This window comes from Streptomyces sp. NBC_00045 (assembly GCF_045041095.1).
In the GTDB taxonomy this organism is placed as follows: domain Bacteria; phylum Actinomycetota; class Actinomycetes; order Streptomycetales; family Streptomycetaceae; genus Streptomyces.
The window spans coordinates 1,192,812-1,249,915 of the sequence record NZ_CP108271.1; the positions used below are offsets into that span (position 1 = coordinate 1,192,812).

Annotated in this window: 46 protein-coding genes and 4 pseudogenes (2 of these 50 cut by a window edge); 28 read left to right on the forward strand and 22 right to left on the reverse strand. The window is 72.2% G+C overall.

Annotated features, from left to right (window positions below; genetic code table 11):
- The 4 genes and pseudogenes from OHA65_RS05670 to OHA65_RS05685 form a co-directional block, all read right to left on the reverse strand.
- Positions 1–9 carry the 5' end (the start) of a protein kinase domain-containing protein gene (locus tag OHA65_RS05670; RefSeq protein ID WP_328761812.1) on the reverse strand. Its footprint begins 2,067 nt before the window's first position, so the window shows 9 of its 2,076 coding nt (coding positions 1–9); the start codon lies at positions 7–9; its stop codon lies beyond the left edge, outside the window.
- Between the two features lie 33 nt (positions 10–42).
- A complete protein-coding gene (locus tag OHA65_RS05675; RefSeq protein ID WP_328761813.1) occupies positions 43–948 on the reverse strand; it encodes an oxygenase MpaB family protein in 906 nt (301 codons plus the stop codon).
- Between the two features lie 138 nt (positions 949–1,086).
- Positions 1,087–1,449: a hypothetical protein gene (locus tag OHA65_RS05680; RefSeq protein ID WP_327282008.1), complete on the reverse strand. Its 363-nt coding sequence runs from the start codon at positions 1,447–1,449 to the stop codon at positions 1,087–1,089.
- Between the two features lie 159 nt (positions 1,450–1,608).
- A pseudogene (locus OHA65_RS05685) lies at positions 1,609–1,977 on the reverse strand (agmatine deiminase family protein); the annotation flags it as partial.
- A gap of 14 nt (positions 1,978–1,991) precedes the next feature.
- Here OHA65_RS05685 and OHA65_RS05690 point away from each other — a divergent pair.
- From OHA65_RS05690 to OHA65_RS05705, 4 genes and pseudogenes are all read left to right on the forward strand, one after another.
- Positions 1,992–2,393, forward strand: a complete 402-nt coding sequence (locus OHA65_RS05690; protein WP_327282009.1) for a hypothetical protein — start codon at positions 1,992–1,994, stop codon at positions 2,391–2,393.
- Positions 2,390–3,349: pseudogene (locus OHA65_RS05695) on the forward strand (ABC transporter permease). The gene OHA65_RS05690 and the pseudogene OHA65_RS05695 overlap by 4 nt, the downstream one beginning before the upstream one ends.
- Positions 3,346–5,187: a dipeptide/oligopeptide/nickel ABC transporter permease/ATP-binding protein gene (locus tag OHA65_RS05700; protein ID WP_405761402.1), complete on the forward strand. Its 1,842-nt coding sequence runs from the start codon at positions 3,346–3,348 to the stop codon at positions 5,185–5,187. Before OHA65_RS05695 ends, OHA65_RS05700 begins: the two are co-directional and overlap by 4 nt.
- Before the next feature lie 49 nt (positions 5,188–5,236).
- The gene (locus tag OHA65_RS05705) at positions 5,237–6,034 is read left to right on the forward strand and encodes an ABC transporter ATP-binding protein (RefSeq protein WP_405761405.1); all 798 of its coding nucleotides are present in this window, start codon (positions 5,237–5,239) and stop codon (positions 6,032–6,034) included.
- A 16-nt stretch (positions 6,035–6,050) separates the two neighbouring features.
- Here OHA65_RS05705 and OHA65_RS05710 read toward each other — a convergent pair whose 3' ends face one another.
- Positions 6,051–6,260 (reverse strand): hypothetical protein, encoded by a 210-nt coding sequence (locus tag OHA65_RS05710; protein WP_327282018.1) that lies wholly within the window; start codon positions 6,258–6,260, stop codon positions 6,051–6,053.
- A gap of 4 nt (positions 6,261–6,264) precedes the next feature.
- Between OHA65_RS05710 and OHA65_RS05715 the strand changes: the two genes are divergently transcribed.
- On the forward strand, positions 6,265–6,522 hold the full coding sequence (locus OHA65_RS05715; RefSeq protein ID WP_327282019.1) for an agmatine deiminase family protein: 258 nt from the start codon (positions 6,265–6,267) through the stop codon (positions 6,520–6,522).
- Positions 6,523–6,586: 64 nt separating this feature from the next.
- Here the strand turns inward: OHA65_RS05715 and OHA65_RS05720 are convergent, their stop codons facing one another.
- The gene (locus OHA65_RS05720; RefSeq protein ID WP_327286003.1) at positions 6,587–7,777 is read right to left on the reverse strand and encodes an acyl-CoA dehydrogenase family protein; all 1,191 of its coding nucleotides are present in this window, start codon (positions 7,775–7,777) and stop codon (positions 6,587–6,589) included.
- Positions 7,778–7,957: 180 nt separating this feature from the next.
- Here OHA65_RS05720 and OHA65_RS05725 point away from each other — a divergent pair, with 180 nt between their 5' ends.
- Positions 7,958–8,782 carry a hypothetical protein gene (locus OHA65_RS05725; RefSeq protein ID WP_327282020.1) on the forward strand — a complete coding sequence of 275 codons (825 nt, stop codon included), beginning with the start codon at positions 7,958–7,960 and terminating at the stop codon, positions 8,780–8,782.
- 93 nt (positions 8,783–8,875) lie between these two features.
- On the opposite strand, the gene OHA65_RS05730 is transcribed toward OHA65_RS05725, so the two are convergent.
- Together OHA65_RS05730 and OHA65_RS05735 are read right to left on the reverse strand one after the other, a co-directional pair.
- Positions 8,876–9,712, reverse strand: a complete 837-nt coding sequence (locus tag OHA65_RS05730; protein ID WP_328761822.1) for a class II fructose-bisphosphate aldolase — start codon at positions 9,710–9,712, stop codon at positions 8,876–8,878.
- A complete protein-coding gene (locus tag OHA65_RS05735) occupies positions 9,709–10,611 on the reverse strand; it encodes an SIS domain-containing protein (protein ID WP_328761823.1) in 903 nt (300 codons plus the stop codon). Before OHA65_RS05735 ends, OHA65_RS05730 begins: the two co-directional genes overlap by 4 nt.
- Before the next feature lie 183 nt (positions 10,612–10,794).
- Between OHA65_RS05735 and OHA65_RS05740 the strand changes: the two genes are divergently transcribed.
- The 3 genes and pseudogenes from OHA65_RS05740 (at position 10,795) to OHA65_RS05750 (ending at position 13,423) form a co-directional block, all read left to right on the forward strand.
- A complete protein-coding gene (locus OHA65_RS05740; RefSeq protein WP_327282023.1) occupies positions 10,795–11,574 on the forward strand; it encodes a DeoR/GlpR family DNA-binding transcription regulator in 780 nt (259 codons plus the stop codon).
- Positions 11,575–12,208: 634 nt separating this feature from the next.
- Positions 12,209–12,327: pseudogene (locus OHA65_RS05745) on the forward strand (IS5/IS1182 family transposase); the annotation flags it as partial.
- Between the two features lie 85 nt (positions 12,328–12,412).
- Positions 12,413–13,423: an endonuclease/exonuclease/phosphatase family protein gene (locus OHA65_RS05750; protein ID WP_327282024.1), complete on the forward strand. Its 1,011-nt coding sequence runs from the start codon at positions 12,413–12,415 to the stop codon at positions 13,421–13,423.
- A 500-nt stretch (positions 13,424–13,923) separates the two neighbouring features.
- On the opposite strand, the gene OHA65_RS05755 is transcribed toward OHA65_RS05750, so the two are convergent.
- The 3 genes from OHA65_RS05755 to tdh all read right to left on the reverse strand — a co-directional run bounded on the left by OHA65_RS05755 (position 13,924) and on the right by tdh (position 17,445).
- The gene (locus OHA65_RS05755) at positions 13,924–14,838 is read right to left on the reverse strand and encodes a LysR substrate-binding domain-containing protein (protein ID WP_327282025.1); all 915 of its coding nucleotides are present in this window, start codon (positions 14,836–14,838) and stop codon (positions 13,924–13,926) included.
- Between the two features lie 211 nt (positions 14,839–15,049).
- A complete protein-coding gene (locus tag OHA65_RS05760; RefSeq protein WP_327282026.1) occupies positions 15,050–16,258 on the reverse strand; it encodes a glycine C-acetyltransferase in 1,209 nt (402 codons plus the stop codon).
- Between the two features lie 158 nt (positions 16,259–16,416).
- On the reverse strand, positions 16,417–17,445 hold the full coding sequence (tdh, locus tag OHA65_RS05765) for an L-threonine 3-dehydrogenase (RefSeq protein WP_327282027.1): 1,029 nt from the start codon (positions 17,443–17,445) through the stop codon (positions 16,417–16,419).
- 214 nt (positions 17,446–17,659) lie between these two features.
- Between tdh and OHA65_RS05770 the strand changes: the two genes are divergently transcribed.
- Complete coding sequence (locus tag OHA65_RS05770) at positions 17,660–18,571, forward strand: alpha/beta hydrolase (RefSeq protein ID WP_327282028.1); 912 nt, start codon at positions 17,660–17,662, stop codon at positions 18,569–18,571.
- A gap of 75 nt (positions 18,572–18,646) precedes the next feature.
- On the opposite strand, the gene OHA65_RS05775 is transcribed toward OHA65_RS05770, so the two are convergent.
- Positions 18,647–19,555 carry a class I SAM-dependent methyltransferase gene (locus OHA65_RS05775; protein WP_327282029.1) on the reverse strand — a complete coding sequence of 303 codons (909 nt, stop codon included), beginning with the start codon at positions 19,553–19,555 and terminating at the stop codon, positions 18,647–18,649.
- Positions 19,556–19,661: 106 nt separating this feature from the next.
- Positions 19,662–20,594, reverse strand: a complete 933-nt coding sequence (locus tag OHA65_RS05780) for a LysR family transcriptional regulator (RefSeq protein ID WP_327282030.1) — start codon at positions 20,592–20,594, stop codon at positions 19,662–19,664.
- Positions 20,595–20,914: 320 nt separating this feature from the next.
- Between OHA65_RS05780 and OHA65_RS05785 the strand changes: the two genes are divergently transcribed.
- The 3 genes from OHA65_RS05785 (at position 20,915) to OHA65_RS05795 (ending at position 26,228) form a co-directional block, all read left to right on the forward strand.
- Positions 20,915–22,324 (forward strand): MFS transporter, encoded by a 1,410-nt coding sequence (locus tag OHA65_RS05785; RefSeq protein WP_405763374.1) that lies wholly within the window; start codon positions 20,915–20,917, stop codon positions 22,322–22,324.
- Positions 22,293–24,488 (forward strand): SpoIIE family protein phosphatase, encoded by a 2,196-nt coding sequence (locus tag OHA65_RS05790; RefSeq protein ID WP_371646003.1) that lies wholly within the window; start codon positions 22,293–22,295, stop codon positions 24,486–24,488. Before OHA65_RS05785 ends, OHA65_RS05790 begins: the two co-directional genes overlap by 32 nt.
- Positions 24,489–24,821: 333 nt before the next feature.
- Complete coding sequence (locus OHA65_RS05795; RefSeq protein WP_327282032.1) at positions 24,822–26,228, forward strand: APC family permease; 1,407 nt, start codon at positions 24,822–24,824, stop codon at positions 26,226–26,228.
- Between the two features lie 63 nt (positions 26,229–26,291).
- On the opposite strand, the gene OHA65_RS05800 is transcribed toward OHA65_RS05795, so the two are convergent.
- Entirely contained in the window at positions 26,292–27,332 is a 1,041-nt protein-coding gene (locus OHA65_RS05800) for an NAD(P)-dependent alcohol dehydrogenase (protein ID WP_405761410.1), read from the reverse strand.
- Positions 27,333–27,453: 121 nt separating this feature from the next.
- On the opposite strand from OHA65_RS05800, the gene OHA65_RS05805 reads away from it, so the two are divergent.
- Positions 27,454–28,269, forward strand: a complete 816-nt coding sequence (locus tag OHA65_RS05805; RefSeq protein WP_405761412.1) for a helix-turn-helix domain-containing protein — start codon at positions 27,454–27,456, stop codon at positions 28,267–28,269.
- Positions 28,270–28,366: 97 nt separating this feature from the next.
- On the opposite strand, the gene OHA65_RS05810 is transcribed toward OHA65_RS05805, so the two are convergent.
- Complete coding sequence (locus tag OHA65_RS05810) at positions 28,367–29,890, reverse strand: trypsin-like serine protease (RefSeq protein WP_405761415.1); 1,524 nt, start codon at positions 29,888–29,890, stop codon at positions 28,367–28,369.
- 736 nt (positions 29,891–30,626) lie between these two features.
- Here OHA65_RS05810 and OHA65_RS05815 point away from each other — a divergent pair.
- Positions 30,627–34,535, forward strand: coding sequence for a polymorphic toxin-type HINT domain-containing protein (locus OHA65_RS05815; RefSeq protein WP_327282036.1), 3,909 nt, complete (start codon positions 30,627–30,629; stop codon positions 34,533–34,535).
- A 447-nt stretch (positions 34,536–34,982) separates the two neighbouring features.
- Here the strand turns inward: OHA65_RS05815 and OHA65_RS05820 are convergent.
- Positions 34,983–35,226, reverse strand: a pseudogene (locus OHA65_RS05820) (hypothetical protein); the annotation flags it as partial.
- A 214-nt stretch (positions 35,227–35,440) separates the two neighbouring features.
- Between OHA65_RS05820 and OHA65_RS05825 the strand changes: the two are divergent.
- Positions 35,441–36,613, forward strand: a complete 1,173-nt coding sequence (locus OHA65_RS05825) for an acyltransferase family protein (RefSeq protein ID WP_405761420.1) — start codon at positions 35,441–35,443, stop codon at positions 36,611–36,613.
- 51 nt (positions 36,614–36,664) lie between these two features.
- On the opposite strand, the gene OHA65_RS05830 is transcribed toward OHA65_RS05825, so the two are convergent.
- Positions 36,665–38,467, reverse strand: a complete 1,803-nt coding sequence (locus tag OHA65_RS05830) for a glycoside hydrolase family 15 protein (RefSeq protein ID WP_405761423.1) — start codon at positions 38,465–38,467, stop codon at positions 36,665–36,667.
- A gap of 84 nt (positions 38,468–38,551) precedes the next feature.
- Positions 38,552–39,106 (reverse strand): DoxX family membrane protein, encoded by a 555-nt coding sequence (locus tag OHA65_RS05835; RefSeq protein WP_327282039.1) that lies wholly within the window; start codon positions 39,104–39,106, stop codon positions 38,552–38,554.
- Between the two features lie 138 nt (positions 39,107–39,244).
- On the opposite strand from OHA65_RS05835, the gene OHA65_RS05840 reads away from it, so the two are divergent.
- From OHA65_RS05840 to OHA65_RS05850, 3 genes are all read left to right on the forward strand, one after another.
- Positions 39,245–39,709: a MarR family transcriptional regulator gene (locus OHA65_RS05840; protein WP_327282040.1), complete on the forward strand. Its 465-nt coding sequence runs from the start codon at positions 39,245–39,247 to the stop codon at positions 39,707–39,709.
- 27 nt (positions 39,710–39,736) lie between these two features.
- Positions 39,737–40,108, forward strand: a complete 372-nt coding sequence (locus OHA65_RS05845) for a DUF1232 domain-containing protein (protein WP_405761427.1) — start codon at positions 39,737–39,739, stop codon at positions 40,106–40,108.
- 90 nt (positions 40,109–40,198) lie between these two features.
- Positions 40,199–41,491: an SUKH-4 family immunity protein gene (locus tag OHA65_RS05850; protein WP_329312809.1), complete on the forward strand. Its 1,293-nt coding sequence runs from the start codon at positions 40,199–40,201 to the stop codon at positions 41,489–41,491.
- Positions 41,492–41,604: 113 nt separating this feature from the next.
- On the opposite strand, the gene OHA65_RS05855 is transcribed toward OHA65_RS05850, so the two are convergent.
- A complete protein-coding gene (locus OHA65_RS05855) occupies positions 41,605–42,231 on the reverse strand; it encodes an alpha-ketoglutarate-dependent dioxygenase AlkB (protein WP_371646762.1) in 627 nt (208 codons plus the stop codon).
- A gap of 369 nt (positions 42,232–42,600) precedes the next feature.
- On the opposite strand from OHA65_RS05855, the gene OHA65_RS05860 reads away from it, so the two are divergent.
- The 5 genes from OHA65_RS05860 to OHA65_RS05880 all read left to right on the forward strand — a co-directional run bounded on the left by OHA65_RS05860 (position 42,601) and on the right by OHA65_RS05880 (position 48,624).
- Complete coding sequence (locus OHA65_RS05860; protein WP_327282044.1) at positions 42,601–44,565, forward strand: amino acid transporter; 1,965 nt, start codon at positions 42,601–42,603, stop codon at positions 44,563–44,565.
- A 65-nt stretch (positions 44,566–44,630) separates the two neighbouring features.
- Positions 44,631–46,457 (forward strand): glycoside hydrolase family 15 protein, encoded by a 1,827-nt coding sequence (locus OHA65_RS05865; protein ID WP_328761837.1) that lies wholly within the window; start codon positions 44,631–44,633, stop codon positions 46,455–46,457.
- Positions 46,458–46,533: 76 nt separating this feature from the next.
- A complete protein-coding gene (gene dhaK / locus OHA65_RS05870; protein ID WP_329312814.1) occupies positions 46,534–47,538 on the forward strand; it encodes a dihydroxyacetone kinase subunit DhaK in 1,005 nt (334 codons plus the stop codon).
- A gap of 55 nt (positions 47,539–47,593) precedes the next feature.
- Positions 47,594–48,223: a dihydroxyacetone kinase subunit DhaL gene (gene dhaL, locus OHA65_RS05875; RefSeq protein ID WP_328761838.1), complete on the forward strand. Its 630-nt coding sequence runs from the start codon at positions 47,594–47,596 to the stop codon at positions 48,221–48,223.
- Between the two features lie 26 nt (positions 48,224–48,249).
- A complete protein-coding gene (locus OHA65_RS05880; protein WP_327282048.1) occupies positions 48,250–48,624 on the forward strand; it encodes a PTS fructose transporter subunit IIA in 375 nt (124 codons plus the stop codon).
- 154 nt (positions 48,625–48,778) lie between these two features.
- Here the strand turns inward: OHA65_RS05880 and OHA65_RS05885 are convergent, their stop codons facing one another.
- Positions 48,779–49,162, reverse strand: coding sequence for an RNA-binding S4 domain-containing protein (locus OHA65_RS05885; RefSeq protein WP_327282049.1), 384 nt, complete (start codon positions 49,160–49,162; stop codon positions 48,779–48,781).
- Between the two features lie 134 nt (positions 49,163–49,296).
- On the opposite strand from OHA65_RS05885, the gene OHA65_RS05890 reads away from it, so the two are divergent.
- The 3 genes from OHA65_RS05890 to OHA65_RS05900 all read left to right on the forward strand — a co-directional run bounded on the left by OHA65_RS05890 (position 49,297) and on the right by OHA65_RS05900 (position 52,732).
- Complete coding sequence (locus OHA65_RS05890; RefSeq protein WP_327282050.1) at positions 49,297–49,692, forward strand: helix-turn-helix transcriptional regulator; 396 nt, start codon at positions 49,297–49,299, stop codon at positions 49,690–49,692.
- A gap of 113 nt (positions 49,693–49,805) precedes the next feature.
- On the forward strand, positions 49,806–50,627 hold the full coding sequence (gene modA / locus OHA65_RS05895) for a molybdate ABC transporter substrate-binding protein (RefSeq protein ID WP_371646018.1): 822 nt from the start codon (positions 49,806–49,808) through the stop codon (positions 50,625–50,627).
- A gap of 119 nt (positions 50,628–50,746) precedes the next feature.
- Positions 50,747–52,732, forward strand: coding sequence for an ABC transporter permease (locus tag OHA65_RS05900; RefSeq protein WP_328761842.1), 1,986 nt, complete (start codon positions 50,747–50,749; stop codon positions 52,730–52,732).
- Here the strand turns inward: OHA65_RS05900 and OHA65_RS05905 are convergent.
- Entirely contained in the window at positions 52,729–55,473 is a 2,745-nt protein-coding gene (locus tag OHA65_RS05905) for a phosphodiester glycosidase family protein (RefSeq protein WP_405761431.1), read from the reverse strand. The two genes, OHA65_RS05900 and OHA65_RS05905, sit on opposite strands and share 4 nt — an antisense overlap.
- A gap of 450 nt (positions 55,474–55,923) precedes the next feature.
- Here OHA65_RS05905 and OHA65_RS05910 point away from each other — a divergent pair, with 450 nt between their 5' ends.
- Entirely contained in the window at positions 55,924–56,598 is a 675-nt protein-coding gene (locus tag OHA65_RS05910) for a DUF4328 domain-containing protein (RefSeq protein WP_329312822.1), read from the forward strand.
- 80 nt (positions 56,599–56,678) lie between these two features.
- Here the strand turns inward: OHA65_RS05910 and OHA65_RS05915 are convergent, their stop codons facing one another.
- Positions 56,679–57,104, reverse strand: partial view of a SpoIIE family protein phosphatase gene (locus OHA65_RS05915; protein WP_327282055.1) — the final stretch only. 1,644 nt of this gene lie beyond the right edge of the window; only the last 426 of its 2,070 coding nucleotides appear in the window; the start codon falls outside the window, past its right edge; it ends in the stop codon at positions 56,679–56,681.

Genomic DNA, 57,104 nt, shown 5'->3' on the forward strand with positions numbered 1-57,104 from the left:
CTCCGCCATGTCTTAAAGCCGCCCCCGTTGTCGTGCCCCGTCCTATGCCCTCCCCGGCCGGTCCAGTATGGCCGCTGATGTACGCAGTGTGTACGCCGAGGGGCGACTCCCGGGGCCCATGCGGTGCATCGCTTTCAAGATGTGACCTGGAGGTAGCTGCCACCGCAGACCTGCGGGAATGCTGCGCAGCAGGGTACCGGTGAGGCGCAGGCGGCGGGTGATGACCGGCTCCGGCGGCGGCGTCCGCCCGTACAGCCGGTGCGCGTAGCCGGGGAGGGAACCGTAGGCCAGAGCCACGACGGGGCGCCACAGCAGGTTTCGGCCAGGGACGAGAAGGGCATGGGTGGGCGGATTGCGCAGGAAGTCGTCCACGGCGCGGGCGTCCGGTCCGGCGGCCAGCTCCGGGCGGACCTCCTCGAAGTACCCGGCGAGGGCTGCCGTGTCGGCCGGAACGCGGGCCGGGTCGAGACCGACGAGGCGGGCGTTCACACGGTTCTCCTCGACGTAGCGGTCGGCCTGCGCGGCGGTCAGCGGGACACCGGAGCGGCGCAGGACGTGCAGGAAGCTGTCGATCTGCGCGCAGTGCACCCAGAGCAGCAGCTCGGGGTCGTCGACGGGGAACCGCTCGCCGGTGGCCGGATCGGTGGCGGACAGCGTGCTGTGGATCCGGCGGACGCGGGCTCCGGCGTGCTCGGCGGCCTCGGTGGTGCCGTAGGTGAGGGTGCCGACGAAGTCGGCGGTGCGCAGGAGCCGGCCCCAGGCGTCGGAGCGGAAGTCGCTGTTCTCCATGACCCCGCGGACCGCGCGGGGGTGCAGCGCCTGGAGGTAGAGCGCGCGGATTCCGGCGATCCACATGATCGGGTCGCCGTGGCACTGCCAGGTGACCGACGCGGGCCCGTAGAGCCCCGGGTCCGGCGGGGTCGGTGCGCCGTCCCGGGTCGCGGCCATTCCCGTACCTCCCGTGTCGCGCGGGGCGCCCGAAACGCCTGGACCGCCGTAGCGCCCGCAACTCCCTCGTGCCGCCGGGCCGCCCCTCCGCTCCAGCCTACCGAGGCACGGCGGGCCGGAGCAGGGGTGCGCGACGGGTCAGGGACAGCGGTCGACCCTGACCTGATTGGTGATCTTGTTGGCTGATACGAAGCCGCGGACGAAGTTCAGCCGCCCGCTGTACGGGTTGTATCCGGCCCCTTCGACGAGGAACCAGCGGTTGGTGCCGTTGGCCCACACCCCGTCGCGCCAGCAGCGCATGGTCACGGGTGCCCCGCCGAAGATGCCGCCGATGAGGGCCTGCGGAGCGAAGGGGCTGTCGTACGCGGGTGTCAGGCTGTTGGTCTTCGGAGAGGCGGCCTCGGCCGGGGTGGTGGCTGCCAGGGCCAGAACGGCACCGGCCGCTCCGACCGCGGCCGTGCGCCCCCAACGCCGGAGCCGCTGGTTGTGGATGAACGTCACGTGCGTGATCCCCCTCGCTCGATGGTGCGGCACGGGCCGTGAAGGCCCGTGGCCGACCGAGTCTGGCCGTCGCCCGACCTGTGTGTCAGGGGCCCGGACCCCGGCGTGCAGAAGCACATCCACCCCGAGCCGCACCACCGTGCGCCCCCGACCGTCCGGCTACTCGGCCGCCGGCTTGCCGGGCTGGTCGTGCGTCGAGCAGTGGATGCCGCCACCGCCCGAGGCGATGGTGTCGATCTTCACGGGCACGATCTCACGCTTGGGGAAGTGCTCCTGGAGGATCCCCTTCGCCCGGTCGTCGGCCGCGGCGTCCCCGAACCGGGGCATGAAGACGGCGCCGTTGGCGACGTAGAAGTTCGCGTAGGTGGACACGAAGGCATCGCCCCGGCCGGTGATCCTGTCGAGGTCGGGCTGCGGCAGGTCGATGACCTCCAAGCGCTTGCCGCGCGCGTCGGTCGCGTCCTTGAACACCGTCCTCGCCTGGTCGGCCGCCCGCGACCACACGTCGGGCGGGCTGCCGGGAAACGCTGATCGGGCTGGACGTGCGGCTGAAGACCATCGCACCGAACGCCTTCACGGCGCTGTTCACCGACCCTCAGGCCCGCGAAGGCCTCGACATGTTCCCCGAGACGTACTACGACTCCATCACCGATCCGATGGACCTGCTGAGCAACTTCCAGACCGGGGCCTTCCAGAACTACGCCGGCTACAGCGATCCGGCCTACGACGACCTCGTCTCCAAGGCCCGCGCGGAGTACGATCCGGCCCGGCGCACGGCGGCGGCGGCCCAGTTGCAGAAGAAGGCCGCCGACCAGGTCCTGTGGATCCCCGTGGCCGAATGGCCCACGGCCGTCTTCCTCAACAAGCGGATCACCGGCGCACCCACCACCATCTCCTACCTGTACTACCCGTGGGCCGCCGACGTCGGGGCGGGCGCGCGATGAGTTTCCTGAGATTCGCCGTACGGCGGCTGGCCGAAATGGCGGCCACCCTGTTCGGCGCCTCCTTCGTCATCTTCGGCGCGATGTACATGGCGCCGGGCAATCCGGCGAGCTTCCTGCTCGCCGGGCGGTCGGCCTCCCCGGAGGCGCTGCGGGCGATCAACGCGCAGTACCACCTGGACGAGCCGTTCGCAGTGCAGTACCTGCGCTGGCTCGGCCAGGTGCTGCAAGGTGACTTCGGGCGCTCGATCACGTAGCGGACCGACGTGTCCCGGCTGCTGGCGGACCGGCTGCCGAGCACCCTGCTGCTGATCTCCATGGCGCTCGTCCTGGTCCTCGCACTCGGTCTGCTGCTGGGCTGGATCGGCGCGGTCCGCGGCGGCGCCGCCGACTCGACGATCCTCGTGACGACCACCTTCGCCATCGGCACCCCGTCGTTCGTGGCCGCGGTCCTGCTCCAGGGGCTGTTCGCGGTGAAACTGCACTGGTTCCCCACCGGGGGCACCGGCGACGGGCCCGTCCAGATGCTGTGGCACCTGACGCTGCCCGCCGTCGCGTTGGCGCTCTACCTGATCGGCATGCTCGCCCGCGTCACCCGGACCGCGATGCTCGACGTACTCGGCCAGGAGCACGTCACCGTGGCCCGCAGCCGCGGGGTCGCCGAGCACCTGGTGATCCGGCGGCACGTGTTCCGCAATGCGCTGGGCACCGTGCTCACCACGGGCGGGCTGATCGTCTCCACACTGCTGGTCACCACCGTCCTGGTGGAGTCGGCGTTCAGCGTCGGCGGCATCGGCCAACTCCTCGAACTGTCCACCACCACCAAGGACTTCCCCACGGTGCAGGCCATCTCCCTCATCATGGTCGCGCTGTTCATGACCGTGAACCTCCTCGTCGACCTGCTCCATCCGCTGGTCGACCCCCGGGTCACCTTCGGGCCGGGGAGGGCGACCGCATGACCGCGACCCTGCTGCGCCGGCCCGGCCTTGCCCGGATCCGGACCTCCCGCGCACCCCTGTCCGTGCTCTGCCTGGGCTTCGTCGGCACGGTCGTCGTCATCGCCCTGCTCGCCCCCTGGATCGCCCCGTACGACCCGAACGCCGTCGACCTCGGCAACGCCCTGGCCGGGCCGTCCGCCGAGCACCTCCTCGGGGTCGACGCCTCCGGCCGCGACACGCTCTCCCGCCTGGTCCTGGGCGCCCGCACCTCGCTCCTCGGCCCGCTCGGGGTGGTCGTCTTCTCCACCCTGGCCGGTGTCGCCATCGGCACCGCAGCCGCCTGGCGGGGCGGTTGGCTGGACTCCGTACTGTCCCGCAGCACCGAGCTGGTCTTCGCCTTCCCCGGCATGCTGCTGGCCGTCCTGATCGTGTCGGTCTACGGCGAAGGGCTGCTCGCACCCGTCATCGCGCTGGCCGTCGCGTACCTCCCGTACGTCAGCCGGCTCACCCGCTCCCTCGTCCTCGCCGAACGGGCCCGCCCGTACGTGGAGGCGTACCGGGTACAGGGCCACTCCGGGCTGCAGATCTGCCTGCGCCACGTCGTCCCGGGGGTCGCCCCCGTCGTCCTCGCCCAGTCCACGATCAACTTCGGCTACGCCCTCATCGACCTGGCCGGCCTCTCCTTCCTCGGCCTGGGCGTACCCGCCCTGACCCCCGACTGGGGCCGCATGGTCTTCGATTGGCAAGACCGCCATCCAGACCGGCTACCCGCTCTCGGCGATCGTGCCGTGCGCCGCCATCGTGCTGACCGTGGTCGCCTTCAACGTGGTCGGCGAGCGCTGGGCCGACAAGGTCGCCAGGAGGGACCGATGAACACCCTCGACATCCAGGCGCTGCGGCTGCGCCTGCTGCACACCGCCAGGCCCGTCCTCGACGGCGTCGATCTGAGCGTCGGAGTCCGGGAGACCGTCGCGCTGGTCGGTGAATCCGGCTCCGGAAAGAGCCTCACCTCCCGCAGCGTGCTCGGCCTGCTTCCGCCCGGTGCCGCGGCGCAGGGGACGGTGCGCGTCGTCGGCGACGACGTCCTGGACATGAACCCGGGGCAGCTGCGCGTCCTGCGCACCAGCACGGCGGCGATGATCTTCCAGGACCCCAGGGCCGCCATCAACCCGATGCGCCGGGTCGGGGACTTCCTCACCGAGAGCCTGCGCCGCAACGCCCGGATGAAGAAGGACGCCGCCGAGACGCGGGCGGTACGGATGCTGGAGGCCGTGGGCCTCACGGCGGACGCGCTGCGCAAGTACCCGGGGCAGCTCTCCGGCGGCATGCTGCAACGCGTCATGATCGCGGCCGCGCTCATGGGCGACCCCGCCCTGATCCTCGCCGACGAACCCACCACGGCCCTGGACGTCACGACCCAGGCGGAGGTGGTGGCGCTCCTCGGCGAAGTGCGCGAGAGCTTCGGCACCGGACTGCTCTTCGTCACCCACGACCTCGGACTCGCCGCGGCCATCAGCGACCGCGTGTACGTGATGTACGCGGGCCGGATCGTCGAAACCGGCCCCGCCGAGGAGCTGTTCGCCCGGCCGCGCCACCCGTACACGGCCGCGCTCCTGGATTCGACCCCGCGCCTGGACGCCCCGCAGGGCCGGCTCGCGGCCATCGAGGGCCGACCGCCGAGCCTGCGCGAGGAGCTGACCGGCTGTCCCTTCGCGGCCCGCTGCCTGTACTCGACGGACCTCTGCACCCGGCAGGCGCCGGCCCTGCTCCCGTCGGCGGACCGTCCGGACCGCCGTGTCTCCTGCCATCACGGCGACCTCGTCGCCGACCAGGTCGCGGGAAGCGCCGGCCGTGGCTGAGTCCGTACCGGGGACGGCCGCACTCCCCCGCCCGAAAGGAAAGCCACCGATGAGGAAGACCGTCCTGGAGGCCGTCGGGCTGCACCGGGCCTACGGGAACGTCCGGGCCGTGGACGACGTGTCGTTCCAGCTGTCCGAAGGCGGATCCCTGGGCATCGTCGGTGAATCGGGTTCGGGCAAGACGACCACCGCCCGCATCGTCGTGGGACTGGAGCGCGCGGACGGCGGCCGGGTCCTGATCCACGGCCGGGACCGGAGCGACCGCCGGCGGGGCAGGGCCGAACGCCTCGCGCGGGCCCGGGAGGTCCAGATGGTCTTCCAGGACCCGTTCCTGTCGCTGGACCCCCGCACCCCGGTGGGCGAGGCGCTCCGCGAGACCCTCCGGCTGCACTTCCCCGCAGTCGATCACACCCGGCGGGTCGACGAACTGCTCGACCAGGTCGGCCTCGGCGCCCGCGAGGCGGACGCGCTGCCGCGGCAGCTGTCGGGCGGCCAGCGCCAGCGCGTCGCGATCGCCCGGGCGCTGGCGGTGGAGCCGGCCGTCCTCGTGCTAGACGGGGCGGTGGCCGCGCTGGACGTGTCGGTGCAGGCACAGATCCTGAACCTGCTCGCCGAGATCCGCGAGGAGACTTCCATCGGCTACCTGTTCATCACCCATGACCTCGGGGTCGTGCGCTGCGTCACCGACGACGTCATCGTCATGAGGCACGGCCGGATCGTGGAGTCGGGTCCCACCGAGCGGGTGCTGGCCGCGCCGCAGCACCCGTACACGCGGCTGCTGTTGGAGTCCGTCCCCCGGCCGGGCTGGGACCCGCAGGGGATCGCCGCCGCGCGCCGGGCACTGTGACGGGTGCGACGTCCGCTCAGGGGCGTACGGCCGCGGCCGCGAGGCCGGACACGAGCGCGCGTACGCTCGCCTCCGTTTCCACCCGGGCGTCCAGGGACTGGATGGCCGCGAGCCCGTCGGCGGCGGCTGCCAGCGCCGTGCCCAGGGGAGCGGGGTCGAACGCGCTGCCGTGTTCGACCGCCAGCACCTGGAAGAGCACGTCCACCGGCGCCCAGGGCGGCCCCATCTCGGTGACCAAGCTCCAGGGCCCCGACTACAACCTCATCCGCTCCACCGACCCCAACTTCGTCGGTGCCTACGCCAACTACTACGTGTGCAACGGCGCGGTCATCGCGCCCCAGTTCGGCGACACCCGCGCCGACGCCGGAGCGAAGGCCACGCTCCAGCGGTTGTTCCCGGGCCGGACCGTCGAACAGCTCGACATCGACGACCTCGGCGCGGGCGGCGGCGGGATCCACTGCGTCACCCAGCAGCAGCCCGTCCCGTAACGACCGCGCCCCCGCGGCGGCGGGCCGCCCGACCGGCCCGCCGCCGCACCAGTCCGGTGGCCGCTCAGCGGCGGACGCGGGGCATGCCCAGGCCTATCCAGGAGATGATCTCGCGCTGGATCTCGTTGTTGCCGCCGCCGAAGGTGAAGATCACGGCGCTGCGGTAGCCGCGTTCGAGTTCGCCGTGCAGGACCGCGCCCGCGGAGCCGTCCTTGAGGGAGCCGGCCGCACCGACCACCTCCATCAGCCAGGCGTACGCGTCCCTGCGGGCCTCCGAGCCGTACACCTTGACCGCGGAGGCGTCCTGCGGGGTCAAGGTGCCGTCCTGGACGGCGCCCACCATCTGCCAGTTGAGCAACTTCATCGCGTCGAGCCGGGCGTGGGTGCGGGCCAGGCGGCCGCGGACCCAGGAGAGGTCGATGACGCGGCGGCCGTCGGCGAGCTTGGTCCCGGCGGCCCAACGCTGGACGTCGTGCAGCGCCCGGATCGCCATCGTGCCGTGAGCGGCGAGGGTGACGCGCTCGTGGTTGAGCTGGTTGGTGATCAGGCGCCAGCCCTTGTTCTCCCCGCCGACGCGGCGGCTCGCCGGGACGCGGATGTTCTCGTAGTAGCTGGCGGTGGTGTCGTGCGAGGCGAGGGTGTTGATCAGGGTGCAGGAGTAGCCGGGGTCGGCGGTCGGCACCAGGAGCATGGTGATGCCCTTGTGCGCGGCGGCGTCCGGGTCGGTGCGGACGGCCAGCCAGACCCAGTCGGCGGTGTCCCCGTTGGTGGTCCAGATCTTCTGTCCGTTGACCACGTACGTGCCGGTCTCCTCGTCGCCCTCGCGGACGGCCTTGCACTTGAGGGCGGCGAGGTCGGTGCCGGCGTCCGGCTCGCTGTAGCCGATGGCGAAGTCGATCTCGCCGGCCAGGATCTTCGGCAGGAAGTACGCCTTCTGCTCGTCGGTGCCGAACTGCATGATGGTCGGCCCGACGGTGTTGAGCGCCATCAGCGGCAGCGGTACGACGGCCTGCGCCGCTTCGTCGAAGAAGATGAACTGGTCCATGGGCGACATCCCGCGGCCGCCGTACTCCTCGGGCCAGCCGATCCCGAGCCAGCCGTCGGCTCCGAGCCTGCGGATGGTCTCCCGGTAGAAGCGCTTCTGGGCGGCCGGATCCTCGTAGCGGGCGTAGACGTCCCCGGGCACCAGCTCGGCGAAGTAGGCGCGCAGCTCGTTGCGCAACCGCTGCTGCTCAGGCGTGTATTCGAGGTGCACGGCCCCTCCGGGTATCTCGCGGTCCAGCCGGTCGCTGTGGTGGCGGCGCACAGAGTAGAACGTGTTCCAAGAAGGGGGAAGGCTCGCGGCCGGCGGTTTCCGCCGACGCCCGGCACGGAGCCGGTCCGTCACCGACAATGGGCTTGCGCGTCACGGGACTTCGAGGAACCGGGGGGACACATGGACAGCGCGTGGGAACAGGAGTTCGCCGGGCGGGACAGGATGCCGGAGCATCGGGACCGACTTCCCGGCCAGCGGGACCGGCTGCCCGAACAGCGGGACCGGCTGCCGGGGCACGGGGACCGGCCGGCCGTCGACCGCGTCGACCGCTCGGAGCACTCCGAGGGCGTGACGCAGATCCACGAACCGGGATCACTGCCCGTCGACCCCCGGACCCCCGACCGCCAGAGGTGCTGGGAGCTGCTGCCGGCCGACACGCGCGCCAAGACCACCGAGAAGGCGGGCCGGTCCCTGGTGTGGTGGGCCCGGCTCTACTCCGACGGCGCCCCGTTCGCGGTCGTCTTCGGGGACCGGGGGCTGTGCCGGGTCGAGCCGGTGTACCGCAACGGGCGGGCGGAGGAACACCGCGGCGAGCGGTCCCGGGTGGAGCCCGGGTCACTGCGGACCCGCTCGTTCGACGCCCGGTCGCCGCGGCCGGGCGGCCCGGCCACGGCGACCGGCGGGCCCGGCGGGCCCGGCGCACTGGTGGAGCGGCTGGTCCTGGACCCGCCGGAGGCTCAGGGGGTGCTCGGACACTTCCCCCTCGACGTACAGGACTTCCTCCAGCGCCCCTTCCTGGCCGACCGGCGGACCGTCCGGGCCGACTGGTACTACGAAGAGACCGTCGAGACGGCGCACACCACCCTGTTCCTCATGCTGTGCCTGTCCAGCGACCGCCATGTCACCGCGGTCGAGGCCCGCCGCACCCTGGACCGGGGCGCGACACCGGACCGGGCCCGGTGGCAGGCCCTCACCTGCCACCAGGCCCGGCTCATCCCCCGCTGACCCCGCGGTTCGTCGCCCTCCGGACAGAGGAACGGGGCCTGCTGCGACGCACCGGCCGGCCCCACCGAGGACCCGCCCCGCCCGCTCCCCCCGTCAGTTCAGCACCGCGATCATCGCCGCGGCCGTCGCCGCCATCGCCGTACGGGCTGCCGTCAGGTACGGCCGGGGGTCCGCCGGGGTCAGGTGGGCGCGGATCGCCTCCGTCATCGCCAGGTTCAGCGCCGTGCCGATGTTCACCTTGCGGATGCCGCCCGCCACCGCCGCCGCGAGCTCCGCGTCCGGGAGCCCGGAGGAGCCGTGCAGCACCAGCGGCACGTCCACCGACTTCGCCAGCCGCGCCAGCAGCGCATGGTCCAGCTCGGCGGTGCGGCTGGTCATCGCATGGCTGCTGCCGACCGCCACGGCCAGCGCGTCGACACCCGAGTCGGCGACGAACCGGCGGGCCTCGTCCGGATCCGTACGGGCTCCGGGCGCGTGCGGGTCCAGCGGGGCGGCGCCGTTCTTCCCGCCCACCTCGCCCAGCTCGGCCTCGACCCACAGCCCGTTGGCGTGCGCCCAGTCGGCCGCCGAACGGGTGGCCTCCAGGTTCTCCGCGTACGGGAGCTGCGCGGCGTCGTACATCACCGAACTGAAACCGGCGTCCACGGCCTGCCGGAGCAGGTCGGGGCTCTTGACGTGGTCCAGGTGCAGGCCGACCGGGATCCCGGCGGCCTCCGCGCACGCGGCTGCGGCACGTGAGATGGGCAGCAGCTGCCCGCTGCGGAACTTCACGGCGTTCTCGCTCAGTTGCAGGATGACCGGTAGCCCCGCCCGCTCCGCCCCGGCCACGACGGCCTCGGCGTGCTCCAGGGTGATGATGTTGAACGCGGCAACGGCGCGGCCCTCGGCCGCCGCCTCCAGGACGAGCGCCCCGGCGGAGACGAGGCTCATCGGACCGCCTCCTGACCGGCGGTGAGGATCACCGAGCGGGTCAGGTTCCGCGGCTGGTCCGGATCGAGGCCCTGGTGGGCCGCCACGGCGATCGCCAGCCGGTGGACCCGGACCAGCTCGGCGAGCGGGTCGAGCCGCCCGTCCACCCACTGGCCGCCGGTGGCCCGCACCTGCTCGGCGAGCCCTTCGGGCGTCTCGCCGAGCGACCAGGTGAGGGTGCCGGGGCCAGTGACGCTGATCGGGCCGTGCCGGTACTCCATCGCGGAATACGACTCGGACCAGGACAGCGAGGCCTCGCGCATCTTCAGCGCGGCCTCATGGGCGAGGCCCACGCTCCAGCCGCGACCGAGGAAGGTGAACTGGCCGCGGCTGGAGGCCTGTTCGGGCAGCGGCTCGGCGAGGGCGGTGCGGGCGTCGGCGACGGCGGCTTCGGTGTGGCGGCCGACGTGTGCACGCAGCAGGGTCAGGGCGGTGGTCGCGAAGCGGGTCTGCACGACGGACTGCTCGTCGGCGAAGTCGAGGACCACGAGCTCGTCGGCGAGGGTCATCACCGGGGTGGCCGGATCCCCGACGACGGCCGTCGTACGGATCCCCACGTCCCGCAACCCGGCCAGCAGGTCCAGCACCTCGGTGGTGGTGCCGGACCGGGTGAGCGCGACGACCCGGTCGTAGCGGCGGTGCAGCGGGAACTCCGAAGCGGCGAAGGCGTCGGTCTCCCCCTGGCCCACCTCCTCGCGCAGGGCGGCGGCCGCCTGGGCCATGTAGTACGAGGTCCCGCACCCGACGATCGCGGTGCGCTCCCCCGGCTGCGGCAGCACCGCCCGCTGGGCCGGGGCCAGTTCGGCTGCCCGCTCCCAGCACTCCGGCTGCGTGCCCAACTCGTACGCGACGTGGCTCATGGCGGCTCCCTAGCGCGGCGGGTGCGATGTATATGCGTTTTCCTGCAAGGTAGCTGGCCATTTCGCGCAACTTCAAGCACCTCGGGGGTTGATCTCCTGAGTTAGTGTCGACGCGTAGGCCAATGGAGCACCCGGCGCGAGACCGTCGGAGCACAACCGAGGGGGTCGATCGCCGTGGGGTCCATGACCCGCAAGGAGCGTTGGCAGACGCTGCTGGATCTGCTGGTGGAGCGGGGCGAGCTGGAGGTCGAGCCGGCGGCGGAGACCCTCGGCGTGTCCGCCGCGACCATCCGCCGCGACCTCGATCAGCTGGCCGAACAGCAGCTGCTGGTGCGGACCCGCGGCGGGGCGGTGGTCCACGGCGTCTCGTACGAACTCCCGCTGCGCTACCGCACGTCCCGGCGCGCCGCCGAGAAGCACCGCATCAGCGAGGCGGTGGCGGAACTGATCACCCCGGGCGAGGTGATCGGCCTGACCGGCGGCACCACCACCACGGAAGTGGCCCGCGCCCTGGCCGGCCGCCCGGACCTGGCGACGGGCTCGCCGGCGCTGACGGTGGTGACCAACGCGCTCAACATCGCGGGCGAACTCGTCATCAGGCCACAGTTCAAGATCGTCCTGACGGGTGGGGTCGCCCGCCCCCAGTCCTACGAACTGACCGGCCCGCTCGCCCAACAGGTCCTGGGCCAGTTGACGATGGACACGGCGGTCGTCGGCGTGGACGCCTTCGACCCGGCCGACGGCGCGGCGACCCGACACGAGGACGAGGCCGCGATGAACCGCCTGCTGTGCGACCGGGCCCGCCGGGTGGTCATCGCGGCGGACTCCAGCAAACTCGCGGTCCGCGCCTTCGCCCGCATCTGCCCCACCCGGTCGGTGGACGTCCTGGTGACGGACACGGGCCTCTCGGACGCGGTGACCGCGGAATTCGAGGCGTCGGGCGTGGAAGTCAGGCGGGTCTAGAGGCAGCGACTGCCGACCGGACACCGAAAGGCGCAGGCGGCCTGGATGGGGAGCAGGCGGAAGCGGGGGCGGGGGCGGGGCTTTGGTGCTCGGGGTCGGAGGGGGCGGTCGGGGGTGCCGGGGGCGGGGCCCGGGCCGGGCGGTGTCGGTGAGGTCGACCGGGGTGCCGGGGGCGGGGTTCGAGTCGAGCGGGGTCGGTGGAGTGTCCGGGGGCGTCCCGTCAGTCCACTGCCGGGCAGGGCTTCCTGTCAGCCACCGTTCGCGTCCCGGAATCACCGACCGCAGCCGCTAGTGACGCGCGGGAAGGGGTATGCCCCCCATTCGGGTTCGATGGAAGCCCGTCCCGAACCCAGGCCGGTCACGCCGCACACGGCAACAACCAGAGGCCCACCCGATGCAGGCCAGGCCGGGGGACGCCCCAGATCGCTACGCGCTTCTCGGCTTAGCGTCCAACAGCCGTCTGGGGTCGCTCATGAGACGACGTTTCGTTTGGCGTGATCATTCGTTGAACCGTGCATGACGGATCTGTGCGATCCATTCCGTCAGCATGCGGGCTGCAAGGGGGAGCCTCTGACGGGACCGAATCCGACCGATCGCAGCAAGCCCGGAAACTGCGCCGCCGGCACATCGGCCCGGCCGCCATCGGTGGGGCGTCGAACGGGTCTCCCGGCTCGCCGATACGAGCGCAAGGCCGAACACTTCCTCGCCTTCGTCGACACGGCCCTCATCTGTCACCGCCGCCTCACCAACTGAAACGACGTCTGGCCATGAGGAACCTCTGTCGACGGGACCCCATCTATCCCCCCGTAAGCGTGCCAACCGGCTTAGGGATGGACTGATGGTGCAAACCAGCGAAGCGGGGCAGATGACGGTCCGGGAGTCGGCGTCGGCGCCGATACGACGGAAGTCGTGGCAGGAGGGGGCCTGGCGGCGTGGCCGGATCATCGCGGGGCTGGCGGTGCTCGCGGCAGTCCCCCTCGCGCTGCACGGCCTGCTGCCCAACCCCGGCAACCTGGCCGGGCTGCTGGAGACCTTCTTGCCATGGTGCGGCCTGGTCGTCCCGGTCCTGCTGGTGCCCGCGCTGCTGCGGCGCTCGGCCACCGCGCTGGTCGCGCTGCTGGTACCCGCTGTCGTCTGGCTGGCCATGTTCGGCGGAACGCTCGGCGACCGGAGCACCGGCAAGGGAGAGCTCACGGTCGTCACGCACAACGTGGCCGCTGCCAACACCGATGTAGCGGGCACGGTGAAGATGCTGATCGGCTCCGGCGCCGACCTCATTGCACTGGAGGAGCTGGAACCGCGGTTGCAGCCCGAGTACGAGCGGGGCCTGGCCGCCGCGTACCCGTACCATGTGGCCGGCATCAGCGCCGACGGGCTCTGGTCGAAGTACCCGGCCACCGCCGGGGCCTTGGCGAAGGGTCCGGCCGGCGAGGACACCGCGACGGTGTTCCGGTCGGTGGTGGCCACCCCGAAGGGAGAGATCGCGGTCTACGTCGGGCATCTGGACTCGGTCCGGGTCACCTTCGGGAAGGGGTTCGGCGCGGAGTTCCGGGACAACAGCATCGCCGCGACGAGCGCGGCGCTCAGGGCCGAGCCGCTGGAACGGGTGCTGCTGATGGGTGATCTGAACGGCAGTCTGGCGGACCGCGCCTTCGCCCCGATCACCGAGCAGATGACGTCCGCCCACGAGGCCGCCGGTTCCGGATTCGGCTTCACCTGGCCGACGGCCTTCCCGGCAGTGCGGATCGACCACATCCTCAGCAAGGGTCGGCTGACCGCGACCGACTCCTGGGTGCTGCCCGCCGACGGCAGCGATCATCGCGCGGTGGCGGCGTCCTACCGGTACTAAAAGCCGCCCACGCGCCGGAGCTGGAGCCTGCTGCTGTCGCCCACTCGGGGGGGGCTGTGCCGGCCATGGGCGGCTTGTGCCCGGCCCCGGACGGCCGTCGGACGCCGAACCGGGAGAAGCGCGTAGCGATCCGGGGCGTCCGCCGGCCCACAGCTACCGGCATGCGCACCCGACCGCTGCCGAGTGCGGCTCGGACCGGCCCGGGTCCCGGAAGGGCTCTTTGCCAACCCTAATGGGGGCGGGGGCCGCCCCGGGCCCCGTCACCGGGCCTGCTCGGTGATTCCGGGACGGGAAGGGTGGCTGACAGGAAGCCCTGCCCGGCAGTGGACTGACGGGACGCCCCCGGACACTCCACCGACCCCGCTCGACTCGAACCCCGCCCCCGGCACCCCGGTCGACCTCACCGACACCGCCCGGCCCGGGCCCCGCCCCGGCACCCCGGCCGCCCCCTCCGACCCCGAGCACCGGGCCCCCGCCCCCCGCCACCCCCGCAGAGAGCTTCAGTGCGTCGGCAGTCTTCCCGCTTCCTCCGCCAGAGCGGCCAGGATCGGGGCGATGAGGGGGTGGGATTCCGCGCCGCGGCGGGTTGCCGCGAAGACCCGTCGGGTGGGCGCCGACCCCGATACCGGGCGGACCTGGACCTCCTTGAGGTCCATGCCCCGGAGCGCCGAGCGCGGGACCAGGGCCACCCCCGCCCCCGCCCCCACCAGTGCCGTCACCGCGCGGAAGTCGTCCGAGGAGTGCACGAACCGGGGCTGGAAGCCCGCCAGTTCGCAGGCGAGCAGGGTCACGTCATGGCACGGGTTCCCGGGGTACTGCCCCACCCAGTCGGCATCGGAGAGGTCCGCCAGCGGGACTTCGGGGAGGTCGGCGAGGGGGTGTCCGGAGGGGAGCACCGCGTCGAAGGGCTCCGCGTACAGCGGGAGCACCGACAGGCGGCCGTCGTCGGCGCCCGGGGCACCGCGGTACTCGACCGCCAGCGCGAGATCTGCTTCGCCGTCGAGCAGCAGCGGTAGGCTCTGGTCGCCTTCGGCGTCCCGGACGCGCAGGCGGATGCCCGGATGGTCACGGGCCAGGCGGGCGATCGCGGGGGCGAGGACCTCGGCAATGCCGGTCGCGAAGGCGGCCACGGTGACCTCGCCCGCCGCGCCTCCCGCGTAGGCCGCGAGCTCGGCTTCGGCGCGCTCCAGTTGGGCGAGGACCTCGTGGGCGTGCCCGAGCAGGATCTCGCCGGCCGCGGTGAGCCGTACGCCGCGGCCGCTGCGGGTCAGGAGCGCGTGCCCGGTCTCCTGTTCCAGCGCCGCGAGCTGCTGGGAGACGGCGGACGGGGTGAGGTACAGGGCTGCGGCCGCGGCGGTCACCGTACGGTGGTCCGCCACGGCCCGCAAGATGCGCAGCCGGCGGGGGTCGATCACACCACCATTCTCGCAGGTGGAGCAGCCCGCCCAACCGCCCGGACCGGTCCGCCGCCCGGTCGGCTCCGGCCGGGCGGCCCGGTCGGGCCCGGACGGTCCGCCAGGCCCGAGTCCACTCGGCCGACCGGGCCGATCAGGCGTGGCCGTGAGGCCGTCCACCGGCACGGCCGGCAAGGCCGGACGCCGCCCGGGGCGCCGCCGCCCGGACTCCTCAGGCCTCCGAGGCCTTCAGGGCCGTCCGTGCGTCGATGAAGGCCGCCACCGCACGTTCCACGTCCGCCGTGGAGTGGGCCGCCGAGAGCTGGACCCGGATGCGGGCCGCGCCCATCGGGACCACCGGGTAGGAGAAGCCGATCACGTACACGCCGCGTTCCAGGAGCAGCTCGGCCATCTTGGCGGCCTCGGCCGCGTCGCCGATCATCACCGGGGCGATGGCGTGGTCGCCCGGGAGGATCTCGAAGCCGGCCTCGGTCATCTTCGTGCGGAAGAGCGCGGTGTTGGCGGCGAGCCGCTCGCGCAGGTCGCCCGCCGACTCCAGCAGGTCCAGGACCTTCAGGGAGGCCGCGGCGATGACCGGGGCGAGGGAGTTGGAGAAGAGGTAGGGGCGCGAGCGCTGGCGCAGCAGCTCGACGATCTCGGTGCGGGCCGCGACGTAGCCGCCGGAGGCGCCGCCGAGGGCCTTGCCGAGGGTGCCGGTGATGATGTCGATGCGGTCCATGACGCCGTGCAGTTCCGGCGTGCCGCGGCCGCCGGGGCCGACGAAGCCGACGGCGTGCGAGTCGTCGACCATGACCATGGCGTCGTAGCGCTCGGCCAGGTCGCAGATCTCGGCGAGCGGGGCGACGTAGCCGTCCATGGAGAACACGCCGTCGGTGACGATCAGCTTCCGGCGGGCGCCGCCCTCGGTGGCTTCCTTCAGGCGGGCTTCGAGTTCGGCCATGTCGCGGTTGGCGTACCGGAAGCGGCGGGCCTTGGACAGGCGGATGCCGTCGATGATCGAGGCGTGGTTGAGGGCGTCGGAGATCACCGCGTCCTCGGCGCCGAGCAGGGTTTCGAAGACGCCGCCATTGGCGTCGAAGCAGGAGGAGTAGAGGATCGTGTCCTCCTGGCCGAGGAAGGAGGACAGGCGTGCCTCCAGCTCCTTGTGCACCTCCTGAGTACCGCAGATGAAGCGGACCGAGGCCATGCCGTAGCCCCAGCGGTCGAGCGCGTCCTTGGCGGCGGCGACGACCTCGGGGTGGTCGGCCAGGCCCAGGTAGTTGTTGGCGCAGAAGTTGAGGACCTCACCGGGGGCGCCGCCGGCGGTCACCGCGACGGCCGCGTTCTGCGGGGTGCCGATGACGCGCTCGGGCTTGTGCAGGCCCGCGGCGCGGATCTCGTCGAGGGTGGTGCGCAGGTCCTCGCGGACGGTCTCGAACATGGTGCGGTGCTCGCTTTCTCCTGGTGCGCGGTGGCAGAGGAAGGAGGGGGCCGGGCCCCGCGGAGGGGGAGGGTGGGCGGGGCCCGGCCGGAGGGAAATGGTCTGCGGGCGTCGGCCGGTGTCTGCCGGCGTCGGCGGGAGGGGCGTGGAGCGGCGGGTTACGCCGTCCAGTCCAGGATGATCTTGCCGCTGCGGGCGGTGGCGGCCTCGTCGAACGCGGCGTCGAAGTCCCGGTGCGAGTAGCGGCCCGTGATGACGGGGCTGAGGTCGAGCCCGCCCTCCAGCAGCACGGTCATCGCGTACCAGGTCTCGAACATCTCGCGGCCGTAGATGCCCTTGATCGTGATCATCGAGGTGACGACCTTCGCCCAGTCCACCGCGAACTCTTGGGCGGGCAGGCCCAGCATGGCGATCCGGCCGCCGTGCGTCATGTTGTCGATCATGTCGCGCATCGCCTCGCCGCGGCCGGACATCTCCAGGCCGATGTCGAAGCCCTCGCGCAGGCCCAGCTGCGCCTGGGCGTCGGCGATCGTCGCCTTGGAGACGTCGAGGGCGAGGGTGGCGCCGGCCTTGCGGGCGATCTCCAGGCGCTCGGGGCTGACGTCGGTGATGACGACGTTGCGCGCACCGGCGTGCCGGGCCACGGCCGCAGCCATGATCCCGATCGGGCCGGCGCCGGTGATCAACACGTCCTCGCCGACCAGCGGGAACGACAGGGCGGTGTGGACGGCGTTGCCGAACGGGTCGAAGATCGCCGCCACGTCCAGGTCGACGGCGGTCCGGTGCACCCACACGTTCTGCGCGGGCAGGACGACGTACTCGGCGAAGGCGCCGTCGCGCCCGACGCCGAGGCCGACCGTGCTGCGGCACAGGTGGCGGCGTCCGGCCAGGCAGTTGCGGCACTTGCCGCACACCAGGTGCCCCTCGCCGCTAACGAGTGCGCCGATCTCGATGTCGCGGACGTCAGCGCCGAGCGCGGCGACTTCGCCCACGAACTCGTGGCCGAGCACGAGCGGGGTCTTGACCGCGCCCTGCGCCCAGCCGTCCCAGGAGCGGATGTGCAGGTCCGTGCCGCAGATCCCGGTGCGCAGCACCTTGATCAGCACGTCGCCGGGGCCGTACTCGGGCTCGGGGACGTCCATGAGCCACAGCCCGGGCTCGGCCTTGTGCTTGACGAGTGCCTTCATGGGGGTGGCTCCAGGCATGCGGAGGGAACGTTGCGACCACGGGGACGGGTGCGACGTATCGACAGGGACCAATCTGCCGAGCGCGGAGGTGATCAGTCCATCGAGGATTTCTTAAGCGGGTCGACAGCCCAGCTTCACGCCTATGCTCCTCACGTGAAGGGCTGTGGCCTGGGCAGGGGCCCGCGGCCGGGGCAGGGAATGGGGAGGTGGGGGCGTGCCGAGTCTGCGCAGCAGGGCGTTGTCGGTCGCGCTGATCGCGGCGGGACGGCGAAGACGGTTCGCGAGTGCCGAGGCGGTACGCGCACGGGTGGCCGAGTCGGCGCGCCGGCCGGCGTCGCACCTGCCGCCGCGCTCACTGGGCCGGGTCGCCGAGGTCTCCCGCACCTTCGTCGGTGCCTGGCCGGTGTACGACGCCTCGCCGCGCGGGATCGAGCCCGCGGCGCAGGTCCTGTACGTGCACGGCGGCGGGTACATCAACGAGCTGGAGCGACCGCACTGGTCGATGATCCGTACCCTGGTCACGGAGGCGGCGGCCCGGGTCGTCGTACCGGCGTACATACTTGCCCCGCGCGGGACGGCCGACCGGACGGTTCCGGTGGCCGCGGACCTGCTCAGCGGGTTGATCGCGAGCGGCGGAGCGGGCGGCACCGTGCTCATCGGGGACGCGGCGGGCGCCGGGTTGGCGCTGGCCGCCGCCCAGCGGCTGCGCGACCGTACGGGGGCGCAGCCGTCGCGGATCGTGCTGATATCGCCCTGGCTGGACCTGACCATGAGCCACCCGGACCAGGCGGCGATCGAGGCTGCCGACCCGGTGCAGGCCCGGCCGGGGCTGCTGGAGGCCGGTCGGCTGTACGCGGGCACGCTGGCCACGGACGACCCTCGGGTGAGCCCCCTGCACGGAGCTTTCTCGGGGCTGGCGCCGATGACGGTGTTCACGGGCACCCGGGACGTGCTGACCACCGACAGCCGGGAGCTGCTGCGCCGGGCGCGTGCGGACGGGGTCGACGTGGAGTTCCACGAGGAGCCGGGGCTGCCGCACGGGTACCCGTTGCTGCCGGTGCCCGAGGGGCGGGCGGCCCGGGACCGGATCGTGGAGCTGATCAGGTCCGCCGCCGACGACGAGTGACGGAGGGCCGGGCCGCCTGTCGTGCGGTGGGTTCGGCCGGCGGGCGTCCGGTGCGCCCGGCCGGCTGGTGGGCCGTCATGCCGTGCAGGTCATCAGCGAGCTGATCGGCCAGGCGCGGTAGGCGGTCCAGTACGCCTCGTCGCGGGCGCCGTCGGCGGGCGGGGTCCGGTTCGGCTGCCAGCCGACCGTGGAGAAGCCCGCTTCGACGGCGGCCTCGGCGAAGTCGGCGTGCGCCCATTCGCGGAATTCGAAGTCGACCGAGGGCTGGGTCAGGAACTGGGCCTTCAGCAGCGGCGCGTCGCCCTCGTGGACGCGGTCGACGATCCGGACCCCGTACGGCGACCAGTCGACCTGCGGGAACGCGCCGGCGTTGGGCACGATGGCCAGCAGGCGGCCGCCGTCGCGCAGGTTGGCGCGGATCGAGCGGAACATGGCGTGCAGGGCGGACCGGTCGGTGGCGTAGTTGAACAGGTAGACGGCGGTGGCCAGGTCGAAGGGGCCCATCTGCGGCAGTTTGGCCGCGTCGGCGACCACGTACTCGATCGACGCGGCGGGGGCGGGTGCGCCGTCCCGGGGTGCGGCCCCTCCGGCCGCGGCCGCGGTGCCGCCGTCGGCGGTTTCGCCGCCGTCCGCGGTTTCGCCGCCGTCCGCGGAACCCCCGGCCCCCACGGGAGCAGGCGTGCCGGCGGGGCCCACCGCGCCTTCCAGGGTGGCCACGTCGTCCGCGCCGATCACGCCGTGGGCGCGGGCGAGCCGGATCATCTCCTCCGAGGTGTCCACGCCGACGGCCCGCCGGGCGCCGCCGCGGGCCAGCAGCCGCGTGTTGTAGCCGTATCCGCAGGCCAGGTCGAGGGTGTCGAGCCCGCGGACCCCGCCGAGCGCGTCGAGGGCGCCGAGCAGGGTGTGGGTGTCGGCCGCCGAGTAGGCCGCCGTGGACTTCGACGCCACGAAGCGCTCGCCGATGGTGTGGTGCTGGAACCGCATGCTCTGCCTTCCGTGGCGGGGTGGGACGCGTGCGTATCGTGCCCCGGAGCGCGGTCGCGAGGGCCGCGTGCGGCGGCCGGTCCCCCGGACGGGGGAGGCGTTCGGGTCAGTGCGTACGGCGTACGGGGTGTGCGACGGCCGCCGGGAGCAGCTCGCGGGCGCAGTCGCGCAGCCAGGCATGGGCCGGGTCGGCGTCGTGGCGCGGGTGCCAGGCGATGCCGAAGGGCAGCGGCGGCAGGTCAAGCGGTACCTCGAACGCCTCCAGCCCCAGTTCGGCGGCGAGCGGCACGGCCTGTGAGGCGATCAGACCGACGAGGTCGCTCTGGCGCAGGAGGAACAGGGAGGCGGGGTAGGAGCCGACGCAGCCGACCACTCGCCGGGTCAGGCCCAGTTCGGCGAGGGCGGTGTCCACTGGGCCTTCCAGCCGGCCGCGCCGGGAGACGATGAGGTGTTCGGCGGCGGCGAACCGGCTCGGGGTGATCCGGCCCCGCAGTAGCGGGTGGCCGGCGCGGGCGACGCCCAGCATGCGTTCGTCGCAGAGGTGCTCGACGCGCACCTCTGGGGTGCGGCTGTCCACGACGCCGAGTTCGAGGTCGGCGATGCCTTCGCGCAGGGCCGGGACGTCGACGTGGCTCTCCGACAGGAAGCGCAGCCGGACGCCGGGCGCTTCACCGGCCACCCGGGAGAAGAGGGTGGCCCCGAAGGTGGCGGCGAAGGCGTCGTGGGCGAGGACGGTGAAGGTGCGGGTGAGGGTGGTCAGGTCGACCTGTCCGCCCGTCAGGAACAGGGCGCGGGCCCGTTCCACGACGGCCCGGACCTCGCCGTGGACGGCGAGGGCGTGCGGGGTCGGGACCATGTTCCGCCCGGCGCGGACGAGTACGGGATCACCGAGGGCCTTGCGGATCCGGCCGAGGGTGCGGCTCATGGCGGGTTCGGACAGGTGCAGGCGGGCGGCCGCGCGGGACACGCTCGACTCCTCCAGGAGGACGTCCAGGGCGACGAGGAGATTGAGGTCCAGCCCGGATTGCGTCACGCGCATTCATCCCTTGCAGAACTTGCACTGGAAAGCAGGTCACGCCAACCCTACGGTGAAGCACGGGGGATGACACCGACCGCGATGACGCCGGCCGCGCCCCTCGCCGCACCCCACCGCTTCACCGACTCCGAGGAGGAGCCGTGCTCCGCCATGCCCGCAAGCCGGACGCCGCAACTGCTGCCGCAGGACCCGCGGCAGGAACCGCCGCCGGACCCGCCGCGTCACCATCCGCATCGCCGCCCGCGCCACCATCCGCAGGTCCGGCCGCAGGTCCGGCCGCAGGTCCGGCCGCCCCGGCGCGCGCCGCCCTCACCCGGCCCGTACTGCTCGTGCTGTGCGCCTGCGTGCTCGTCGCGCAGGCCATGGTCGCCGCCGTCAACCTGCTGATCCCGCAGCTCGCCGCGTCCGCCCTGCACCCGAGCCCCGGCCAACTCGTGTGGTCGGTCGACGCGTACGTCATCGTCTTCGCCGCGCTGCTGATCCCGGCGGGCGCGCTGGGCGACCGGTACGGCCGCAAGGGCGCCCTGCTGGCCGGGCTCGGGCTGTTCGCCGCCGGCGGGGCGGTCAGCGCGCTCGCCGGGGCCCCGGCGGTGCTCATCGCCGGGCGCGGGCTGTGCGGGGCCGGTGCGGCCCTGATCATGCCCGCCACCATGTCCGTACTGGTCCACCTGAGCCCACCCGAGCGCCGCGGCCAGGTGCTGGCGACGTGGACGCTGGCCGCCGGCCTCGGGGGCCTGACGGGCAACGTCGGGGGCGGCCTGGCCGGGGAGTACCTGACCTGGCGGGCGCTGTTCTGGGCGGTCGTCCCGCTCGGCGTGCTGCTCGCCCTCGCCGTCGCCCGTACCGTCCCCCGCACGCCGGCCCGGTCCGACGCCTCCGTCGACCCCCTCGGCGCGGTGCTGCTGGCCGGGGCTCTGCTCGCGGTCGTCTACGGGATCATCGAGGGGCCCTCGTACGGCTGGGCCTCGGCAGCGGTGCTGACCGCCTTCGGGACCGGAGCGGTGCTGCTCGCCGCGTTCACCGGTCACGCGCTGCGCGCCGCGCGCCCGCTGCTGGACCCCCGGATCTTCGCTTCGCGCAAGCTGCGCGCCGGAGCACTGGGCATCGGAGCCGGCTTCTTCGGCCTGTTCTCCCTGTTCTTCGTCAACGCCCAGTACCTCCAGTACGCGAAGGGCTTCTCGCCGGCCCGGGCGGGCCTGGCGATCGTCCCGCTCACCATCGGCATGGCGCTCGTGCCGAAGCTGGGCGCCCGACTGGCGGAGCGGACGGGGCCGCGGCTGCCGGTCGGCGCCGGGCTGGGCCTGATCGGTGTCGGGCTGCTGCTGGTCGCCACCGTCGACGCGGGCACCCCGTACCCGCTGTACGCCTGCTACCTGCTGGTGCTGTCGATCGGGACGGGCCTGTGCGCGCCCTCTCTGACCCTGACCGTCGTCGCCGAGCTGCCCGCGCACCAGGCCGGGCTGGGTTCCGGGCTGAACACCGCGGCCCGGGAGATCGGCGCCGCGCTGGGGGTGGCGGTGGTCGGCACGGTGCTGGCTTCCCGGTTCCACGGCGATCCGCGGGATCCGGCGCAGATCGGCGCGTTCACGGACGCGATGGGGGTCGCCCTCACCACGGTGGCCGCGGTGCTGCTGGTGGCGGCGGTCGCAGTGGTGGTGGGCTACCGGAACGGCGGCGGCGCGCGACGCGGCCGTTCCCGGGATGCAGTTCCCGACGCCGGGGGCGCATCCTGACTGTGTGACGGCGAGACCGGACAGCAGCGGCCCCGCCAGCGACGCCTCGGCCCGGGAGCTCGCACGGGCCGCCGTCGATGCGGTGCAGGCCGTCGGCGGGTTTGCGGGCGGGGTCTACCTGCGCTCCGGAGCCGAGGGTCCGCTGTTGCTGGCCGTGCTCACGGGGCTGCCGGGACGGCTGTTCCGCCCGTGGTGGCGGATGCACGTGAACCGCCCCTACCCGGTCGCCGAGGCCTACCGCTCCGGACAGCCGGTGCACCTGCCCGACGCGGACGCCGCCATGCGGCGCTTCCCCCAGATGATGGCCGGGCTGCCGTTCCCCTTCGGGTCGGTGTACGAGCCCGTCATGGCCGGGGCGCACCGGTTCGGGGTGCTGTTCGTACTGCGCCCCGCGACCCCCGGGGGCAGGGTCGACGCCGTCGACCGCGAGCGGCTGCGCTCCGCCGCGGACGGGCTGGGCGCGAGCCTCGCCGCGCTCGCCTCGGCCGGGGACCCGGTGACGTGGACGGGCGATCCGGTGTGCGTACCGCCGCCGGACACCGCGCAGGGTGCGCGCGAGGCCGTGGAGCGGCTCTCGCTGGCGCTGCTCTCGATGGACCGCGGCGGCAGGATCCGCTACGTCAACCGGGCGGCCGCCGTTCTGCTGGGGCTGGGTGCGCCGGAGCTGCGCGGGCGGGTGGTGTGGGAGGCGGTGCCCTGGTTGGGGCAGCCCGCGTACGAGGACCACTTCCGCAGGGTGTTCATGTCCGCGCAGCCGGTGCGCTTCCCGGCGCGGCGCGGCCGGCAGCAGAGCGGGGACTGGGTGACGGTGGCCCTGTACCCGAGCCCTGACGGGGTGACGGTCACGATCGGCCCGGCCGATCCGCCTGTGTACCCGCCCGGGTCGGCCGTCCGGGCGGGCACGGGACTCGATTCGCCGGCCGACCGGGCTTCGGCGCTGTACCGGCCGGTGGCGTTGGCGATCGCGCTGACGGAGGCGGTCACGGCCCGGCAGGTGTCGGCCGTGGTCACCCAGGAGCTGCTGCCCGCGTTCGGCGGCCGGCAGCTGGCGATCTACCTGCTCAACGAGCGGCACCTGCACCTGGCGTGGGAGACGGGTTTCCCGCAGGGCTTCTTGGACCGGTTCGACGGGGTGGCACTCGACGCCCGGCTGCCGGGCGTGGAGACGCTGACCACGGGCCGGCCGATGTTCTTCGAGTCGATGGAGCACTTGGCCGCCGCCTATCCGGGGATCCCGCTGGACGCCCACGTGGGGGCGCGCGCGTTCCTGCCGCTGATCGCGTCGGGGCGGCCGGTGGGTTCGTGCATCCTCGGCTTCGACGCGCCGCGCGGGTTCAGCCCGGAGGAGCGTACGGTGCTGACCGCGCTGGCCGGGCTGATCGCGCAGGCCCTGGAGCGGGCGCAGCGTTACGACTCCGAGGCGGCGCTGGCCCGCGGACTGCAGGCGGCGCTGCTGCCGCACCGACTGCCGGTGCGCGAAAACGTGCAGACGGTGGGACGGTACCTGCCCGGTACCCAGGGCATGGACGTCGGCGGGGACTGGTACGACGTGGTCGAGACGACCGATGGCCTGCTGGCGCTGGTGATCGGGGACGTCCAGGGCCACGGGGTGGCGGCCGCCGCGACGATGGGACAGCTGCGCAGCGCGGTACGGGCCTTCACGCTCGGCGGGAGTCCGCCGGAGCAGGTGGTGGCGGGGACGAACCGGCTGCTGATCGATCTGGATCCGGGGCAGTTCGCCAGCTGCTGCTACGTGCTGCTCGACCCGGTGTCGGGCCGGGCGCGAGCGGTGCGGGCCGGGCACCCCCAGCCGCTGCTGCGGCACGCGGACGGGCGGGCCGAGGTGCTGGACCTGCCGGGCGGGATGGTGCTCGGCATCGATGCGGACGCCTCGTACCCGGTGACGGAGCTGCGGCTGGCACCCGGTGCGGTGTTCGCCCTCTACACCGACGGGCTGGTCGAGGAGGCGGGCGAGGACATCGACCTGGGGGTGGAGCGGCTGCGGGCGGCGCTGGCCGCGGCCCGGCCGTCGCCGCTGACGGAGCTGGCCGACCGGCTCGTCGGCGAGGCGGGGGACTTCGCGGACCGGCCGGACGACATCGCGCTGCTGCTGGCCTCGCGGACGAAGGGGGCTCCCGCCGCGAGCGCGACCGGCGCGGCTTGAGCCCGGGAGGATCTTGCGGGGGTGCCCACCCCTTGGGCAGGTGGTGTCGCTGGGAGCACATGTCGGCAAAGCGGAAGAAAATTTGCCTACGTGCCGCTGCGGTTCCCGCACCTGGTCTCTGCGCAGCGTTTACGCGGCCTTAACGCCGCCTTGGGCCTGCCGCAGCCCGCCAGCACGATGGAATCCGCAGCAGGAGAGCTATTGACCTGCGGATCTCGCAGGGTTTCCATGTCGGCCCGGGAGCCACTGAACCACGCTGCTCACCACCGCCTCGGAGGCGATACCGCTCCCGCACCTCAGTTCACCGCACCAGCCGATCGGAACCCCGCACCGATGTCTGAAACGATCAGTGCCCCTCAGGCCCTCGCCCCCGCCACCGGGCCCGTCCCCCAGAAGCTCAAGCGTTCCATCGGCGTCGTCGGCGGGACACTGCTGACGCTGTCGTGCGTGACGCCGGCCTCGACCCTGTTCGTCGTCGTGCCCGACCTGTTCGCCAGCCTCGGCACGTGGACCGCCCTCACGATCGCCATCGGCTCGCTGCTCTGCATCGGCGTCGCGTTCTGCTATTCCGAGCTCGGCACCCTGATCCCCAGCGCCGGCGGCGAGTACGCCATGGTGTCGACCATGGCGGGCCGGCTGGCCGGCTGGCTGGTGTTCGTCCTCTCGCTGCTGGTCGTGATGATCGTGCCGCCCGTGATCGCAATGGGCACCGCCGACTACCTGGCGCCGATCGTGCACATACCGGCCCCGGTCGCGGGTGGCGGCGTGATGCTGCTCGCCACCCTCGCCGGCCTGCTCGACCTGCGGGCCAACGCCTGGATCACCGGCATCTTCCTGGTGCTGGAGGTGGTCGCCGCCGCGCTGGTCGCCGTACTGGGCTTCGTGCACAGCGAGCGGGGCGCCGGCGCGCTGGTGCACGGCACGGTCGCGACCGAGGGCGGCGGTACGTCCACGGTGACCGCGATGATGGTCGTCTCCGGCCTCGCCATCGCCCTGTTCATCACCCAGGGCTTCTCGACCGCGGTCTACCTCTCGGAGGAGCTGGAGAACCCGCGGCGCAACGTCGCCCGCACGGTGCTGGCCACCCTCGCGATCTCCACGGCCGTCATCCTGGTCCCGGTCATCGCCATCACCGTCGGCGCCCCCGACCTGTCCGCGCTCGCCGAGGGCGACCTCGGCGGGATGGTCACCGCCTGGTCCAACTCGGCCGTCGGCACCTTCGTCAGCCTCTGCGTCGCTCTCGCCATCATCAACGCGGGCATCGTCATGGTGATCCAGAACTCCCGGGTGCTGTTCGCCTCCGCCCGTGACAAGGCCTGGCCCGAGCCGGTCAACCAGGCGCTGTCCAAGCTCGGCCGCTTCGGCTCCCCGTGGGTGGCCACCCTCTTGGTCGGCGTCCCGGGCGCGGCCCTGTGCTTCGTCAACCTCGACACCCTGTACGGGGTCACCGGGGTCTCGGTGACCGCCATGTACCTGCTGGTCGCCGTGGCCGCGCTGTTCGCCCGGCGCGGGGCGCACCGCGAGGTGACCGCCTGGCGCATGCCGCTGTGGCCGGCGGTGCCGATCGCGCTGATCGCGGTACTCGGCTACATCCTGACCCAGCAGGAGACCCAGTACCTGCTGTGGACCGGCGGGATCACCGCCGTGGCCACGCTCTACTGGGCGCTGTACCTGCGGCCGCGGCAGGACACCCGCTGGCTGGTCAGCATCCCGGAGGACGGCGAGTCCGCCGCCGTCTGACCGCGCTGCGGCACGCGCCCACGGGGTCATCGGCATGGGCATGGGCGTCGGCGTCCACAGGGGTCAGTTCCCGTCGGCCCCGTCCATGCTGATGACGACCTTGCCGAAGGGAGCGCCCGTCGCGTACTCGCGGTAGGCCGTGCGGGCCTCCTCGAAGGGGTGCACCCGGTCGATGACCGGGCGCAGCCCGTGGGCGGCCACCGCACGGTTCATGTCCTCGAAGCGGGTGCGGCTGCCGACGAACACCCGGCGGATCGTGGCGAGGCTCGACGCGTACGCCGCGTTCGAGATCTCGATGCCGGCCCCGGCGGCGCTGCCGGTGGTCAGCAGGGCGACCTGTCCGTACAGGGCACTGGCCCGGACCGACTGTTCGATGGTCTCGGGGCCGCCCGTCTCGACGACGAGGTCGGCGCCGAGGCCGCCGGTGAGCTCCCGTACGGAGCTGCCCCAGTCGGGGCTCTGCCGGTAGTCGACGACCTCGTCGGCACCGAGCGCCTTGAGCCGGTCCGCCTTGTCGGCGCTGGAGGTGGTCGACACCACGCGGCAGCCGAGGAGTTTCGCGAACTGCACGGCGAAGAGGGCGACCGGGCCGGTTCCGAGGGTCAGTACGGTCTGGCCGGGCAGCAGCGGTTCGCCGCCGGTCAGCGCGCTCCAGGCGGTGACCCCGGCGCAGGGCAGGGTGGCCGCTTCCTCCCAGGTCAGGTGGTCCGGGACGCGCACCGCCCACTGTTCGTCGAGTACGGCGTACTCGGTGAGCATCCCGTCGAGGGTGCAGCCGGGCTGGTCGAAGGCGTCGGGGGTGATCCGGCCGGTGCGCCAGCGCGGGAAGTACGCGCAGGACACGCGGTCGCCCACCGCGAACCGGGTCACGGCCTCCCCGACGGCGACCACCTCGCTGGCGCCGTCGCTGAGCGGCACGACGCCTGGTACGGCGGGCAGCGGGTAGCGCCGGTCGAGGATCAGCAGGTCCCGCTTGTTGAGGGAGGCGGCCCGGACGGCGACGACGATGGCGGTGGGGCCGGCCGGCTCCGGCCGGGGTCCGCCGGAGTCGCGCGGCACGATTCCCTCGATGCCGCCGAATGCTTCCAGGTGGTACGAGCGCATTGCGTCCTCCGCTGCCGTGGGTGCGAGCCGTTGCGCTGCCGAGCTTCCGGCGCCGGGGACACGCCCGGCAATTCCCTGCGGGGAATGGCGGGGTCCGGCCGGCGGCGGCTAGAAAGGGCGCATGGCCCCCACTGCTGCCGCCTCTGCCACCGCGCCCACCCCGTTCGCCCGAGACGTGCGCCGGCGGCGGGCACTGCGCCGGATGAGCCAGCTCGAACTGGCCACCCTGGCCGGAACCACCCAGCGGCACCTCAGCTTCATCGAGAGCGGCCGCTCCACGCCGGGGCGGGCGATGGTGGTCCGGCTCTCCGAATCCCTCGGCCTGACGTTGCGGGAGCGCAACTCGATGCTGCTGAGCGCCGGATACGCGCCGGCGTACGCGGAGTCACCGAGGGAGTCGGCCGCCGTCGGGCCGGCCATGGAGGCCCTGCGGTCGATCCTGACCGGGCACCTTCCGTACCCGGCGGTGGTCGCCGGTCCGCGCGGTGAAATCGTCCTGGCGAACGCCGCGTTCGGGGTCCTGACCGAGGGCGCGGCCGCCCACCTGCTCGCGCCGCCGGTGAACGTGCTGCGGATCGCGCTGCACCCCGAGGGCATGGCGCCGCGGGTGGTGAACCTCGCGGCGTGGGGGCGGCACATCACGGAGAGCCTACGCGCCCGGGCCACCGCCCACCCCGACCCCGAACTCGACTCCCTCATCGCCGAGTTGACCGGCTACCTGCCCCCGGCCCCACCGCCGGGGCCGGACCACCTGGGCTTCGCGGTACCCCTGCGGCTGCGCACCTCCGGGGGCGAGCTCAGGCTCCTGACCACCCTGACGTCGTTCGCCACGGCCGTGGACGTCACCCTGGCCGAGCTCCACCTGGAAGCCTTCCTCCCGGCCGACGCCGCGACCGCCGACCTCCTGCACCGCCGCGCATCCGCCGCCCCCGCCTGACTAGGGCCAGGAAAGCGGTGAAGCCGGGCGCTGGGGACCCGGCTTCACCGTTCAGTTCTTCATGTCACGACGGCGTGCCGCCTGCCGGAAGGATGTGTCAGATCTTCCACAGCTGGTCGGCGAACTTTGCATCGCAGTCGATCTGCTTGACGACGGCGCCGTTCTCAGGCGTCTGCCACGGCACCCACATACAGCGGTTGCTGGTGAGGTTGCGAATCTGATAGCTGCCGCCGGCGACCGGCTCCATCTTCCACAGCTGATCGGCGAACTTTGCATCGCAGTCGATCTGCTTGACGACGGCGCCGTTCTCAGGCGTCTGCCACGGCACCCACATACAGCGGTTGCTGGTGAGGTTGCGAATCTGATAGCTGCCGCCGGCGACCGGCTCGATCTTCCACAGCTGATCGGCGAACTTCGCATCGCAGTCGATCTGCTTGACGACGGCACCGCTGTCGGGCGTCTGCCACGGCACCCACGCGCAACGGTTGCTGGTGACGTTCTTGATCGTGGCCGTGGTGAAGCGGACCTGCTTGATCCAGTCCTGGGCCCCGTCGATGCGGGCACCGAAGGCACCGGTCGCGGTCTGGCCGCTGTCGAGGCACCCACCCTGCCACGAGCGGCTGGTGATACCGACCAGAGCGGGCTTGCCGTTCTCAGTACGCACGGCGGGGCCACCGGCGTCGCCCTTGCATACGGTGGCGTTGGCCGGGGTCTTGGCTGTCAGAGCAAAGCCGACCGCGTCGATGTTGCTGACGGAGAAGGCGGCTGAATGGAGCTTGGAAGGCGCCCACTCGGTGCCGGTGCGACCGAATCCTGCGACGGTGAGCGCCTCACTGGCCGTCAGCGGTGCGGTCGAGAGCGCGATCGGGGTGACATCCAGGGCGGGCTTGGCCAGGCGCGCCATGACCAGGTCCCGGTCGGTATGGGGAGCGAGTTCAATGATATCGGTGGTGTGGCCGCCGGAGGTGGCCAGGTCGGTGCGGCCGACGGTAACGGTCGTCTTGTCCTTGGGCGCCCCGGCACCAACGGAGGCGAGATCGGCGGGGTTGTCCGCGAAGCAGTTCTTTGCGGTGACCACCCAGTACGGGTCGACCAGAGCCGCGGTGCAGAACCGCTTGCTGTCGCCGACGGTGAGCTTGCCGGCGAAAGCGAGCGTGGTGTCGCCGGAAGGCGCAGGGGCGTTGGCGCTGGCCGGACCGGTGACGCGGATCTCGACCAGAGTGCTCCGCGCACCGCCTATCTGGCCCTCACCAACGCTCGCGTAGCCGTCCTTGGCGATCGTGACGGTCTTCGTTGCGCCGTCAGCCGTCAAGCTGGCGGTCAACGGCTGGTCGGCAGCGTCGATGGCGAACACGCGAGGCAGCTCAAGGGTGAGCAGGCCAGTCGCGGCGCTGGAGGCGAAGCAGTACGTCCCGGCCCGGTTGGCAGCGGGGTCTTCGACGGTCATGACACGAATCTGCTTCGCGTCGGCCTTGCAGTCGGCGAGCGTGATGTTGCCGTCGCCACGGACGAGCTTGATGCCCTTCTGCGCCAGGATCTGGGCCGCTCCGGGGTAGGCACCGTCCTCGGACGCGAATGGCGCGGCGGGCTCGGTGGCAGCGGACGCGAGCGGGGTGGGCACGACGGCGGCGATAGTGAGGGCTGCGACGGGCAGCCATCTGCGTGTACGCACTTGTGATCTTTACTTCCCAGGAAGGCGTCCTCACGCGGAGAACGTGCGCGAGGACTGGTCGGCGAGGAGCAGCGGATTCGCCAGGGCGTGGCACGGGCCGGGATCGCACCGAACGCGGAGCACCCCATCGGTCGAGCTTGTCGCGAGTGCCACTCGTCGGTTGCTCTGCGGTGGAGGGCGGCCAAACCGATGAACGACAGATGCGAGTCGCCACCGTGCACGAACTTCCAACCGGCGCCCCCCATGGCGAACTTCAAGGCTGGACCGTAGTCGCTCGACCGCAACCGATCAACTTGAATTGACGATAGGTCAGTTCTATTTGCCTGTACTGACACGCAGGGTTAGATTCCCCAAGCCGGGTGACGGCTGCGGCTCAGGACCTGGGCGGCACAGGCGGGGAGGGGCAGCACACCTACCTGCACCCTCCCCGCACGGCCGGGTGGTTGCCGGGGCTTCGGGCCAACCCTCGATGCCGGCCTCGACGGTATGAAAGTGCTCGCTCTCGTAGCGCCGCAGAACGCACCGGTAACACTTTTCCGTCATCGTTCCGGCCCCGTTGCGGCCGGGTAGAGAAGAGCTGATTTTGACCCACACCACGAACCGACCGAGACCACCCGGCAGAGGTCGGCGGGTTCTGCTGCGGATAGGAAGCGGTGCAGCCCCTTTCGCCCTCGTCTCCGGGCTGTTGAGCGCCTCCCCCGTCGCGTTTGCCGCAACGGGCGACCCCGTTCCTCGTGTTCCCGGCTATGTGATCCCCCCGACCGACCGCGGCCGGGTCGTGGACCTGTGGAAGAACGGTGGCCCCGGCGTCCAGGCGGCCGCGGAAGTCGCCCTGACGGGCAGCGACGACGACGTCCAGCGCTTCCTCGACCAGGCCGAGCTGCTGACCCGGCAGGATGATCGGGTCGCCACCGCCCAGCTCGCCAGCATCGGCGGCACCAGCCTCCAGGAAGCCGCACGCAAGGCACTTGCGGGAACCACCAGCGAAATCAAGACATTCCTTGAAAGTGGCTGGAAGGCTCCACTTGAGCAAGACCAGCGTGTCAGGGTCGCCCAGATCATCGACACCAGCGGCCCCAATGTCCAGGAGAAGGGCCGCGAAGCCCTCCAGAAGGGCGCGGACGCCATCACGGCCTTCCTGAAGGAAGGCCAGTACTCCCAGCGCGAGCAGGACGAACGCGTCCAGGTCGCTCAAATCCTCAGCATCGGCGGGGAGAACACCCGGGCCGCGGGCCGTCTCGCCCTGCGTGGAGGGCCCGACCAGATCAGGGACTTCCTTGAAGTCGGGCAACATGTCGCCCGCGCCAAGGACCAAGAGCAAGCCACGATCACACAGCTGATCGAGCAGACCCGTGAGGCCGGCCGGCAGGCAAGCGCCGAGAAGGACGCCGCCAAGGAGGCTTCCGCGCGGGCAGTGACAGCAGCACGCGAGGCCAAGGAAGCAGCCGACACTGCCGCCCACGAGACAGAGGCTGCCAAGGGCGATGCGCTCAAGGCGGCGGCCGCGGCGAAGCGTGCCGCGGAGTTCACTCGTCAGGCGGCCGCCGCAGCGCAACAAGCCATCGCCGCAGCTGCCGCCGCCAATCGCGCCGCCCGCGTGGCCGCGATTGCCGCCTCAAACGCGTCCAGCGCCGCGGCGGCCGCGAGCAAGGCAGCCACTCGTGCTCGCGACGCCGCGGCCGCAGCCGCAGTCGATGGAACCAAGGCCTCTGACGCCAACAAGGCGGCCGCTGACGCCAGGGCTGCGATGGTGGGTGTCAGGGAAGTGGAGAAGGCTGCGTCTTTGGCATCCGATTCCGCCGAGGCTGCCGCCGGTGCCGTCGAAGCAGCCCTGGGAGCCGGTAAGAACGCCCTCCTGACGGCCGACGCTGCCATGGATGCCAGCCGTTTCGCCGATCAGGCGGGCGTCAGCTCCAGCGACGCTCGTGCTGCGGCCGACCAGGCTCGTCGGCATGCGAATGAGGCCAACCGTGCGGCGAATATGGCTGCCGGCCTGGCGCGCAAGGCGGCGTTTGCCGCACGCCAGGCACGCGACGCGGCCCACTCGGCAGCCACCCACGCGGAGAACGCGGCGAACGCGGCGGAGGAAGCCGCCAAACACGCCGGAGAGGCAGCCACCGCGGCAGCCGAGTCCACGAAGCATGCCGAGGCTGCGGCCCAGGCAGCCGCGACCGCCACCGATGCCGTCGACAAGGCCAAGGGTGTCGACACACTGGCCCGCGAGATCGATGCCGCAGAACTTCTGGCGCGGACGAACGCCGGCTTGGAGCGGGCCAAGGACAACAAGGCGAAGGAGGAAGCAGAGGAAGCGGCGGACGCGCAGGAAGCCAAGGAGTCCAGGGACCTCGAAGCCGAGGCGAAGCAGCTTGCGGCCGAGGCGGCCAAGCCCGGTGCGAATCCGACCGCCCTCGCACCCAGAGCCCGGCGTATGGCCCTGAAGACCGCGCAGATCCGCGGCGAATGGAGCAAGGTCGCAGCCGAGGTCGCACTCGCCGGGTCCGACGCCGACATCACCACCTACATACAGACCGGGTGGGCTCGTGCCGACCAGCAGGATCGGCGGGCGCAGACTGCCCGCCTGGCCGAGGAGCACCCCTCCGCCAGTGTGAGGGCGGCCGCCGAGCAAGCCCTCAAGGGCGACGTGACGGTTGTGAATACCTTCCTCAACTCCGGCCAGTACGCGGTGGGCAAGGAGGACTTGCGGGTCTACATCGCGCAGGTCATTGAGAACGCCGGTCCGGTCACCACTGACGCCGGTCGTGCAGCCCTCAACTCCGGCGATGTCGCGAAGTACACCGCCTTCGCGACAACAGGTCAGTACACCGCACGCACCCAGGACGAGCGTGTCCGGGCAGCCCAGCTCGCGGACAGCGGTGGTCCCGAACTCCAGTCTGCCGCCCGCATCGCTCTGAGCGGCTCCAAGGCGGATCTGCACGGGTTCATCCAGAGCGGCCAGTACGCGGCCCAGCAGCAGGACTGGCTTTCCACCACTCATCAGCAACGCGTCCAGCAGCTGATCGCGGAAGGCGCGGTCATCGCTGCCCAGGCCGCCCAGGACTCGGCAGAGGCCGCTGAGGCCGCTGCCACGGCCCGCAAGGCCGATGAAGAGGCCCACGGGTATGCCACTCAGGCAGCTACCTCGGCCGGGCAAGCCAAGACCTACGCAGCCCAAGCCGCCAAGTCCGCCAAGGAAGCCGAAGCCTCTGCCGCCCGCGCGGCGGAGGCGGCGAACACCGCGCGTGCCGCGGCCGCCAGCGCCAACACCGCAGCACGCAACGCCTCGCTCTCGGCCGCCGACGCGGAAATCTCGGCCCAGTCCGCCCGTACCTCGGCCTCCATCGCCTGGGCCTACGCGGCAAAGGCGCGCGACACCTTCCTGCAGGCACACAATGACGCCGCCACCGCCCAGCGCGAAGCCGACATCGCCTATGCCAAGTCCGTGCAGATCGCCGAGGAAAAGGCAGAGAGGGACCGCAAGAACGCCCCCGGCAGAGAAGCCAGCCGCCAATACCGCTGCGGCTACGACGGCCTTGGCTGCATGACCGACAAGCAGCACTTCCGCTGGTGCCTGCAGAACAAATACAACTGTGAAGCCATCAGGGCAGCACCCGAGTACTGGAAGCCCTACGCAGAGGGAACCAAGTGGGCCCTTCAAAACGGCCTGAGCCTGAGCAACCTCTACAACTGCTACACGAAGAACGATTTTGACGCCTGCGTGGACTTCGTCAAGGACAATCTGGTCAGCAACAAGATCCGCATGCTGCGGGCCAGCATCTCCCTCCTAAAGGGCGTCACAGGATCAGGTTGCTCCCGATGCTTCCTTGCCGGAACCAAGATCCTCTTGAGTGACGGATCCACACGCAACGTTGAGGAAATCAAGGAAGGCGATATCGTCCTATCGACTGACCCTGCCTCCAAAGCCACAGGGGGACGCAAGGTCACGCACCTCGTCATCACCGAAGGGAACAAGCACCTCAACGATCTCGTCATCCAGTCCAAGCAAAGAACTGAAACACTCACCGCCACCAACGAGCATCCTTTCTGGAGCCCCTCGGGGAACCGATGGATTCAGGCTCAGGAACTTCTGCCTGGCAACACACTGCAGAGCAACGACGGCACGTTGGTACGCGTTGTGTCGAACCACTCGCGCACCCAACTGGCCAAGACTTACAACTTTACCGTCGAAGACTTCCACACTTACTATGTCCTGGCTGGCCAGACCCCGGTACTGGTGCACAATTCCAGCTGCGGCGACATCGCCTTGGGTAAGCAGCAGGTGGGGGACGACGACATGGCCCTCGACATCTTCGGTATGGAGGTGGGCGGCCTCACCTACAAGGACTGGCCAAGCGGCACTGCGTGGCATCGACAAATTGAAGCCTTCCTGCAGGACGGCAAAACGAATATTCACGTCAATCTCGATGGGATCGACAATCCGAAGGAATACGCCAAGTCGGGAGAAAAAATCGATCCCGCTGTAGACGATATGGGGTATACACGCTGGGAAATGTACAAGCTGAGCCAGTCCCCCGACGCCTGGCCGAGGGTCACGTGGTACCGAAAAGGAAAGCTGGTTACGAACCCCTTTGAATGAACCCACCGATACGGCCGCACTCTGGTCTAGCGATCACTCGTTTACCCTTTGGCGTTACGCCATTGGGCACTCCCGACTGCTCCTGAAATCGACTCCCATTTCCGGCGAGTCGCTGGGGATCGTATTTGAGGGTGTTGAGTTCGTGAAGCTCACTAGGGCTCTCCCGCGACTCTCCATTAGCCAAGCCAGCGTCAGCCAAGCAGGCGAGATTGATGATGCAGGCGTACGGAGCATCCGCCCGCTGCTCCGACTCGCCCTGCGCCATGAGAGGGGGATCGGTCTCGTAGCATGCTCTCGACTCACGGTGGGGGCGGTAACCGAAATGGATGACCGCAGCCCGTTCGAGTTGCACCCCGTCCACCTGAACATCGGCGCCTGATCTATGTTCCCTGCCGCGTGGCGGCAGGGAACATAGCAAGCCAATTTCGACTTCTTCATCGAGTCCAGAGGGACTCCGTATACCCATTCTGCGTACAGGCGTCGCGGCGCGAAGTGACGGCCACGATGGGGGTCGCGTCTCGCTTGGCGGCCGAGCACCAGGGGCTTCAGTGCGAGGCCGTCGTGGGAGATCCAGCGGCTCTACGTCGTCGAGACGGTGCAAGATCTGCTCATACAGTCGGCCCCAGACGCCGGCACGCGACCAGATCAGGACCCGGCAGCGGGTAGTCGATTTCGATATCCTGAAGCACGGCACACTCGGCCCCGTGCGAGGCCCAACGACCTACGGCCACAAAGGTCACGGCCTCATAAGGTGGGCTTCTTGCGAGACGTGGCTGTCGGGCTGCCCGTGAGGAGCGGGCCCTGGTGCCTGTGGTTGTACTGGGCACCAGTAGCATCGCGGAGTTCGTTCCATACCCCCCGAACGTATCGGTGTCGCAGACACCCCCATGACTTTCAGAGGTGTCATGTCCGACAGGCTCGTCCTCACCGGGGACCGCGTCCCGGAGCCCACCGAGGCGCCGCAGACAGCTCCCGACTCCGGTCGACGCCGCCAGAGGGTGTGGTCGAGGCGCGGCGCTGCCGGGTCCGCGCGGGCGCCTCGAATAGCCGTGCTCGACGGTCTGCGGCTCTTCGCGGCGCTGTCGGTGGTGCTGTTCCACTACCTGGCCGGTTCGGGGACGATCCCCTGGCAGCGGACGGCGGTCGAGCTGTTTCCCACCCTGCACAAGGTCGCCGAGTTCGGCTGGCTGGGTGTGGTCTTCTTCTTCATGATCAGCGGCTTCGTGATCTGCATGTCCGGCTGGGGCAAGTCCCTCCAGCAGTTCTGGCACGGCCGGATCCTACGACTGTTCCCGCTCTACTGGGCGGCGGTCGTGCTCTCCTCGGCGGCTGCCCGCCTCGGCCCGCGGACCCCGGGCGAGCCGAAGGTCACCGTCGGCCAAATGCTCACCAACCTCACGATGCTCCACGAGCCCCTCGGCGTGAACAGCGTCGACAACGTCTACTGGACGCTCTGGATCGAGCTGCGCTTCTACCTGATCTTCTCGCTGGTCGTCCTGCTGGGTGCCGGCCACCGCAGGGTCGCGAACTTCTGCTGGGTCTGGGCGCTGGGTTCGGTCCTGGCGCCGGCGGCGGGCATCCCGCTGCTGGACCAGCTCCTGGTGCCCCGGTGGGCGCCCTTCTTCATCGCCGGGATCACCTTCTACCTGGTCCGCCGGGCCGGCCGCTTCGACGGTGAGACCCTGGGCCTCCTGGCGCTGTCCTGGCTGCTGATGCAGCACCGCCTCCCGGCGATCATGCAGGGCGAGGGGCACGGCATCAACTGGAAGGTCTGTCTGGCCGCGATCACCGTCATGTACGTGCTGATGGGCCTGATCGCACTCGGCAAGCTGGACTGGATCCAGTGGCGCTGGCTGCCGATCGCGGGCGCGATCTCCTACCCGCTCTACCTCGTGCACCAGTCGCTGGGCATACGCGTGATCTGGCGATGGAACCAGCAGTGGGGTGCGTGGCCGACCCTGCTCGGCGTCATCGCGGGCGCGATGCTGATCGCCTGGCTGCTGCACCGCCTCGTCGAGCGGCCCCTCGTCCCGCTGCTGCGCCGCCTGCTCACCCCGGCCGCGTCGGCGTCCCGGTAGATCTCCGCACCCGCCCGGGGCCATCGGTCCTCGGGCGGGATCGCGGGGCGGTCAGACCGCGGGTGGGGGTTGGGTGCGGCCCAGGATGATGGCCGTGTTCACCAGGCCGACGTGGCTGAACGCCTGTGGGAAGTTGCCGAGTTGGCGGCCGGACACCGGGTCGTACTCCTCCGCGAGCAGTCCCACGTCGTTGCGCACGGCCAGCAGCCGCTCGAACAGTTCGCGCGCCTCCTTGTCCCGGCCGGTCATGTGCAACGCGTCCGCGAGCCAGAACGAGCAGGCCAGGAAGGCGCCTTCGTCGCCGGGCAGGCCGTCCACCGACGGGCCCTCGATGCTGTAGCGGCGGACCAGGCCACTGCTGCCGAGCTCCGCGCGGACCGCGTCGACCGTGCCGATCACGCGCGGGTCGTCGGGCGGCAGGAACCCGACGCGCGGGAGGAGCAGGGTGGCCGCGTCCAGCTCCCGGGAACCGTAGTACTGCGTGAAGGTGCCCCGCACGGGGTCGAAGCCGTTGTCGATCACGTCCCGGTGCACCTCGTCCCGCATGGCCCGCCACCGCTCCACGTCTCCGGGCAGCGAGGAGTCGCTCTCCATGGTGCGCACGGCCCGGTCCGCGGCGACCCAGGCCATCACCTTGGAGTGCACGAAGTGCCGGCGCGGCCCGCGCACCTCCCACAGCCCCTCGTCCGGCCGGCGCCAGTTGCGTTCCAGGAAGTCGAGGAGCGCGAGCTGGATCTGCCAGGCGTGCCGTTCCGAGGGCAGCCCGTTCTCCCGGGCCAGGTACAGGGAGTCGAGGACCTCCCCGTACACGTCGAGCTGGAGTTGGTCCACGGCCGCGTTGCCGACCCGGACCGGGGCGGAGTCGGCGTAGCCGCGCAACCACGGCAGGTCGGATTCCGGGATCCGCCGCTCGCCCCCGATCCCGTACATGATCTGCAGGTCGGCGGGGTCGCCGGCGACCGCGCGCAGCAGCCATTCGCGCCAGGCGCGGGCTTCGTCGTGGAAGCCGGTCTCCAGGAGGGAGCCGAGGGTGAGGGTGGAGTCGCGCAGCCAGCAGTAGCGGTAGTCCCAGTTGCGGACGCCGCCGAGTTCCTCGGGGAGGGAGGTCGTGGCGGCGGCTGCGATTCCGCCGGTCGGGGCGTAGGTGAGGGCCTTGAGGGTGATCAGGGAGCGGGTCACCGCTTCCCGGTAGGGGCCTTCGTAGGTGCACTGGGCGGTCCAGTCCCGCCAGTCGGCGAGGTTCTGTTCGAGCGCCTCGTACGGGTCGACGGTCGCGGGGCGCGGTTCGTGCGAGGGGTGCCAGGTGAGGACGAAGGCGACCCGTTCGCCGGCGGCGACGGTGAATTCGGAGCGGGTGCTGTTGTCCTCGCCCCAGGTGTGCACGGCCGGTTCGCTGCGGAACCAGGCGGAGTCGGGCCCGGCTACCGCGACCCGCTCGCCGTTGGAGCGCCGGACCCAGGGGACGACGTGTCCGTAGTCGAACCGCAGGCGCAGGACGCTGAGCACGGCGGCCTCGCCGGACAGGCCCTCGACGATGCGCATCACGTCGGGGGCGCTGTCGCGCTCCGGCATGAAGTCGGTGACCTTGAACGAGGCGCCGTCCGGAGTGTCCCAGTAGGACTCCAGGACCAGCGAGCCGTCGATGTAGGCGCGGTGCGTGCACCGTGCGCCGGCGGCGGCCCCGGCCGGGGCGATGCGCCAGTGGCCGTTCTCCTTGCCGCCGAGGAGCGCCGAGAAGCAGGCGGGCGAATCGAAACGCGGCAGGCACAGCCAGTCGAGGGACCCGTCGCGGCCGACGAGCCCGCTGGTCATGAGGTCGCCGATGAGTGCGTAGTCTTCGATGGGTTGTGTCATTTGTGCGCTGTTCCCCCGAATGCCCGGGCCCAATCAGTGCAGGCCCCGGGCATCCCCGTGCGCAATACGGTCACCCGCCCGCGGTCAGCTGCGTACGAGGAGCAGCGCGCTCGCGATGACCACGCCGAGGGCGACTGCGAGGGCGCCGTGGGCGAGGCGGTGGCTGCGCAGCACGGGCAGGAAGCGGTCGGCGGCGTACCGGCCGGGGCCGGTGAGGGCCACCGCGGCGGCCGCCACGGTCAGGAGGAGCTCGTACTCGATGCCCTTGGGGGCGAAGAAGGACCCGGCGCCGTGGACGGCGATCGCGTTGATCATGGTGCCGACGACGGCGGCTCCGGCGAGCGGGGTGAGCAGTCCGAGGGCGAGGCCGAGGCCGCCGAGGGTCTCGGTCAGGCCTGCGACGACGGCCATGGCGTCGCCCGCGGGGTAGCCGCTGGCGGTGAAGAACTGGCCGGTGCCGCTGATGCCGCCGCCGCCGAACCAGCCGAAGAGCTTCTGCGCGCCGTGGCCGGCCATCGTGAGACCGAGGACGACGCGGAGGAGGAGCAGTCCGGCGTCGTGGGCGGAGGTGGAGGGGGCGAGGGGGACGGCCGGTGCGGCGGCCTGCGGCTTCGTCGCGGTGACGGAGGGGCTGGTCATGGGGGATTCCTTCCGGTCGGGCGGTCCGGGCGGGGACGGAGTAACGGAGTAACGGAGTAACGAGTAGTTCAAATTCGAACCGCCAGTTCCGACCTTAACCATTGATTCAAATTGGAACAACTCGTGTAAACTGGGGGCATGGCTGAAACGAGATGGCTGGACGAGCGCGAGATGCGCGCCTGGAGCGGCTTCCTGGCCGCCTCCGCCCTGGTGAACCGCCGCCTCGACCAGCAGCTCAAGGACGACTCCGGCCTCTCTCACCCGCAGTACGAGATACTGGTACGGCTCGCCGCGGCTCCGGACCGCGAGCTGCGGATGACGGAACTGGCCAATGGCCTGATCAACTCGAAGAGCGGGCTGACCTACCAGGTCACCCAGCTGGAGAAGGCGGGCTTGGTCCGCCGTCGCAGCTGCCCCTCCGACGTGCGCGGGGTCTTCGCGGTCCTCACGGACGCCGGCACCGCCCGCTTGGAGGAGGCCGCACCCGGTCACGTCGCGACGGTCCGGGAAGCGCTGATCGACGTCCTGACCCCCGAACAGCTCGACACGCTCGCGGACGGGCTGGGCGAGGTCAGCCGCCGACTGCGCGAGCACAACGGGTAACACGGCCGAACGGGGTATAGGGGTGACATGGACGCAACGGTCTGGCTGACGGTCGGCGCGGTCGTCGCCCTCGGGCTGGCGATCGCGGCCGGCGTGCTCCTCGTACGGGTCTTCGCGGCTCGGCGCCTGCTGCTCGATGCGGGGATCCCGCTCCGCGACAAGGCGCTCTTCTGGGTCGCGGTGATCTACACCGTCTCGCCCGTGGACCTGATCCCGGACCCGGTGTACCTCGACGACATCGGCGTACTGCTGCTGGCTCTGCACTCCCTGCACGCGGCGGCCGCAGCGGTGCGGCCGGGCGCGGCCGCGGCCGCCGCGGCGGCGGCAGTGACCGCCGAGCCCGCCAGGGCGGCGACGACCGCGAAGCCCGCCACGGCCGAGGATCCGGGCACCGCATAGCCGCGGCCTGGGCGCAGCCGCAAGCACCTGCGCAGACCCCAACGCTCCCTGGAGCAGGGACTGTCCGTGGCTGCTGGCACCATGTCCCGCATGCCTGCTGAAGATCTTGACGCCCTGTCCCCCTCCCCCACCGCCCTGCTGGAGGCCGGAGCCGCCCGGGTGCGGGAGTGGTCCGGCCCGCAGGCCGGCGGCGGGGTCGGCCGCGAGGTCTACACCCAGGCCCAGGCCGTGTTCGGGCATGCCGACGTCTCGCGTGCGGAGTTCGGCTCGTGGCTGCACTTCGCCGCGAAGGTGCTCGGGCACGACGCGTACGCGCGGCAGGTCGCCGAGGCAGAGCCCGGCATGCCCTGGCGCACCGTCTGGGCCTGGTGGCGGCCGGTCGGGGCCTTCCGGGCCGTACCGAACCTCAGCGGGGACGCCTCCGCCGCCGTCTTCGACGGGCCCGGCGGCCGGAGCCTGCTGAAGGTCTGGTCGCTGTGGACCGAGGAACGCTGGTTCGACCTGACCACCGGCGAGCCGTGCCCGGCGCCCGGCGCCGGGGAGTTCACCGAACGCACGGAGGAGCCCGGGGAGGAGGAGCCGTTCCTCTTCGACCCGGACGAGGACGCCTGGGCCCTGCACTGCCCCGGCACCTGGGAGGACCCGGTGCCGCTCGGCGCGGGGCGGTTCCTGCTCACCGAGGCGCGCGGGATCGTGGTGGTGGAGCGCAACGAGGCGGTGGCGGCGGCCGGCTGGCCCACCGGCGGCGCCGACAACGCCTCGTGGGACGAGGGCGCGGGCGAGCCGTGGTTCGCGGGCCCGGCGCCCGGCGAGGCGCCGCTCGACGCGGCCCGCGTGGAGGCGGTGTTCGGCGCGGACTGGACGGTCCGGGTACCCGAGGCGCGGCTGCCCGCGTCGCTCACCCACCGCCCGACCCGGGAGCTGATCAGCACGGTGGGCCTGCCGCGCCACTGGGGAGCAGGCGCGACCTCGTTCGAGCTCGCCTGGACCGAGGAGGGGCCCGGAGCGGCGGAGTCCGCGGACCAGGGGCCGGGCTTCGGCGGCCTGCTGCACATAGGGACGTTGGAGATGGGCTACGGCGACGAGGGCGTGGTGCTCGTCCACCCGGAGACGGGCGCGGTGTCGCTGATCCGCGAGGGCGAGGGGCCGTTCCCCTTCGCCCGGGACACGGAGACGTTCGTACGCCTGCTGGAGGCCGTGCGCCGGTTCATGGGGGCGTGTTGGAACCCGTACCCGGGCGAGAACGGCTGCGGCTCCTTCCTCGCGGAGGCGGCGGAGCTGGAGCCGGGCGTCCTGGAGTCGGACGACCCCGAGGAGCCGGGCGCAGCGGCCTGGGAGCACGTTTTCGCGTCCATCACCGAACTGAGCGTCTACGGCTACTGACCGGGCGGCGCCGTCCCGGCCCGGCGGCGGGCCCGAGCGGCGGGCCCGAGCGGCGGGCCCCGAAGGCAGGCCCCGAAGGCAGGGCGTGTCGGTATCAGCGGGCGCCGCAGGGCTCAGCGGACGCCGCGGGGGCGGTACTGGATGCTGATGCGCGGGCCGACGGCGCGGCTGGACTTGGGGACCGCGTGCTCCATGGTCCGCTGGCAGGAGCCGCCCATCACGACGAGGTCGCCGTGCCCCAGGGGCAGGCGCAGCAGGGTCGGGCCGCCGTCGCGGGGGCGCAGGACCAGGTCGCGCGGGTCGCCGACCGAGAGGATCGCGACCATGGTGTCCTCGGTGGCGGACCGGCCGATGCGGTCGCCGTGCCAGGCGACGCTGTCGCGGCCGTCGCGGTAGAGGCAGAGCCCGGCGGTGGCGAAGGGTTCCCCGAGCTCGGGGGCGTAATGCCGGGTCAGTGCGGTGCGGGCCTCGACGAGCGCCGGGTGCGGCAGGGACTCGCCCTCGTCGTAGAAGGCGAGCAGGCGGGGTACGTCGACCTCGCGCTCGTACATCTGGCGCCGCTCGGCCCGCCAGGGCACGTCCTCGGCCAGCCGCTCGAACAGTGAGTCGGCGCCAGAGAGCCAGCCGGGCAGGTGGTCGACCCAGGCGCCGGAGCCGAGCCGGGTGCGGCACAGCCCTTGGAGCGGGCCGAGGCGGATCTCGTCGCCCTGGTCGAAGAGGGAGCCCTGGAGGCCGGGGATCGTACGCACCCACCCATCATATCCCGCCACTCGAACACGCGATCGATTACACGTCCCACCAGGGGTTTTCCCTCCCCGGGCGGGCCGTCAAGATTTCGCTAGGGAGGCGTTAAGGAGCCGTCAAGACCGGTCGCGGCCGACGCTGCGGCCCGCCTCCGGCCGCGGACTGCGCCCCAGCACGTCCATGCAGGTGGGAGGCGGGTTCCGGGCCGAACGCGTACCTCCGTCCAACCGGAGCAACCTCCCGTGCGGGGCCGCCCGGGGCCCGTCAGGATGAGATCGCGCGCGTGCACGAATGATCGAGTTCCGTACGCTTGCCCAGCCGTCGCACCGATGGCCGGATCCAAGCCGTACGAAGGAGCACCCGCGATGGCCACCCCCACCCAGCCGAGCCGCCTCAGGGCATGGCTCCTGGAAGGCCTGACCGACCAGACGAAGCACCGGTCGGGCCATCGGCCGGAGGGGTCGGACGAGAGCGGCACGCCCGCGGCCGCCGACCACGGGCGGCCTTGGTGGCGGGTGATGTGCCTGACCGGCCTCGACTACTTCTCGACCTTGGGCTACCAGCCGGGCATCGCGGCGCTCGCCGCCGGCCTGCTCTCGCCCCTGGCCACGATCGTGCTGGTGGTGCTGACCCTGTTGGGGGCGCTGCCCGTCTACCGCCGCGTGGCGGAGGAGAGCCCGCACGGCGAGGGCTCGATCGCGATGCTGGAACGGCTGCTGTCGTTCTGGAAGGGCAAGCTGTTCGTCCTCACCCTCCTCGGCTTCGCGGCCACCGACTTCCTGATCACCATCACCCTGTCGGCGGCGGACGCGACCGCGCACATGGTCGAGAACCCCCATCTGACGAGCACGCTCAACGGCCACCAGGTACTGATCACCCTGATCCTGATCGCGCTGCTGGGCGGCGTGTTCCTCAAGGGGTTCAGCGAGGCCATCGGGGTGGCCGTGGTCCTGGTCTTCTCGTACCTCGCGCTGAACGTCGTCGTGATCGGGGTCGGCCTGTGGCAGGTCGTCAGCGAGCCCCACGTCATCACCGACTGGAAACAGGCGTTGCTCACCGAGCACGGCAACGTCTTCATGATGATCGCCATCGCGCTCGTGGTCTTCCCGAAGCTGGCGCTGGGTCTGTCCGGGTTCGAGACGGGCGTCGCGGTCATGCCGCACGTCCAGGGCTCCCCGCACGACACGGAGGAGAATCCCGCGGGCCGGATCCGGGGCACGAAGAAGCTACTGACCACGGCCGCCGTGATCATGAGCGTCTTCCTGATCACCAGCAGCTTCGTCACCACCCTCCTCATCCCCGCCGCCGCCTTCCAACCCGGCGGCGAGGCCAACGGCCGCGCCCTGGCGTACCTGGCCCACGAGTACCTGGGCTCGGCCTTCGGCACCGTCTACGACGTCTCGACCATCTTGATCCTGTGGTTCGCGGGCTCCTCGGCCATGGCCGGCCTGCTCAACCTGATGCCGCGCTACCTGCCCCGCTACGGCATGGCCCCCTCCTGGGCCCGCGCCCTGCGCCCGATGGTCATCGTCTTCACCCTGATCGCCTTCCTGGTGACCTGGCTCTTCGACGCCGACGTCGACGCCCAGGGCGGTGCCTACGCCACCGGTGTCCTCGTCCTGATCACCTCCGCGGCCGTCGCGGTCACCATCGCGGCCCGCCGGGCCGGGGAACGCGGCTGGACCATCGGCTTCGGCGTCATCTCCGCCGTCTTCGTCTACACCACCGCCGTCAACGTCGCCGAACGACCCGACGGCGTGAAGATCGGCGCCTGCTTCATCGCCGGCATCATGGCCCTCTCCCTCCTCTCACGCCTCGCCCGCGTCTTCGAGCTGCGCGTCACCCACGTGGAATTCGACGACATGGCCCAACGGTTCATCCGCGACACCGCCAACCGCACCATCCGGTTCATCGCCAACGAGCCCGACAACCGCGACGCCGACGAGTACCGGCTCAAGAAGCAGCAGATCCGCGCCGACAACGACATCCCCTCCGAGGACGACGTCATGTTCGTCGAGGTCACCGTTCTGGACGCATCCGAATTCGAATCGGGCATGCGCGTGCGCGGCGAAGTCCTCCACGGCCGCTACCGCGTCCTGACCCTGGAAAGCTCCAGCATCCCCAACGCACTCGCCGCCCTGCTGCTCCACGTACGGGACGACACCGGGCAGCGGCCGCACATCTACTTCGAATGGACGGAGGGCAACCCGATGGCCAACTTCCTCCGCTTCTTCCTCTTCGGGCAGGGAGAGGTCGCCCCCGTCACCCGCGAGGTCATCCGGGAGGCCGAACCCGACCGCAGCCGCCGCCCCCACGTCCACGCCGGCTGACGCCGGGCGCGGATCCGGCTCCGTACGTACCGTGGGAAGGCAGCTACTCACCCCCCGGAGTCGCGATGAGTGCCTATCCCCCGATCGCAGAGCACGGTCTGATCGGCGACCTCCAGACGGCCGCGCTGGTCTCCAGTGCCGGAACGGTCGACTGGTGGTGCACGCCGCGGTTCGACTCCCCCAGCATCTTCGGAGCACTGCTGGACCGGGCGGGCGGGGGCCACTGCCACCTGGCGGTCGATCTCGACCGGCTCGGCGACGTCAAGGTCAAGCAGCTGTACCTCGCCGACACGGCCACGCTGGTGACCCGGTTCATGACCACGGACGGCGTCGGGGAAGTGGGCGACTACATGGTCCCCGACGACTCCCGCGAGGCCACCGACCGGCATCAACTGCACCGGACGGTACGGGTGGTGCGCGGCAGCCTCCCGTTCGTCCTGGAGGTCCGGCCCCGCTTCGACTACGGGCGGGCCCCGCACACCCTGAAGCTCCTCGACGACGGGTCGGCCCTGATGCAGGGCCCGGGGACGGACCTGTTCGTCCAGGCGAGCGCGCCGATCACCCTCGTCGCGGACGGACAGGACGCCGTCGCGCGCTTCACCCTGACGGCGGGCGACGCCGCAGTCGTCGTCCTGACCAGCGACGCCGCCGGCAGCCCCCGCCCCGATCCCCTCAGCCGCGAACGCGCCCTTGCGGATTTCGACCGGTGCCGCGCCTTCTGGCACGACTGGCTGCGCACCTCCACCTACCGGGGACGCTGGCAGGAGATGGTCAACCGGTCCGCCATCACCCTGAAGCTGCTCACCTACGCCCCGACCGGCGCGCCGATCGCCGCGGCGACCATGGGACTGCCCGAGCAGATCGGCGGGGAACGCAACTGGGACTACCGCTACACCTGGATCCGCGACGCGTCCCTGTCGGTGCGCGCCCTCGTCAAACTCGGTTTCACCGAGGAGGCCAACGCCTTCCGCCACTGGGTCCGCGACCGCTTCGAAGCCGGCGGCACCCCCTCCGGCCACCCCTTGCAGATCATGTACCGCATCGACGGCGACCCCCACCTGACCGAGGAGGTCCTCGACCACTGGGAGGGCTACCAGGGGTCCGCTCCCGTCCGGGCCGGTAACGCGGCCGCCGACCAGGTGCAGCTCGACATCTACGGCGAGGCCGCCTACGCGTTCGGCGAGGCCCACGACATGGGTGCGCTGCGCGGCTGGACGGCGTTCACCGGCGTCATCGACTGGTTCTGCGACCACTGGGACGCCCCGGACGAGGGGATCTGGGAGACCCGGGGCGGCCGCCAGGACTTCACCTACAGCCGCCTGATGTCGTGGGTCGCCTTCGACCGGGCCATCCGCCTCGCGCAGGCCCACTCCCGGCCCGCGGACATCGCCCGGTGGACGGCGGCACGCGACGCGATCTTCCTGCAGATCGTGGAGCGCGGCTGGAGCACCGAGCGGCAGGCCTTCGTGCAGAACTACGCGTCGGACGTGCTCGACGCGTCGCTGCTGCTCATGCCGAAGGTGGGTTTCATCTCGCCCTCCGACCCCGCCTGGCTGTCCACGCTCGACGCGATGGACCGGGAACTCGTCAGCGACAGCCTCGTCTACCGCTACGACCCCGCGGCCTCGCCGGACGGGCTGCGCGGTTCCGAAGGAACGTTCAACCTGTGCAGCTTCCTGTACGTCGAGGCGCTCGCCCGGGCCGGGCGGATCGGCCAGGCCCGCTACGCGTTCGACAAGATGCTGACCTACGCCAACCACGTCGGCCTGTTCGCCGAGGAGATCGGAGCCTCCGGCGAGCAGTTGGGCAACTTCCCGCAGGCGTTCACGCACCTGGCGCTCATCGACGCCGCGCTGGCGCTCGACGAGGAACTGGACCGCCGGTCGGCATGAGTGCGCCGTCCGGCGGGGTAGGGGGACCGCAGGCGCTGCCCGCCCACCACCCGTCGGCCCCACCAGGAGACACCCCATGCGGATGCTGATCAACAGTCCCGAGACCGTCGTCGCTGATGCCCTGCGGGGGATGGCGGCCGCGCATCCCGAGCTGGACGTGGACGTCGAGCGGCGGGTCGTCGTACGGCGGGACGCGCGGCTCGGGGGCCGGGTCGGGGTGGTGTCCGGGGGCGGGTCGGGGCACGAGCCGCTGCACGCCGGGTTCGTGGGGTACGGGATGCTGTCGGCCGCTTGCCCCGGGGAGGTGTTCACCTCGCCCGTGCCCGATCAGGTCCTGCGGGCGGCGGCGGCCGTGGACGCCGGGCAGGGTGTGCTGTTCGTCGTCAAGAACTACACCGGGGACGTGCTGAACTTCGAGATGGCGGCCGAACTCGCCGAGGAGGACGGCCTGCGGGTGGAGCGCGTGCTGGTCAACGACGACGTGGCCGTCACCGACAGTCTGTACACGGCGGGGCGGCGCGGCACCGGGGCCACGCTGTTCGTCGAGAAGGTCGCCGGTGCGGCCGCCGAGGAGGGCGCCCCGCTGGAGCGGGTCGCGGAGCTCGCCCGGCGGGTCAACGCCTCCTCGCGCAGCTTCGGGGTGGCGCTCAGCGCGTGCACGACACCGGCGAAGGGCAGTCCGACGTTCGACCTGCCCGACGGGGAACTGGAGCTGGGCATCGGCATCCACGGCGAGCCGGGCCGCGAACGGCGGGCCATGATGCCGGCCCGGGAGATCGCGGAGGTCGCGGTGGGAGCCGTACTGGAGGAGCTCGGGGAGGTGGCTCCGGCGGACGGGCCGGTACTGGCTCTGGTCAACGGCATGGGGGCGACGCCGCTGCTGGAGCTGTACGGGTTCCACGCGGAGGTGGCGCGGGTGCTGGCGGAGCGCAGAGTGCCGGTGGCGCGGACGCTGGTCGGGAACTACGTCACGTCCCTGGACATGGCGGGGTGTTCGGTGACGCTGTGCCGGGCGGACGAGGAGCTGCTGCGGCTGTGGGACGCGCCCGTCCACACTCCGGCCCTGCGGTGGGGCTGCTGAGAAGGTGGGCGGGCACGGTGCGGACAGGGTCGTGGACACGGGTGAGGAGACGGAATTGCGTGACGCGGAATTCTTCCGGCGCTGGATGACGGCCGCCGGGGCCGTGGTGGAGCGCGAGGCGGACCGGCTGACCGAGCTCGACTCCCCCATCGGGGACGCCGACCACGGGAGCAATCTGCTGCGCGGCTTCACGGCGGTACGGGCGGCCCTGGCGGCGGATCCCACCGCGAGTCCGGGGGCGGTGCTGACGCTGGCGGGGCGGACCCTGATCTCGACGGTCGGCGGGGCCTCGGGCCCGTTGTACGGGACGCTGCTGCGGCGCACGGGCAAGGAGCTCGGGGAGGCCGCCGAGGTCTCCGACGAAGCGCTGTGCATGGCCCTGTACGCGGGAGTGGGCGCGGTGGCGCAGCTCGGCGGGGCGGCGCCCGGCGACAAGACGATGCTGGACGCGCTGGTGCCGGGGGTGGGGGCGCTGAGCACGTCGTACCGGGCGGCCGCGGACGCGGCGGAGAACGGCGCGCGGGCGACGGTGCCGATGCTGGCGCGCAAGGGGCGGGCCAGCTACCTCGGTGAGCGGAGCATCGGCCACCAGGACCCCGGGGCGACCTCGGCGGCCCTGCTGCTGGCGGCGCTCGCGGATGCGGCGGATGCGCCTGGTGCGGCTGATGCCGCTGGTGCCGAGTGAGCGCGCCGGTGGTGGGGATCGTGCTCGTGTCGCACAGCGCGGTGGTCGCACAGTCCGTGGCGGACCTGGCGCGCGGCCTGGCGGCGGGCGGCCCGGTCGTCCCGGTCGCAGCGGCGGGCGGCACCGCGGACGGCGGCCTGGGCACGAGCGCGGAGCGCATCGCTGAGGCCGCGCAGGAGGTGGACCGGGGGGCGGGGGTCGCGCTTCTGGCGGACCTGGGCAGCTCGGTGCTGACGGTGAAGGCGCTGCTGGTGGAGGACGAACTCCCGCCGGGGGCCCGGCTGCTGGACGCCCCGTTCCTGGAGGGCGCGGTGGCCGCGGTGGTGGCGGCCTCGGCGGGCGCCCCGCTGGAAGCGGTGGCCGCGGCGGCGGAGGAGGCCTACAGCTACCGCAAGACGTAACCGGCCGGCCCGAGCCACGCCGGCACGGTCACCGCCACTCGCCGCCACTCGCCGCGACTCGCTCGTCCTAGCCGACCGGCGCCGTTGCCCGGCCGGTCGCGGTCGCGGTCGCGGCCACGGCGGGTACGGGAGGTCGGCGTGCCGGGCGGGGTGGTCAGCGGCGGCGCAGGGATTCGATTTCGCGGCGGTCGCGCTTCGTCGGGCGCCCCGTGCCGCGGTCGCGCACACCGACCACCTCGGCCTCGATGCGCGTCGGCGGGGGCGGGCTGTTGTCGACGAAGCATTCCGCGGCCACCGGCGCACCCACCCGCTTCGTCACGGGCTGCTTGACCACGACGATGCGCTCGCGCCCCGCGTGGAAGAGCCGTACCTCGTCCCCCGCACGCACCGTCTGAGCCGGCTTCGCGCGCTCCCCGTTGACCTTCACATGGCCCGCCCGGCAGGCGGTCGCCGCGACCGAGCGGGTCTTCGTCAGGCGGACCGACCAGATCCAGGCGTCCACCCGGGCAGTTCCCGTTCCCGTTGCTCCATCAGCCATGCCAGAACTCTAGCGAGCCGCCCCCACGGAAACGGAACACATTTTGGCAGATTCACCAAGAGGCATTGCATCTGCCATGTACATCATCCCAATAGAATTGCAAATGCGGGACACCTGCCCCTACCTTGTCGCTCATGCAGTCCTACACCATCGGACAGGCGGCCCGCCTGCTGGGCGTGAGCCCGGACACCGCCCGCCGCTGGGCCGACGCCGGCCGGGTCGCGACCCACCGCGACGAGGCCGGCCGGCGACTGATCGACGGCCGCGACCTGGCCGCATTCTCCGTAGAGGTCGGGCAGGGCGCCCACGCCGAGGACGAAGAGCCCTACACCTCGGCCCGCAACGCGTTTCCCGGCATCGTCACCGCCGTCAAGCTCGGCGACGTGGCCGCCCAGGTCGAGATCCAGGCAGGTCCCCACCGCCTGGTCTCCCTCCTCACCCGTGAGGCCGTCGAGGAGCTCGGACTGGAGGTCGGCATGCAGGCCACCGCCCGCGTGAAGTCCACCAGCGTGCACATCGACCGCACCTGACCCGTCCAGCACCAGCGCACGTCCCCACCCGCTCCGCCCGTCACCGGCGCGGGTCACCACCGCGCGGAACCGGCACCCGGCCGGCCGCCGACCCGACCGAGGAGCACCAGCTCATGTCCCCGATCCTGACCCGCCGCAGCGCCGTTGCCGCAGCGCTGACCGCCGCCCTCCTCGTGCCCGCGCTGTCCGCCTGCGGCAGCAGCGACAAGAAGGACACCGACACCGGGGCTGCGGCTTCCGCGTCGGCCTCCGCCTCCGCCGAGACCAAGGCCGCGAACCTCACCGTCCTGGCCGCCTCCTCCCTCACCGACGTCTTCAAGACCGCGGGCGCCGCGTACGAGAAGGCGCACCCCGGCACGAAGGTGAACTTCTCGTTCGCCGGCTCCCAGGAGCTCGCCGCCCAGGTGAAGCAGGGCGCCCCGGCCGACGCGCTGGTCACCGCCGACACCAAGACGATGGACGGCCTCAAGGCCGAGACGAACGACCCGTCGATCATCGCCAAGAACCGCCTGGTCATCGCGACCGGCAAGGGCAACCCGTTCAAGATCGACGACCTGAAGGACCTCGCCGACAGCAAGATCAAGGTCGTGCTCGCCGCGCCCGAGGTCCCGGTCGGCCGCTACAGCAAGCAGATCCTCGACGCGCAGAAGATCGAGGTGAAGCCGGTCTCGCAGGAGCCCAACGTGCGCGCCGTGCTGAGCAAGGTCGAGCTCGGTGAGGCCGACGCCGGCCTCGTCTACAAGACCGACTCGGCCAAGTCCGGTGACAAGGTCGTCAACGTGGACATCCCGGACGACCAGAACGCCGTCGCCTCCTACCCGGCCGCGGCCCTCAAGGCCTCCAAGAACGCCGAGGCCGCCGCCGCGTTCGTGGCGTGGCTGAGCAGCCCCGAGGCGCAGAAGATCCTCCAGGACGCGGGCTTCCAGAAGGCGTAACCGACTCCGCTGCCGGAAAGATCGATGGGGACTGCCCGGTCTGGGGGGGACGGGCAGTCCCTTCGGCGTCCCGCACACCGATCCCCCCGTACCCGCCCACGCTGCAGCCAGGAATCCACATGAGCAGATCCCGCACCCGCACCCGGCCGCCGCTGGCCCTGGCGCTGCCCGCGCTGCTCGCCGTCGCATTCCTACTGCTTCCTCTGATCGGCATCCTCAGCCGCACCCAGTGGAGCGAGCTCGGCACGCACCTCACGAGCCCGGGTGTGGTCGAGGCGCTGCGCCTGTCGCTCGTCGTGTCCCTGTGGGCCCTCGGCTTCTCGTTGCTCCTCGGAGTGCCACTGGCCTGGCTACTGGCCCGCGTCCCGTTCAAGGGAAAGGCGTTCGTCCGCTCGCTGGTACTGCTCCCGATGGTGCTGCCTCCGACCGTGGGCGGCGTGGCGCTGCTGCTGGGATTCGGCCGTCGCGGGCTGCTCGGGCCCTGGCTGGAGGGCACGTTCGGGATCACGCTGCCCTTCCACACCTCCGGCGCCGTCGTGGCGGCCACCTTCGTCGCCATGCCGTTCCTCGTCATCAGCCTGGAGGGCGCGCTCGGCGGCCTCAAGCAGAGTTACGAGGAGACCGCCGCGTCCCTCGGAGCCCCGCCGGTGCGCGTGTTCTTCACCGTGACGCTGCCCATGGTGGCGCCGGGCCTGATCGCCGGCGCGGCGCTCACCTGGGCACGCGCGCTCGGCGAGTTCGGCGCGACCATCACCTTCGCGGGCAACCTGCCCGGCACCACCCAGACCCTGCCGCTCCAGGTCTACCTGCTCCTCCAGGACTCGCCGGAGGCCGCCACCTCTGTCTCGCTGCTGCTGCTCGCGATCGCCATGGTCGTACTGATCGCCCTGCGCGGCCGTTGGACCGGCACCCCGGTCGCGGCCCGGTCCGCCGGGGCGCCGCAGACCCCGCAGGAGACCGAGACGGCCGCCGTGGCCGCCGGCCTGCCCGCCGATTCCGCCGACACCGCCACCGGCCCGTCCGCCGGCCCGGCCCTCGACCTGCCCGCCGCCGCCCCGTACGACGGCGGCCACTGGCCGCTGCACGCCGAGGTCACCGGCTTCAACGAGCTCACCCTCGACGCCGATCCCGGCACCACCATCGCCGTCGTCGGCGAGAACGGCGCCGGCAAGACCACGCTGCTGCGCGCCCTCCTCGGCCTCACCCCGCGCGCCCACGCCGAACTGCGCCTCGGCGACACCGACGTCACATCGCTGCCCCCGCACGAGCGCCAGGTCGCCTGGGTCCCGCAGGACGGCGCCCTGTTCCCGCACCTGACCGCCCTGGCCAACACCGCGTACGGGCTGCGCGCCCGCCGGGTGCCGCGCGCGGAGGCCCGCCGCGAGGCGCAGCTGTGGCTGGACCGGCTCGGCGTCGGCCACCTCGCCGCCCGCAAACCCGCCCAGCTGTCCGGCGGCCAGGCCCAGCGCGTCGCCCTGGCCCGCGCCCTGGCCGCCCGGCCCCGCCTGCTGCTCCTCGACGAACCCCTCGCCGCCCTCGACCAGACCACCCGGGCCCGGGTCCGCCACACCCTGCGCACGCACCTGGCCGGCTTCGGCGGGGTCTGCCTCATCGTCACGCACGACCCCGTCGAGGCGGTCTCCCTGGCCGACCGGGTGCTGGTCCTGGCCGACGGCCGCACCCTCCAGGACGCCCCGCCCGCCGAGGTGAGCCGCCATCCCCGCTCCCCCTGGGTCGCCCGGATGCTCGGCCGCAACGCCTGGCACGGCACCGCGTCGGCCGACGGCCTCGTACTCGCCGCCGGAGGCCGGCTCGTGGTGGCGGACGCGCTGCCCGAAGGGGCCGAGGCGCTGGCGATCATCGGGCCGGAGGCCGTGTCGGTGCACCGCGACCGCCCGACCGGCAGTCCCCGCAACGTCTGGCAGGGCTCCGTACGGGAGATCACGACGGTCGGGAGCCGGCTGCGCGTGCTGGTCACCTCGGGTGAGGCCCCCGACCTGGTCGCGGAGGTCACCCCGGAGGCGGTCGCCGAACTGGGCCTGGTCGACGGCTCGAAGGTGTGGACGAGCGTGAAGGCGACCGAGGTCACGCTCGTACGGCTCTAGGAAGCGGGCCGGACGGCCAGCCAGTCGGCCGGGGCGAACGCGTCGACGCCGACCACGGTCCGGCCCGTGCGCGGGGCCGCGACGGACAGCACGCCCTCGGAGCGGCCGGCCGTGAAGCCCGGGGCGCCGAGGGTGATCACGGCGGCGCGTTTGCCGGTGGTGCGCCGGAACTCGGCGAGCAGCTGCGCCGTCAGGGCGGTTTCCTTGCGGTCCACGGTGACCGGCGCATGCGCCCGTACGACGGCCAGAGCGCCCGTGGCCGGTTCCCGGGCGGTAGCCGCCAGGGCCTTGCGCAGGGCCCGCATCCGGTGCAGGCCGCCTCCGCCCAGGGTGGGCTCGGTGGTGTCGAGCGGCAGGAACCGTACCCCGCGGTGGACGAACTCCGGCCCGTCGGCGCCGGTCAGCACGAAGTCGGCGCCCGCGTCCCCGTCCCCGGCGCGGCTGCCGCCGGGCGGCTCGACGGCGAACCGCCAGGGCTTCGCCCGGACCCCGGCCCCGGTGGCCACGATCGGATCCCGGACCACGGGTTCCGCGGCGGGCCCCGTGGGCGGGGTCCGGGCGCCGAGCGTGTCGAGCACCACCCGTCCGGGGCCGGAACCGGCCTTGGCCGAGAGCCGGGTCACGGTGAGCGGCGGCTGTGCGGTGGCCGGGAGTGCGAGGGTGACCTCCCGCCAGCCGGTCCAGTCCGCGACGGGCCCGCTCACCGTGACGGCGGCCCCGTCGGCGTCGGTCAGTTCCACGGCGGGCCGGGCTCCGGAGCCGTCGCCGCCCACCCAGAGCGTGAGCGACCGGGCTAGCTCCGGGACGGGCAGGGGCCGGGGCGCGGCGGCGCTCGCCCGGCCCGCGGCCCGGGGCAGGTCCAGGGCGAGCCCGGCGCCGGCGTGTCCCTCGGCCGGGACGGCGCCGGGGCCGGTCCAGGCGGCGGCGTCGGCCAGATCGGCGAGGGGAAGGGTCTCCAGCCCGACGCCGAGGGGGATGTCGACGCTCGGCCCGGATACGGCGGTCGCGCCACGCACGGCCGCGGCTCCACGCACAGCAGCGGCCCGGACGGTGGCGGCCCGGACGGTGGCGTGTAGCCGGCCGGTGGCCCGCGGGACGAGGGCGGTGACGGTGAAGCCACCCCGCCCGTCCTCGGTGACGTTCCACCGCGACCGGTCGAACTCCAGGGCCACGTCGCGGGGTTCCACGACGGCGGCCGCGCCCTGCCCGTCGTACCCGATCAGCCGGAATCCCGCCGTCTCCCCCGGCTCCGCGAGCCCGATCCGAGCCGGGGTCGGCCGGATCCGGGTCAACGGCCCGAGGACCTGGAGCGGGAGCGCGCCGTGCGCCGTCGCGCGCCGGGCGTGCGCCGTCGCTCGGCCAGCGCGCACGGCGTGGAACACCCCGGCGGCGTCAACGGTGCCGGCCCCGTCGGCGGACCACACCGGCGCCTCCGGGGCCGGGCCCAGCAGCGCGTCGTACCCGGTGGCCGTGAGGGTCCGGGTGAGCCCGGGGAATACCCGGGTGAGGTCCTCCGCGCTGCCGCCGGCGGGTTCGATCCGGTAGCCGGTGGTCCGGCCGGAGCCGGCCGGGGCCGTGAGGACGAGCCCGTTGGGCACGGGCCGCTGCCGCCCGTCCGACGGGGAGTTCTCCAACGTCAGGGCCGTCGCCCCGCTCAGTGCGGCGAGCAGGGTCGAGGAGCCGCCGCCGTCGAGGTTCAGGGCCTCGTACGCGCCGAGCCGGTGCATCATGCGGCCCAGCTCCGTCAGGGTGAGCCCACCGCTGTCGCGCTGGCGGCCGTCCACGGTGAGGATCGTCAGCCGCCGCCCGTCGCGCGAGAACCCGACGGCCGTGCGCGGCGCGGCGGCGTTGTTCGGTTCGCCGTCGTGGTCCTGCGGTACGCCGGCCACGACGAGGGCCTCCCGCCCGCCGACGGCCGCGGCCGGGACCGGCCCGGCGTCCGGGAGGGCGCGGGCGGCAACGGCGACGGCGTCCCCGGGGCGCAGGGCGGCGAGTTCGGCGGCGGACGCACCGCCCGCGGGAGCGGTGAGCAGGGTGGTTCCGGGGGCCGGTCGCCGCCTGCGGGCCGGGCCGCGTACCGATGCGGCGGCGGCCGTGACCCGGCCGTCCCGGACCGGAACGGCGATGCCCACCGCGGGCAGCTGCGCCCCGGGATGGTCGGCCGTGTACGCGGACAGCCCCCCGCGGGCCGGCCGGGCCGCGTTGTAGCCGATCAGCGGGCGCACTGCCCCGCCGGGCAGGGTGACGCTGCCGTCGAGGCCGATCCGCAGGACCCTGCCGGTGCCGTCGGCCCCTAATCCGACGGCGGGGGCCGCGCCGGGTCCGGACGCGGCCGAGTGCAGTAGCCTGCCGCCGCCGAGGCCGGGGCCGAGCGGTGCACCCGTACCGCGGATGTCGAAGAAGTCGCCGTTCACGGCGGCGACCACGCGCCGTCCGGGCCCCGCACGGTGACGGGCAGCGGTGTCGCCGACGGTGGCCGGTCCGTGGCCGCCCAGGTATTCGGCGCGCACGCCGCCGCTCCCACCGAGTTCGACGCGGAGCTCGTCGATCCGCAGCCAGCGGTCGGCTTCCAGCCGGTCGTACGACTCCAGGCGGATCCCGGGGGCGATCTGCCGGCCGGTACGGGAGGTCTCGATCCCGTCGGCCACCGCGTCGGCGGCCCGCGCGGGAAGGGTGGTCCCGGCGGGGCCGGCCAGGACGACGGCGAGCAGGACGGGCAACAGCGGACGCAGGCTCAACACGCAGGCAGGATCGGCCACCCGCCACCGTCCCGGGTCCGCGCCGTCGCTCGTGCCCTGCGGTTTCAGCCATTCGCACGGCCACGGGTGGCGCACTCTTCGTCCGCACGGGGAATCGATTTGGCCGCGGGATGCCGGGCTGGCAAGGTTCGAGCGTGCCCGCCGCGCGCCGGCGGGCCTGCTCATTCTCCGTCGCATGTTCCCGTGGGGGGTTCACACCGCATGTCCGTCAACGAGCCACCGAGCCCACCGGCTCAGCCGTCGCCGCAGCAGCCGCAGCAGCAGCAGCCATCAAAGACGCAGTCCCCGGCACCGGCGTACGCCGCTGCACCGCCGCAGCCGTACCCGGCACCGGCGTACCCGGCACCGGGGTACCCCGCTCAGCCGTACCCCGCACACGCCCTGACCGGGCACCCTGCCGGGCCGTACCCGGGCCTGCCGTACGGCATTCCGTTGTCCGGCGGCGACGTGCTGCGGTCGCCGCGCGGCCTGGCGGTCGCGGTCACCGCGATGCTGTCGGTCGCGGGTGCGGTCAACCTGTTCGCGGCGGGCATCGGCGCGTACCTCTTCTCGCTCATGACGAGCGTGATCGCCGATCCGGCGGCCGTCGGTGACCACGCTCTGCGCCAGGGGGACGACCTGACCACGGTCGCCAGCGTCCTACAGAACCTGATCATGGTGGCGACGGCGGTCGTCTTCGTCGTCTGGTTCCACCGTGTGCGCGTGAACGGCGAGATCTTCCGCCCCGACGCGTTCTCCCAGACCCGCGGCTGGGCCATCGGCGCCTGGTTCATCCCGATCGGCAACCTCTTCCTGCCGTTCCGGACCGCCAAGGAGATCTGGACCGCCAGCACCCAGTTCGCACCCGACGGCTCCTTCCGCCAGGTCTCCAACGCGCCCGTCAACGCCTGGTGGGCACTGTGGGTCGGCTCGCTCGTCCTCGACCGGATCTTCAGCAGGCTCTACCAGCAGGCCGGGACGCCACAAGCGCTGCGCGACGCGTCCGCCGTGGGGGTCGCGTCCGGCCTCTGCACGGTCGCCGCCGCGGTCTTCGCCATCGTCTTCGTCCGCAGGCTGACGGCCTTGCAGACCGTCAAGGCGGCGCAGGGCCCGAACGCGGCGGTCTGATCCCCCGCCCAGCGGGTCCGCGCCGGCGTCTCGCCGAAGGGGGCGGGCGACCGGACGCCCCCTTCGGCCCGGCAGGCGCCTCAGTTCGCCGCCGCACGTACCGGGACGGCGAACTCGCACCACACGCACTTCCCGCTGCCCCGGGGCTCCACGCCCCAGTCCTTCGCGAGCCGGTCCACCAGCAGCAGGCCGCGCCCCGACACCGCCCAGTCGCCGGCCTCGCGCCGTTGCGGCAGGGCGCTGCTGGAGTCCTCGACCTCGATCCGGATCCGGCCCTCCCGGGTCAGCCGTACGTTGACGTGGCCGCCGCCGTCCGTGTGCACGAGGGCGTTGGTCATCAGCTCGTCCGCCGCCAGTTCGATCTCGTCGGCCCGCTCCCTGGCTCCCCATGCCGCCACCGCCGCGCGGATCAGGTGGCGGGCCATCGCCGGGCCCTCGGGGTCGCCCGGGGTGAGCCGCAGGCGTAGCGGACCGCCGCCGCGCGGGGTGGGCGTGCCGCGGCGGCG

Excerpts from the sequence above, each read along its gene's own strand:
- OHA65_RS05675 (WP_328761813.1), bottom strand. The coding sequence starts at position 948 with ATGGCCGCGACCCGGGACGGCGCACCGACCCCGCCGGACCCGGGGCTC.
- OHA65_RS05700 (WP_405761402.1), top strand. The coding sequence starts at position 3,346 with ATGACCGCGACCCTGCTGCGCCGGCCCGGCCTTGCCCGGATCCGGACC.
- OHA65_RS05705 (WP_405761405.1), top strand. The coding sequence starts at position 5,237 with ATGAGGAAGACCGTCCTGGAGGCCGTCGGGCTGCACCGGGCCTACGGG.
- OHA65_RS05710 (WP_327282018.1), bottom strand. The coding sequence starts at position 6,260 with ATGGGGCCGCCCTGGGCGCCGGTGGACGTGCTCTTCCAGGTGCTGGCG.
- OHA65_RS05725 (WP_327282020.1), top strand. The coding sequence starts at position 7,958 with ATGGACAGCGCGTGGGAACAGGAGTTCGCCGGGCGGGACAGGATGCCG.
- OHA65_RS05730 (WP_328761822.1), bottom strand. The coding sequence starts at position 9,712 with ATGAGCCTCGTCTCCGCCGGGGCGCTCGTCCTGGAGGCGGCGGCCGAG.
- OHA65_RS05735 (WP_328761823.1), bottom strand. The coding sequence starts at position 10,611 with ATGAGCCACGTCGCGTACGAGTTGGGCACGCAGCCGGAGTGCTGGGAG.
- OHA65_RS05740 (WP_327282023.1), top strand. The coding sequence starts at position 10,795 with ATGACCCGCAAGGAGCGTTGGCAGACGCTGCTGGATCTGCTGGTGGAG.
- OHA65_RS05750 (WP_327282024.1), top strand. The coding sequence starts at position 12,413 with ATGGTGCAAACCAGCGAAGCGGGGCAGATGACGGTCCGGGAGTCGGCG.
- OHA65_RS05760 (WP_327282026.1), bottom strand. The coding sequence starts at position 16,258 with ATGTTCGAGACCGTCCGCGAGGACCTGCGCACCACCCTCGACGAGATC.
- tdh (WP_327282027.1), bottom strand. The coding sequence starts at position 17,445 with ATGAAGGCACTCGTCAAGCACAAGGCCGAGCCCGGGCTGTGGCTCATG.
- OHA65_RS05775 (WP_327282029.1), bottom strand. The coding sequence starts at position 19,555 with ATGCGGTTCCAGCACCACACCATCGGCGAGCGCTTCGTGGCGTCGAAG.
- OHA65_RS05780 (WP_327282030.1), bottom strand. The coding sequence starts at position 20,594 with ATGCGCGTGACGCAATCCGGGCTGGACCTCAATCTCCTCGTCGCCCTG.
- OHA65_RS05790 (WP_371646003.1), top strand. The coding sequence starts at position 22,293 with ATGCAGTTCCCGACGCCGGGGGCGCATCCTGACTGTGTGACGGCGAGA.
- OHA65_RS05795 (WP_327282032.1), top strand. The coding sequence starts at position 24,822 with ATGTCTGAAACGATCAGTGCCCCTCAGGCCCTCGCCCCCGCCACCGGG.
- OHA65_RS05800 (WP_405761410.1), bottom strand. The coding sequence starts at position 27,332 with ATGCGCTCGTACCACCTGGAAGCATTCGGCGGCATCGAGGGAATCGTG.
- OHA65_RS05805 (WP_405761412.1), top strand. The coding sequence starts at position 27,454 with ATGGCCCCCACTGCTGCCGCCTCTGCCACCGCGCCCACCCCGTTCGCC.
- OHA65_RS05825 (WP_405761420.1), top strand. The coding sequence starts at position 35,441 with ATGTCCGACAGGCTCGTCCTCACCGGGGACCGCGTCCCGGAGCCCACC.
- OHA65_RS05830 (WP_405761423.1), bottom strand. The coding sequence starts at position 38,467 with ATGACACAACCCATCGAAGACTACGCACTCATCGGCGACCTCATGACC.
- OHA65_RS05835 (WP_327282039.1), bottom strand. The coding sequence starts at position 39,106 with ATGACCAGCCCCTCCGTCACCGCGACGAAGCCGCAGGCCGCCGCACCG.
- OHA65_RS05840 (WP_327282040.1), top strand. The coding sequence starts at position 39,245 with ATGGCTGAAACGAGATGGCTGGACGAGCGCGAGATGCGCGCCTGGAGC.
- OHA65_RS05845 (WP_405761427.1), top strand. The coding sequence starts at position 39,737 with ATGGACGCAACGGTCTGGCTGACGGTCGGCGCGGTCGTCGCCCTCGGG.
- OHA65_RS05850 (WP_329312809.1), top strand. The coding sequence starts at position 40,199 with ATGCCTGCTGAAGATCTTGACGCCCTGTCCCCCTCCCCCACCGCCCTG.
- OHA65_RS05860 (WP_327282044.1), top strand. The coding sequence starts at position 42,601 with ATGGCCACCCCCACCCAGCCGAGCCGCCTCAGGGCATGGCTCCTGGAA.
- OHA65_RS05865 (WP_328761837.1), top strand. The coding sequence starts at position 44,631 with ATGAGTGCCTATCCCCCGATCGCAGAGCACGGTCTGATCGGCGACCTC.
- dhaK (WP_329312814.1), top strand. The coding sequence starts at position 46,534 with ATGCGGATGCTGATCAACAGTCCCGAGACCGTCGTCGCTGATGCCCTG.
- OHA65_RS05885 (WP_327282049.1), bottom strand. The coding sequence starts at position 49,162 with ATGGCTGATGGAGCAACGGGAACGGGAACTGCCCGGGTGGACGCCTGG.
- OHA65_RS05890 (WP_327282050.1), top strand. The coding sequence starts at position 49,297 with ATGCAGTCCTACACCATCGGACAGGCGGCCCGCCTGCTGGGCGTGAGC.
- modA (WP_371646018.1), top strand. The coding sequence starts at position 49,806 with ATGTCCCCGATCCTGACCCGCCGCAGCGCCGTTGCCGCAGCGCTGACC.
- OHA65_RS05900 (WP_328761842.1), top strand. The coding sequence starts at position 50,747 with ATGAGCAGATCCCGCACCCGCACCCGGCCGCCGCTGGCCCTGGCGCTG.